Origin of the sequence: uncultured Shewanella sp., assembly GCF_947491715.1 — a bacterium.
Classification (GTDB): domain Bacteria; phylum Pseudomonadota; class Gammaproteobacteria; order Enterobacterales; family Shewanellaceae; genus Shewanella.
In genome coordinates this window covers 1-51,932 of sequence record NZ_CANLKR010000033.1, presented here as the reverse complement: position 1 = coordinate 51,932, position 51,932 = coordinate 1, and the positions used below count along the sequence as shown (strand labels likewise).

General features: G+C 40.9%; 43 protein-coding genes and 2 tRNA genes. 10 read left to right on the top strand and 35 right to left on the bottom strand.

What is annotated here, in order from left to right:
• Positions 1 to 273 precede the first annotated feature (273 nt).
• The 3 genes from Q0779_RS18545 to radA all read right to left on the bottom strand — a co-directional run bounded on the left by Q0779_RS18545 (position 274) and on the right by radA (position 3,193).
• Entirely contained in the window at positions 274 to 636 is a 363-nt protein-coding gene (locus Q0779_RS18545) for a cytoplasmic protein (RefSeq protein WP_298774916.1), read from the bottom strand.
• 213 nt (positions 637 to 849) lie between these two features.
• Positions 850 to 1,245 carry a nuclear transport factor 2 family protein gene (locus Q0779_RS18540; protein ID WP_298774914.1) on the bottom strand — a complete coding sequence of 132 codons (396 nt, stop codon included), beginning with the start codon at positions 1,243 to 1,245 and terminating at the stop codon, positions 850 to 852.
• A gap of 583 nt (positions 1,246 to 1,828) precedes the next feature.
• Positions 1,829 to 3,193, bottom strand: coding sequence for a DNA repair protein RadA (gene radA, locus Q0779_RS18535; RefSeq protein ID WP_298774911.1), 1,365 nt, complete (start codon positions 3,191 to 3,193; stop codon positions 1,829 to 1,831).
• Positions 3,194 to 3,691: 498 nt separating this feature from the next.
• Between radA and Q0779_RS18530 the strand changes: the two genes are divergently transcribed.
• The gene (locus Q0779_RS18530; protein WP_298774910.1) at positions 3,692 to 5,149 is read left to right on the top strand and encodes a mannose-1-phosphate guanylyltransferase/mannose-6-phosphate isomerase; all 1,458 of its coding nucleotides are present in this window, start codon (positions 3,692 to 3,694) and stop codon (positions 5,147 to 5,149) included.
• A complete protein-coding gene (locus tag Q0779_RS18525) occupies positions 5,149 to 6,555 on the top strand; it encodes a phosphomannomutase CpsG (protein WP_298774909.1) in 1,407 nt (468 codons plus the stop codon). The genes Q0779_RS18530 and Q0779_RS18525 overlap by 1 nt, the downstream gene beginning before the upstream one ends.
• Here the strand turns inward: Q0779_RS18525 and Q0779_RS18520 are convergent.
• On the bottom strand, positions 6,550 to 7,665 hold the full coding sequence (locus Q0779_RS18520) for a glycosyltransferase family 9 protein (RefSeq protein WP_298774908.1): 1,116 nt from the start codon (positions 7,663 to 7,665) through the stop codon (positions 6,550 to 6,552). The two genes, Q0779_RS18525 and Q0779_RS18520, sit on opposite strands and share 6 nt — an antisense overlap.
• Before the next feature lie 339 nt (positions 7,666 to 8,004).
• Between Q0779_RS18520 and Q0779_RS18515 the strand changes: the two genes are divergently transcribed.
• Positions 8,005 to 9,042 (top strand): glycosyltransferase family 9 protein, encoded by a 1,038-nt coding sequence (locus tag Q0779_RS18515; RefSeq protein WP_298774907.1) that lies wholly within the window; start codon positions 8,005 to 8,007, stop codon positions 9,040 to 9,042.
• A gap of 446 nt (positions 9,043 to 9,488) precedes the next feature.
• On the top strand, positions 9,489 to 10,436 hold the full coding sequence (locus tag Q0779_RS18510; protein ID WP_298774906.1) for a sulfotransferase: 948 nt from the start codon (positions 9,489 to 9,491) through the stop codon (positions 10,434 to 10,436).
• An 8-nt stretch (positions 10,437 to 10,444) separates the two neighbouring features.
• Here Q0779_RS18510 and Q0779_RS18505 read toward each other — a convergent pair whose 3' ends face one another.
• Both Q0779_RS18505 and serB read right to left on the bottom strand, forming a co-directional pair.
• On the bottom strand, positions 10,445 to 11,356 hold the full coding sequence (locus tag Q0779_RS18505; protein ID WP_298774905.1) for an alpha/beta fold hydrolase: 912 nt from the start codon (positions 11,354 to 11,356) through the stop codon (positions 10,445 to 10,447).
• A 261-nt stretch (positions 11,357 to 11,617) separates the two neighbouring features.
• The gene (gene serB / locus Q0779_RS18500) at positions 11,618 to 12,598 is read right to left on the bottom strand and encodes a phosphoserine phosphatase SerB (RefSeq protein ID WP_298774904.1); all 981 of its coding nucleotides are present in this window, start codon (positions 12,596 to 12,598) and stop codon (positions 11,618 to 11,620) included.
• A 43-nt stretch (positions 12,599 to 12,641) separates the two neighbouring features.
• Here serB and Q0779_RS18495 point away from each other — a divergent pair, with 43 nt between their 5' ends.
• Complete coding sequence (locus tag Q0779_RS18495) at positions 12,642 to 13,361, top strand: YtjB family periplasmic protein (protein ID WP_367180823.1); 720 nt, start codon at positions 12,642 to 12,644, stop codon at positions 13,359 to 13,361.
• 55 nt (positions 13,362 to 13,416) lie between these two features.
• On the opposite strand, the gene deoD is transcribed toward Q0779_RS18495, so the two are convergent.
• The 10 genes from deoD to pnp all read right to left on the bottom strand — a co-directional run bounded on the left by deoD (position 13,417) and on the right by pnp (position 26,713).
• Positions 13,417 to 14,127 carry a purine-nucleoside phosphorylase gene (deoD, locus tag Q0779_RS18490; protein WP_298774903.1) on the bottom strand — a complete coding sequence of 237 codons (711 nt, stop codon included), beginning with the start codon at positions 14,125 to 14,127 and terminating at the stop codon, positions 13,417 to 13,419.
• Positions 14,128 to 14,214: 87 nt separating this feature from the next.
• Complete coding sequence (locus Q0779_RS18485) at positions 14,215 to 15,435, bottom strand: phosphopentomutase (RefSeq protein ID WP_298774902.1); 1,221 nt, start codon at positions 15,433 to 15,435, stop codon at positions 14,215 to 14,217.
• A 12-nt stretch (positions 15,436 to 15,447) separates the two neighbouring features.
• Positions 15,448 to 16,779: a thymidine phosphorylase gene (gene deoA / locus Q0779_RS18480; protein ID WP_298774901.1), complete on the bottom strand. Its 1,332-nt coding sequence runs from the start codon at positions 16,777 to 16,779 to the stop codon at positions 15,448 to 15,450.
• A 74-nt stretch (positions 16,780 to 16,853) separates the two neighbouring features.
• The gene (deoC, locus tag Q0779_RS18475; RefSeq protein ID WP_298774900.1) at positions 16,854 to 17,630 is read right to left on the bottom strand and encodes a deoxyribose-phosphate aldolase; all 777 of its coding nucleotides are present in this window, start codon (positions 17,628 to 17,630) and stop codon (positions 16,854 to 16,856) included.
• 488 nt (positions 17,631 to 18,118) lie between these two features.
• Positions 18,119 to 18,970 carry an outer membrane protein OmpK gene (locus tag Q0779_RS18470; protein ID WP_298774899.1) on the bottom strand — a complete coding sequence of 284 codons (852 nt, stop codon included), beginning with the start codon at positions 18,968 to 18,970 and terminating at the stop codon, positions 18,119 to 18,121.
• A gap of 423 nt (positions 18,971 to 19,393) precedes the next feature.
• Positions 19,394 to 20,653 (bottom strand): NupC/NupG family nucleoside CNT transporter, encoded by a 1,260-nt coding sequence (locus tag Q0779_RS18465; protein ID WP_298774898.1) that lies wholly within the window; start codon positions 20,651 to 20,653, stop codon positions 19,394 to 19,396.
• 177 nt (positions 20,654 to 20,830) lie between these two features.
• Complete coding sequence (locus Q0779_RS18460) at positions 20,831 to 21,616, bottom strand: TatD family hydrolase (protein WP_298774896.1); 786 nt, start codon at positions 21,614 to 21,616, stop codon at positions 20,831 to 20,833.
• A gap of 114 nt (positions 21,617 to 21,730) precedes the next feature.
• Entirely contained in the window at positions 21,731 to 23,311 is a 1,581-nt protein-coding gene (prfC, locus tag Q0779_RS18455; protein WP_298774895.1) for a peptide chain release factor 3, read from the bottom strand.
• A gap of 229 nt (positions 23,312 to 23,540) precedes the next feature.
• Entirely contained in the window at positions 23,541 to 24,458 is a 918-nt protein-coding gene (gene nlpI / locus Q0779_RS18450) for a lipoprotein NlpI (RefSeq protein ID WP_298774892.1), read from the bottom strand.
• Between the two features lie 152 nt (positions 24,459 to 24,610).
• A complete protein-coding gene (pnp, locus tag Q0779_RS18445; protein WP_298774890.1) occupies positions 24,611 to 26,713 on the bottom strand; it encodes a polyribonucleotide nucleotidyltransferase in 2,103 nt (700 codons plus the stop codon).
• A 188-nt stretch (positions 26,714 to 26,901) separates the two neighbouring features.
• Between pnp and Q0779_RS18440 the strand changes: the two genes are divergently transcribed.
• On the top strand, positions 26,902 to 28,923 hold the full coding sequence (locus Q0779_RS18440; RefSeq protein WP_298774888.1) for an EAL domain-containing protein: 2,022 nt from the start codon (positions 26,902 to 26,904) through the stop codon (positions 28,921 to 28,923).
• A gap of 60 nt (positions 28,924 to 28,983) precedes the next feature.
• Here the strand turns inward: Q0779_RS18440 and rpsO are convergent, their stop codons facing one another.
• From rpsO to rlmE, 14 genes are all read right to left on the bottom strand, one after another.
• Positions 28,984 to 29,253, bottom strand: a complete 270-nt coding sequence (gene rpsO / locus Q0779_RS18435) for a 30S ribosomal protein S15 (protein WP_298774920.1) — start codon at positions 29,251 to 29,253, stop codon at positions 28,984 to 28,986.
• A gap of 162 nt (positions 29,254 to 29,415) precedes the next feature.
• A complete protein-coding gene (truB, locus tag Q0779_RS18430; protein ID WP_298774886.1) occupies positions 29,416 to 30,354 on the bottom strand; it encodes a tRNA pseudouridine(55) synthase TruB in 939 nt (312 codons plus the stop codon).
• A complete protein-coding gene (gene rbfA, locus Q0779_RS18425; RefSeq protein WP_298774884.1) occupies positions 30,354 to 30,767 on the bottom strand; it encodes a 30S ribosome-binding factor RbfA in 414 nt (137 codons plus the stop codon). The genes truB and rbfA overlap by 1 nt, the downstream gene beginning before the upstream one ends.
• Positions 30,768 to 31,091: 324 nt before the next feature.
• On the bottom strand, positions 31,092 to 33,842 hold the full coding sequence (gene infB, locus Q0779_RS18420) for a translation initiation factor IF-2 (protein ID WP_298774882.1): 2,751 nt from the start codon (positions 33,840 to 33,842) through the stop codon (positions 31,092 to 31,094).
• Between the two features lie 27 nt (positions 33,843 to 33,869).
• A complete protein-coding gene (nusA, locus tag Q0779_RS18415) occupies positions 33,870 to 35,369 on the bottom strand; it encodes a transcription termination factor NusA (RefSeq protein WP_298774880.1) in 1,500 nt (499 codons plus the stop codon).
• 26 nt (positions 35,370 to 35,395) lie between these two features.
• Positions 35,396 to 35,851, bottom strand: coding sequence for a ribosome maturation factor RimP (rimP, locus tag Q0779_RS18410; RefSeq protein WP_298774918.1), 456 nt, complete (start codon positions 35,849 to 35,851; stop codon positions 35,396 to 35,398).
• Positions 35,852 to 36,015: 164 nt separating this feature from the next.
• Positions 36,016 to 36,092 (bottom strand) — tRNA-Met (locus Q0779_RS18405).
• A 107-nt stretch (positions 36,093 to 36,199) separates the two neighbouring features.
• Positions 36,200 to 36,286: transfer RNA gene (locus tag Q0779_RS18400), tRNA-Leu, on the bottom strand.
• 10 nt (positions 36,287 to 36,296) lie between these two features.
• Positions 36,297 to 36,647: a preprotein translocase subunit SecG gene (secG, locus tag Q0779_RS18395; protein WP_298774879.1), complete on the bottom strand. Its 351-nt coding sequence runs from the start codon at positions 36,645 to 36,647 to the stop codon at positions 36,297 to 36,299.
• Position 36,648: 1 nt separating this feature from the next.
• Positions 36,649 to 37,431, bottom strand: a complete 783-nt coding sequence (tpiA, locus tag Q0779_RS18390) for a triose-phosphate isomerase (RefSeq protein ID WP_298774877.1) — start codon at positions 37,429 to 37,431, stop codon at positions 36,649 to 36,651.
• A gap of 187 nt (positions 37,432 to 37,618) precedes the next feature.
• On the bottom strand, positions 37,619 to 38,962 hold the full coding sequence (gene glmM, locus Q0779_RS18385; RefSeq protein ID WP_298774874.1) for a phosphoglucosamine mutase: 1,344 nt from the start codon (positions 38,960 to 38,962) through the stop codon (positions 37,619 to 37,621).
• Positions 38,963 to 39,095: 133 nt separating this feature from the next.
• Positions 39,096 to 39,944: a dihydropteroate synthase gene (folP, locus tag Q0779_RS18380; protein ID WP_298774871.1), complete on the bottom strand. Its 849-nt coding sequence runs from the start codon at positions 39,942 to 39,944 to the stop codon at positions 39,096 to 39,098.
• A gap of 130 nt (positions 39,945 to 40,074) precedes the next feature.
• Positions 40,075 to 42,072 carry an ATP-dependent zinc metalloprotease FtsH gene (gene ftsH / locus Q0779_RS18375; protein WP_298774869.1) on the bottom strand — a complete coding sequence of 666 codons (1,998 nt, stop codon included), beginning with the start codon at positions 42,070 to 42,072 and terminating at the stop codon, positions 40,075 to 40,077.
• Positions 42,073 to 42,103: 31 nt separating this feature from the next.
• Complete coding sequence (gene rlmE / locus Q0779_RS18370; RefSeq protein WP_298774868.1) at positions 42,104 to 42,733, bottom strand: 23S rRNA (uridine(2552)-2'-O)-methyltransferase RlmE; 630 nt, start codon at positions 42,731 to 42,733, stop codon at positions 42,104 to 42,106.
• Positions 42,734 to 42,825: 92 nt separating this feature from the next.
• Between rlmE and yhbY the strand changes: the two genes are divergently transcribed.
• The gene (gene yhbY / locus Q0779_RS18365) at positions 42,826 to 43,128 is read left to right on the top strand and encodes a ribosome assembly RNA-binding protein YhbY (RefSeq protein ID WP_298774866.1); all 303 of its coding nucleotides are present in this window, start codon (positions 42,826 to 42,828) and stop codon (positions 43,126 to 43,128) included.
• Between the two features lie 81 nt (positions 43,129 to 43,209).
• On the opposite strand, the gene secF is transcribed toward yhbY, so the two are convergent.
• From secF to greA, 4 genes are all read right to left on the bottom strand, one after another.
• Complete coding sequence (gene secF / locus Q0779_RS18360; RefSeq protein WP_298774863.1) at positions 43,210 to 44,133, bottom strand: protein translocase subunit SecF; 924 nt, start codon at positions 44,131 to 44,133, stop codon at positions 43,210 to 43,212.
• A 3-nt stretch (positions 44,134 to 44,136) separates the two neighbouring features.
• On the bottom strand, positions 44,137 to 45,951 hold the full coding sequence (gene secD / locus Q0779_RS18355) for a protein translocase subunit SecD (protein ID WP_298774861.1): 1,815 nt from the start codon (positions 45,949 to 45,951) through the stop codon (positions 44,137 to 44,139).
• Positions 45,952 to 46,132: 181 nt separating this feature from the next.
• Positions 46,133 to 46,681, bottom strand: a complete 549-nt coding sequence (locus Q0779_RS18350) for a hypothetical protein (protein WP_298774859.1) — start codon at positions 46,679 to 46,681, stop codon at positions 46,133 to 46,135.
• Between the two features lie 236 nt (positions 46,682 to 46,917).
• Positions 46,918 to 47,394, bottom strand: a complete 477-nt coding sequence (gene greA, locus Q0779_RS18345) for a transcription elongation factor GreA (protein WP_298774857.1) — start codon at positions 47,392 to 47,394, stop codon at positions 46,918 to 46,920.
• Between the two features lie 504 nt (positions 47,395 to 47,898).
• On the opposite strand from greA, the gene Q0779_RS18340 reads away from it, so the two are divergent.
• Positions 47,899 to 50,085, top strand: a complete 2,187-nt coding sequence (locus Q0779_RS18340) for a TonB-dependent siderophore receptor (RefSeq protein ID WP_298774855.1) — start codon at positions 47,899 to 47,901, stop codon at positions 50,083 to 50,085.
• A 114-nt stretch (positions 50,086 to 50,199) separates the two neighbouring features.
• Complete coding sequence (locus Q0779_RS18335; protein WP_298774853.1) at positions 50,200 to 50,760, top strand: redoxin domain-containing protein; 561 nt, start codon at positions 50,200 to 50,202, stop codon at positions 50,758 to 50,760.
• Positions 50,761 to 50,795: 35 nt separating this feature from the next.
• Here Q0779_RS18335 and Q0779_RS18330 read toward each other — a convergent pair whose 3' ends face one another.
• On the bottom strand, positions 50,796 to 51,146 hold the full coding sequence (locus Q0779_RS18330) for a DUF3147 family protein (protein WP_298774850.1): 351 nt from the start codon (positions 51,144 to 51,146) through the stop codon (positions 50,796 to 50,798).
• A gap of 212 nt (positions 51,147 to 51,358) precedes the next feature.
• Between Q0779_RS18330 and rcnR the strand changes: the two genes are divergently transcribed.
• Entirely contained in the window at positions 51,359 to 51,631 is a 273-nt protein-coding gene (gene rcnR / locus Q0779_RS18325) for a Ni(II)/Co(II)-binding transcriptional repressor RcnR (RefSeq protein WP_298774847.1), read from the top strand.
• Positions 51,632 to 51,932 lie beyond the last annotated feature (301 nt).

Genomic DNA, 51,932 nt, shown 5'->3' with positions numbered 1-51,932 from the left:
CTGCTGAATAATTTGACATATTTAAAAGCGAAATGAAATCGTACTATATTAGATCATATTTGAGTGCAGATTGGTATGAGTCACAGATCATAAGAAAGGAATAAAAACGAAGAACAAAGATAAAATCAATACATTGAGTGGCTATTGATAAGATCTTATAGCTAAATCAATATAAAATGACATACTCAGCCGGAATGAAAAATAATTTAGCTATAGAGCTCCCCAACCCAGACATAAAAACAAGGATTCTCTGAATTGGGTATACAAGAAAAATTAAATCTTACTGAGACGTACGTGATAATCTCGAATAACATGCTGCATGATATCTTGCACAGATGTATCTTTTGTTTTTCTATCAATATAAATTTTAATTGTTACAAGAGTATGGAAGTCTTCCTTAAACCGATCGCTTTGCAATGAAAAATAAGCGTCTTCTTGCTCTGCTTGCCTCACCGTAAATCCTTCATACTCAAATACACGCGTTCCTGAATGATTATGCCATTTTTTAATACGATCAAGGGCTATCTCAGAAGAATGATTTATTTCAATATGATTTAGCCAACTGGTTGGATGGGCGGGATCTTTAACGTGGGGACATCGAATGGTGTAGTTGTAAACATGAGTGATTGCTGTCATACATTACCTATCTATTCGCTTGACTTCATTAATAATAAGCATGATTTTTTTTATCGGTCAATCTTTTCTTATCCTTCAACTAAAGTTTGTGATTAAGTTCATTATCTCTGTTTTTTTGTGATGAAATAAACAAATAAGGCAAAGACCACTTCGCTTTGCCTTATCTATACCCGTGATACTGGATGATTTACTAAACAGCGGCTCTATTCATTCCTAAGCATTCTCAGCTTGCTTTAGCATCTCAGCCATTTTTTGTTGAATAAGATGCACACCTTTAAGTGGCCTGATCATGACTTTAAATTCAACAATTTTTCCCGTTTCATCCCACCGAATCATATCCACACCATTAATACTGATCCCATCAATTTCAACTTCAAACTCTAAGATGGCATTATGACTGTCAACGACTTCTCTAACATATCGAAAAGGCGCATTCAAAAAAATATAAAATGCGGCACTTAAATAATGTTGAGTCATTTTTTTCCCCGCTTGAGGGGTATGTAAAACGGGAGAATAAAAAACAACATCATCACTGAGTAATTCTGACAAACCACTAGGGTTTCTGTTGCTCACTAATTGATGCCAAGCTGCTAGGGTATTAATAGACATTCATTCTTTCCTTGTATTAAGTCTATGCTTTTCATTAGGTTAACCAACTCAATAATATAAGCATTGTAAAAGGATATATGAACATACGTCATCTCGCTTCATTGAGCAATCTCTAACCTTATGTAACCAATAATAAGCACAGAAACAGGAGGAAAATCAAAAACCGACAGTACTTCTAGCGCTTCATTGAACAATCTCTAACCCCATGTAACCAATAATAAGCACAGAAACAGGAAGAAAATCAACAACCGACAGTACTTCTAGCACTTCATTGAACAATCTCTAACCCCATGTAACCAATAATAAGCACAGAAACAGGAGGAAAATCAAAAACCGACAGTACTTCTAGCGCTTCATTGAACAATCTCTAACCTTATGTAACCAATAATAAGCACAGAAACAGGAGGAAAATCAAAAACCGACAGTACTTCTAGCGCTTCATTGAACAATCTCTAACCCCATGTAACCAATAATAAGCACAGGCACAAGAGGAAAATCAACAACCGACAGTACTTCTAGCACTTAAGTGAGCAATCACTAACCCCATGCAAGCGATAATGTACACAGGGAGATAAGATAAAATCTACAGTGCTTCTAGCGCTTGAGTGAGCTTACTGACACCAATAATGGTCATACCCGCAGGGATTTTTTTAGGCACGTTCGCATCTGGCACAATGGCGCGTTTAAACCCATGTTTAGCCGCTTCCGTTATCCTCTCTTGACCATTCGGTACCGGCCTTATTTCACCCGATAAACCCACTTCACCAAACACGACCAAATCGCGGGCTAACACATCTCCTCGAAAACTGGACACCATGGCTAATAATAACGTGAGATCGGCACTGGTTTCTGTCACTTTTACCCCACCAACCACATTGACGAAGACATCCTGATCCGCCATCATCAAACCACCATGACGATGCATCACAGCTAACAACATAGCTAATCGATTCGCATCCATGCCCACAGCCACTCGTCTTGGGTTTCCCATAGCCGAGCTATCCACTAACACTTGTAATTCCACCAGCAAAGGGCGCGTGCCTTCCCAAACAACCATCACCAAAGATCCCGATGCATCCTCATTCCCACGAGAAAGAAATATCGCGGACGGATTTGCCACTTCTTTTAACCCTCTTTCCGTCATGGCAAAAACCCCAAGCTCATTAATCGCACCGAAACGATTTTTGTGAGAACGCAAGGTTCGATATCGGCTGTCACTGTCCCCTTCAAACATCACAGAACAATCAATGCAATGCTCCAATACTTTAGGACCTGCAAGACTGCCATCTTTTGTCACATGCCCAACCATAATGACCGCAATCCCATTTTGTTTAGCAAATCGTGTTAAATAGGAAGCGGATTCTCTCACTTGGGAGACACTGCCAGGAGATGACTGCACTTCACTAATATGCATGACTTGAATGGAATCAACCACGATAACTTTGGGTTTTTCTTGCATCGCAATTTGGCAAATTTGTTCAACGCTGGTTTCTGACAGCATTTTTAAATTAGCTGTTGGCAGCCCTAACCGATTAGCCCGCATAGCCACTTGCTGTAATGACTCCTCTCCGGTCACATACAACGCAGACATAGACTCAGCTAACAAGCATAAAGTTTGTAATAATAACGTACTTTTACCCGCCCCTGGGTGACCACCGATTAAAATAGCCGAACCGGGAACAATGCCACCGCCAAGCACTCTATCTAATTCGGTAAAAGAACTGGCGATACGAGGGAGCTCATCCAAATCAATTTGATTTAACGTTTTAATTTCACTTGAACCTTGTCCTGCATAACCACTGAAAGAGGCCGATTTCCCCGCAATGGGTGGGCCCAAACGGACTTCAGTTATTGTGTTCCATTCTTGACAGGCACTGCATTGACCTTGCCATCTCGGAAAATCTTGTCCACATTCATTGCACACATAAGCCGTTTTATTTTTTGCCATAATTTTTTAATATTCGTCCGTTACATTCATCCCTAGCGAAGCGATGAGATTTAAGCGCCATAAATTGACATAGATAATAAAATTGTAAAAACAATCGCGGTAATGCCGATAACCCCTTAACCTATAAAGTAAAAAATCTTTACTAAATTACAGTGTCCTCTGACTTTTAGGATTAATATATTAACCCATTAGAGAGAATAATACCGCCAATGATCCCAGACTTACCGGCTTCACTCATTCAGCCATTGCTCCCCCTTAACGCCGAAAACCCATTTTAAACCGATTTTTAATAAACTCACTCAAAAAGAAACAACGAGAAGCACAATTATGGCGTATTATAGGAGTTAGAGAACTAATTGATATAACTGAAGAAGTAAAATTAAGGTATTCTAAACGGAAGCAAGTTCAATCATTGCTAAGCTTTCCATATGACTGACAAGATTTTTTTATGGCACTCTGCCACTATTTTCTAATAAGGCAAGTTACACGAGCAACAAGATGCAAGCAATTTTACCCATTATTATCGCAGGGGGGACAGGCACAAGACTCTGGCCATTATCCCGCGAACACTACCCAAAACAATGTCTGTCACTATTAGAAGATACAAGCTTACTACAAGGTACCCTTGAACGTTTAAAAACATTGCCCCACTTACCTGCCATTATCATTTGCAATGAAGCCCATCGATTTTTAATTGCCGAGCAATTACGAGAAAAAAACATACCTCACAATGGGATCATTTTAGAACCCACAGGCAAAAATACTGCTCCAGCTACCGCATTAGGTGCCTTGCATGCAATAGCATTGAAAGAAAATAATAAAAATGAGCAAAATAACGTCGACCCCTTGTTATTAATTTTGCCTGCCGATCATCACATTCAGCATGCAGAGGCTTTTTGCCAAACATTAGCAAAAGCCTCAAAACTAGCTCAAGCTGATCATATCGTCACTTTTGGGGTTTCTCCTACGCACCCAGAAACGGGCTATGGTTACATTAAAGTCGGTACAAAAATAAAAACATGCCATGAGCAGGAACTTGACAGTTTTACCGTCAACAGTTTTACAGAAAAGCCAGATTTAATCACTGCTAAAACTTATTTAAACGACAAGCAATACTTCTGGAACAGTGGCATATTTTTAATGAAAGCCAGTGTTTACTTAAATGAATTAAAACAATATCAAGCAGCTATATTGACTGCTTGTCAACATGCGATGGCAAATGCTCAACAAGATTTAGATTTTATTCGCATTGATCCTCACGCATTCAATGCTTGCCCAAGCAACTCTATTGATTACGCGATTATGGAAAAAACACATCGAGCAGTCATGGCTCCTTTACATCATTCTTGGAGCGATGTCGGCAGTTGGTCTGCACTATGGGACATCAGCGATAAAGACAAATCCGGTAATAGCCTAAAAGGAGATGTGATTAACATCAATAGCCATAATACCTTCGTTCAGGCTGACAATAAACTCATCGCTATTGTTGGATTAAAAGATCTTATTGTCATTGAAACCAAAGATGCGGTATTGATTGCCAAAAAAGATCAGGTACAGCAAGTCAAAGAAGTCGTTGCCCACCTAGAAAAACAAAATAGAATAGAACATAAGCAACACAGAGAAGTCTTTCGTCCATGGGGGAAGTATGATCTCATTGACAAAGGTGAACATTTTCAAGTTAAACGCTTAAGTGTTAAACCTGGGGGCAAGCTGTCCACACAACTGCATCACCATAGAGCTGAACACTGGATAGTCGTATCCGGCACAGCCAAAATCACTAATGGAGACAAACAATTATTACTCAGTGCCAATGAGTCCACTTATATTCCTATTGGCACTATCCACTCTCTTGAAAACTCAGGTAAAGACGATCTTGAAATAATTGAAGTACAGTCGGGTACTTACCTAGAAGAAGATGATATTGTTCGCTTCAATGATCACTATGGCCGACAATAATGACAGTACAATCACGCTCCCTCACTTGCTTTAAAACTTATGATATTCGAGGAAAACTCGAAACAGAGCTAAACACCGAAATCGCCTATCGAATAGCAAGAGCTTTTGCAGACGTGATTAAACCTAAAACCGTGGTGCTTGGCGGTGATGCACGACTCAGCTCGGTGAGTCTAAAACGGGCGTTAGCAAATGGATTGATGGATGCAGGTGTTAATGTACTCGACTTAGGATTAACCGGTACAGAAGAGGTTTATTTTGCCACTTTCCATCTTCAATTAGACGCTGGTATTCAAGTGACCGCGAGTCATAACCCCATTGATTTTAACGGCATGAAGTTAGTAGGCAAAAATGCCGAACCTATTGGCCCAACCAACGGATTATTATCAATAAAAGCATTGGCTGAAAGCCAAAATTTTTCAAACCCTCATCTCACAAGAGGTAACTGCCGCTCACTCAATCTTATGTCGGACTATATCAGTCACCTTTTGTCTTACATTCAACCTCATCATATCAAAGCACTCACGATCCTTGTTAATGCAGGCAATGGCCCTGCGGCACAAATTATCGATGAGCTGGAATCACACTTTAAAAGACATAGCGTGCCTCTTAAGTTTATCAAAATGAATCATCAGATTGACGGGCACTTTCCTAACGGTATACCCAACCCGTTACTGAAAGAGAATCGACATGACACACAAAAAGCAGTCAAACGTTATCAGGCAGATCTAGGTATTGCTTGGGATGGAGATTTTGACCGCTGCTTTTTTTTTGATGAACAAGGTGAATTCATTGACAGCTATTATATTGTGGGTTTACTCGCCGAGGCTTTTTTACAAAAAGATCCCCACTCAAGCATTGTGCATGATCCACGTTTGATTTGGCATACGCAGCAGATTTGCCAATCCTTTTTAGGGCAAACTATACAATGCCGAACTGGACATGTTTTTATTAAACAAAAAATGCGACAAACCAATGCTGTTTATGGCGGAGAAAATAGCGCCCATCACTACTTTCGAGACTTTTCTTATTGTGACAGTGGTATGATCCCTTGGTTATTACTCATTGAGTTATTAAGCCTAAAAACCATCCCCCTTTCTGCAATGGTTGCCAAAGGCCAGCAAACTTTTCCAAACTCAGGTGAAATTAATATAAAGGTCAACCAGCCCGTTGAAGCCATCAATAGAGTCAAAGCACATTATCAAGAACATGCCTCAAACCTAGACACATGTGACGGGGTTAGCTTTACTTTTATAAACCAACAACAAGCATGGCGCTTTAATTTACGCCATTCTAATACTGAATCCGTCATTCGACTTAATATAGAGTCAAAAGGTGATAAGTCACTCCTTGAGCAAAAAACCAATGAGATCATTTCTTTAATTAACCGTCAAAACACCAAATCATAAAACACATTTTCCAACAATGTCTTGCTCGTTTGTATGATTTTTCTGAGCATTAAACACTAAACTTTCGATTGCCTGAATAATCAGATCATTATCAACCGTATTAATATCATCTGGGTTATCAGACACCAATACTTTTGTCGTGATGGCAAGAGGATCACATCTTGCCCGCCAAATTTGATCTTCTCTTAAAATTAATGCAGGTTTTAGTAATGCGCTACTTAAATGGCCGATAGAAGTATCTGTAGTGACAATAAAATCCATCATTCTAATGATCTGTGCACCTTCATAAATATGGGCCGATGGCATAAAAGTCACCTGTGCCTTAAGGTTTTCCTGAATAAATAGTTTGGTTTGACTCGGTAAATCAAACACAAAAACTTGGCAACCAAGCTTAACCAGCGTATTCACTATCCATGCCGATTTTTTTTCTGATAATGTATTACCGGGTTGGGTACCTGCAGGGTTAAATAAAACAGCGGGTTTTGATGAGTTAAATGTATAATCAAGCTCAACAACCGGTATATAAGGTGAAAAATCCATTTCCTCCTTCACATATTCAGCACCTTGACTAACAGAACTAAACATTCGTAATGCAAAATGAGGTTCTTGTTGATGATTTTTGCCCACAACACCATCAAAAAGAGAGTAAAAAACCGCCTCCTCAATCCGTTTTTTAGGATCGGTTTTCAAAGAATAATAAGGTAAAGTTAATAGCTTACCTGTTGTGAACTGCTGTAAACGAAATAAACTTCTAAAGTTACACTTTTCAGCTAAATAAATAATTTTTGTGAAAGAACGAGTGTATAGTTCTTCTCGTTTTTTTTGATCATATCGATTACGAAAGAGTTTAGCATTGATATTCCAACACCAAAGCCTATCAACAAATGGATATTGCGCTAATACTTTAACACTCCGCTCATGGCATAACACTTCTATATCCCAGTCGGGATGAGCCTTTTTAATTGCAGAAAACACAGGTAAGGTCAGTAACATATCACCAATGGCATCATAGGGTATCACTAATATCCGTGGCTTACTCAATGCAATACTACTTCTCTTTTTTCTTCGAAAACATTGATATTTAAGTAATAAATTAAAAAGTTTAAGCATATTTTAATATTCCATGGATCATAAGCCCCCCAAAGCACTCGCACTCAATACATACTTCTATTTAATACTAAATCAGTCATTGATAAAAAGACACCTTTTATTCTATTCTGAAAATAACATATAGAGAACAATTCAAGAGAAGTAATAATAATAAATATCTCTAAAAGTTAACATTTAAAAAACAAAGAATACAACAAAGCCGATGATAAATGCAGAGTTCAATATATTAATATTTTAAATGCGTAAATATTTACTTTTAATCATGTCTATATGCTATCGTTATTTTATCTAAAAACCAATGCTTAAAATAGCATTGACACATAGAGCATTTATTACGATATGAATACAAAGGAAGTCATTTCCAGCTTATTTACAAGAAAAAGAAAAAACTTAAGTAATATTAACGAATTAAACAAGTCACCTAACGTCATTATCAATTATAACTTACCTATCGGTGACTACCTTTCGCTTTCTCCAGTTATTGATGCAATACTCTATAAATGGCATAGTGCAAACATCTATATCATTTGCTCCAACAATACCTTATGCCTTGTTAAATCGGATCCACGTGTTAAACCCCTTTGCTTTCCTGATAAAAAAAGAGCCTGGCAATATCCAAGTTATTGTAAAAAAGTAGCATCGAATGTCGGTGATATTGACTTGCTTATTGAGCCTTGTAAACTCAATCGAAGTTTTCGTTCTCTCATAGGCTATTGCTTACAGCCTCATTTAACCATTGGTTTATACTGGGATAAATATAAATCGATAGCACAACCAATACACCTGAACCCCGAATTGCGATTAACACAGTTATCTAAACCAAAAATGTACTGTAAAATGCTTCAAGATTATGGGTTTGATGTTATCAGTAATAGCTATAAAGTCTATGAAAATAATGAGTCTAGAAGAACTGTAGAACGCTACCTTAATGAAAATAATATTCAATCATATATTATAATTAACCCATTTGCTTCAACAATAAAAAGAACATTAAACCTCTCACAAGTAAAAAATATTATTGTCAAACTCAATAAAACTAATAAGTCTATTATTTTATTAATCCCCCCTTATATAGAAAACAGCCAAGTATGGAAGAATCTTGATAACAATATTATCTGCCCACCTATTAATAATATTATGGATTCAGTTTCTTATGTTAAAAATAGTACCTTAGTTATTTCCGTTGACACATCAATTGTCCACATCGCAAGTTCTTTTAATAAACCAACTATTGCACTCTATAGAGAACAAGATCTCGCCAAATCTTGCTGGCTTCCAACAGCGGATCAACATGAAACATTTTCTCTTACTGTAGAGCCAGAATTAATATTAGAAACTGTAAACCAACTCTACAATACAAAAACCTATCAATCATGAATATTTTATTTTGACTCTATCAAAAATACTCTTCACATATGAACCGTACAAGGATGTAATAAAAATGGCATTTGGCATGTTATTGAATATACGGATGTACGGATATAAAAACAATAAAGCTATCTTAACCTCGCTCTCCTTCCATCACCAGTCTATTTGCTAAAAATCACTCAAACCAACTGAAACCAATGTCTCGTTCCACTTTATTATTCTCCATAATAATAAAGTAAATAGTATTATTCATATTAACTTACAAAACCAAAAGACAAGCACTTTATCAACAAACTGAAAACATAAAACATGAATAAAGCGGTTATATCTATAATTTTGACACGTATAAGTAAAGAAAGATAAAAATAATTGAATGATTCAATAGAAATGTTCAAAATGAAAATTAAATAAAGTTAATACTTGTAAACAATATTTTTATACTATGAGGCTAAACTTTGGACCCTACTCTAAAAAAAACTGCCACAGGAAATAAAAGTCAGCAAAGTAATGATATAAAAAATAATTTTGGTGAACAGCTCATTTTCATACTCAGTCAGCCTCGTACTGGCTCAACATTACTGACTCGGTTACTAGAAGGTCATTCCGATATCGATGCTTTAGGTGAAACTCGCTTATTACAAACAGCATTAATGACCATTTCAAAACCTTGGCGTGAAAAAGATAGCTACGAACTAAAATATTCAAGAGAAGATACAAAAATATTTCTAGACTCTTTTCCCAGTGGTCAGTCTCATTATTTTGAAGGAATGAGGTTCATGTTTAACCATATTTATAACGCAAGACTGTCACACTCGAAAAAGATTTACTTTCTTGATAAAACCCCACGTTACGCCTACTTTATTCCTGAGCTCTATCAATCATTCCCCAAAGCAAAATATATTTTTTTATTTAGAAACCCATTAGCCGTTCTCTCATCGATTACGCGTAACTGGACACACTATAAGCCCCCTTTTCCCAATGATGATTTAGAGATAGTGCCTTCAGCATTATTAGCAGGGCAAAAGCTCATTGGTGATAATGCTATTTCGGTTAAATATGAAGATCTTGTGACCTCTCCAGAAGCAACGTTGAACCGATTAAGTACATATTTATCACTTGATTTTGAAAGCAATATGCTCAAGTATAATCAAGCTAGCCAATGGAAAACCGGCGATAAGTTCATATACGATCATAATAAACCTGCAGCAAATATGACAACAGAATGGGAAAAATACTTATCCCATCCAAAAATCTGGAACTATTCTAAAAAATATTTAGATATTTTAGGAACCGAGACCTTAAGTCAAATGGGCTATCAATATAGTGATATAGAAAAGACACTTAAAAAAAATCGTCCAAGTATGATCGCAACTTGTATAAGTCGCTTTAAAAAAGGGCGCTAAATTGTCGTTCAAATAGTACTAAACTGTTGATACCAATCACTAACACTAGGAAAGAACTCTTTTGCAATATCTTGATGGATTAACATTCCAGCATGATCATAATCATGCTTAAAACCTTCCTTTTTGGCTAAGAGAGTATAATGGGGTTCTTGAAATTGGCACTCCTTGATCATACTTTCCACATCAGCAGGATGACCGAGCACTTTATCGCCTTGTCCTGCAATAAACCATGTTTTAGGCCACTGGGTTTTTTGTGCAGCTTTGGCATAATCGAAACCATCATCAGTATCGATCCAGTCACCATTGACCCATTGAATACTTTGCTTCAGCGAAGTTTGACTCTCACTATCCATGCCTACTCGCCATTTTTCTGCCGGAAAATACCCTTTCCTCCATGCAATAAAGCGCGCTAAATATCCCCAGCCGAATGTGATCACTAGCCACTTTCTTAAGGAGTTAACATTCACTTTTCGTTTACTGCCAAAAGTCACCAATGAAGCCACATTCCGTTGAAAATAGCCATAACGAGCGATCGCACTCGCCATTAATACACCGCCCCATGAGTGGCCACACCAATGCACTTGGCTAATTTCAGGGTGTTGAGTTAGAATATATTGCTGTATTAGAGGCAGCTGCTCTCTGATCACTTCTCCTTGCCCCAAATGAGAGCCTCGACCAAGTTTAGGTGCACTTTTCCCGCGCCCTTCAATATCCATCACATAAACGATAAAACCTCGACTGGCTAAATAACTAGCAAGCCCTTTATTTGACTCACTATAAAAAACTCTACCATTGGAGATGGCACCGTGTAACATCAAAATAGGGATCGGATGTTTGCTCTGCTTAAATGGCATAATCTGCCGTAAATGCAAATGACCTGTATGATAAGGAATAAATAAGGATTGTTGATTTATGTTCACAATTTAACACTAACCGCAAAAATTTTATAACTAAGTTACTGAGTTAATAAAACAAAAACAAGAGCAATGACTCTAATTTAGATAAATAAAAAACAACAAACAAGCACTGTCATTAACTTATAATAATTTCAACAACATAAATTCATTATTCAAACAGAGCTTTTTAGTCTACCTTAAAACTAAAAAAACTGTATCATATTGTTTATACGCATAAAATTAAACATAGCCCAAACCATTTACAACCCAAGTTTGGGCGTGAATTCAAGCTAAAAGCAATAAAAAAGGCAACGCCTTTAAATCCATTTTATGGATGGCAACATCAGCGGCTTGTGTCAATTTAGGTTTACCATGGAAAGCAATACCAAAGTCAGCAGCTTGGATCATAGGAATATCATTCGCCCCATCGCCAATCGCTAAGCGTTGGCCAGACTCTATCTTCCACCTTTTTGCACACATATCTAAAGTATTCGCCTTAAATTGTGCATCCACTACCTGCCCATTTACCTCACCCGTTAACAGCTCATTTTCAATGACTAATTTATTAGCAAATGCAGCATCAAGATCCAGCTCATTTTTTAAATGTTCAACGAACGCCGTAAAACCACCTGACGCCAAAACGACGTACCAGCCATGAGATTTAAGCTCTTCCACCATATCCACTAATCCCGGCATGAGCGGTAAACGTTGGCATAATGTTGCTATAATACTGGCTTTTGCCCCTTTCAGCTGCGCGACGCGCGCTCGCAAACTTTCTTCAAAATCGAGTTCTCCTTGCATCGCTCTTTCGGTCACTTCACTTACAGCCTTCCCTACCCCCGCCATTTTAGCTAGCTCATCAATACATTCTATTTGAATAGCCGTCGAATCCATATCCATTACCAAAACGCCCGCTTGGTTTAATAATGGCAACTTATTGGGTAAGCTAAATAATTCAATCGTATTGTCAGACGGAAATGTATTCAATACCCTATCAGTTAATGCAACTTCTAGCGCAATTTCAACACAATGATACTGAGACAGCCTTTCAATAACAGCCATTGAAATAGCTTGATTTATCCCTACAAGCCATTGCAGCAACATACTTTCATCTTTTGAAGTTTGAAAAATAACACGATATCTGAATGCCCTTGTAGGAAAACCAGCTTCCTCATAACGAGTAAAATGGACGTCATTAATCACACATTGAGACACAGTCGTATCCCGTAACCAAGGTAACAAGGATGCTTCAGTCAAACTTTTCATTACTTTATTTCTCTCCAACTATCGAGGTATTGCAAAATCATTTATGATGGAATTTGCATACAATAAATTAAGGCGCGGCGTGTTTTTTCTTAAAGGTTTAAAAAAGAGCCACAGAATTAGTCGACTTATTCAGATCATCATAGCGGTCCTGTTGATGATTAGTTTGTTTCAACTCTGGGAAACAAGCCTACTACAAGGTCAACAGCTTCTAAAGTCCCAAACAGAAAAGATGGCACGTTTATTTATACAACAAACAGCCTACGCGGCCGCACCTGCACTTAAATTGAACGATAAACAGCAATTAAACTGGTTAGCGAATGCCTTGATCCAAGATCCTAAAGTCATGTCCGCCAGTATTTTTAACCATGATGGTGTTCGGCTCGCATTTGCTCAGCAAGTCAGTGACACCCCATTAAGCCCTAACTCTCATACACTCACGAGTATACTGAATAGCTATCCTCCTTATGTAGAGCCTATATTACAAGACAATGAGAACTTAGGTTATATCGAATTAAGACTTACACCTAACTCTTTTCTGAATGACATCAAAGCGGCTCATGAGCTTAATATGGAACAACAACAAATTATGCTGCTCATTGCAGGAATTATCGGAATGTTGCTGTCACGCTCACTCTCTTATAAACGTGTCTATGTTGATAGACGTAAAGCCCGGCTCAAATTAATTAAGCGATTAAGGAAACAATCAGGCTCCAAGCAGAATAAGCAGGATAAGCAGGACAAGCAGGACAAGCAGGATAAATGAATAAAGTGAAAGTACACAAGTGAAGATGGCTCATGCCATCTTCACTATATAACAATTACAACGTAATAGCCGCTTCTAACGTCATTTCAATCATGTCATTGAATGTTGTTTGACGCTCATCAGAAGAAGTCACCTCACCGGTACGGATATGATCTGATACCGTCACTACACACAAGGCTTTAGCACCAAACTCTTTAGCGACACCATAAAGACCTGCCGCTTCCATTTCAACGCCTAGAATATCCATTTTCTCCATCACATCAAACATCTGTGGATCAGGCGTATAAAATAGATCCGCAGTAAAAACATTACCGATACGCGTATTAATACCTTTAGCTTTAGCTGAATCTGCAACAGCAGAAAGCAGGCTATAATCACAAATAGCAGCAAAGTCATTGCCTTTGAAACGCAAGCGATTCACATTTGAATCAGTACATGCGCCCATAGCAATAATCACATCACGTACTTTTACATCTGTGCTAATCGCGCCGCAAGTACCAATACGAATTAAATTTTTAACGCCGTAGTCTTTAATCAACTCAGTGGCATAAATTGAACATGAAGGGATCCCCATGCCAGAACCCATAATAGAAATACGTTTTCCTTTATAAGTACCAGTAAAACCAAGCATATTACGAACATCAGTGACTTGCTCTACATCTTCTAAAAATGTTTCTGCAATGTATTTTGCACGTAATGGATCGCCAGGAAACAATACTGTTTCGCCAAAAGCACCGTCTACAGCATTGATATGTGGTGTCGCCATGGATATAACCTCTAATAGTAAAAAATATAAGTCTTTTGATTGTATAACCCTTGCTCACTAAGCTTATACAATCATAATGTTAGTCAATTAAATAAAAGATTTACCATAGTCCATCGGTGATAAATCAAAATAGGTTGCAATAGACTGCCCCATATCGGCAAAGCTGCTTCTAAGACCGATAGAACCCGCAGTCAATCCACCGCCATAGGCCAAAACAGGTACTCTCTCACGAGTATGATCGCTGCCCGGCCAAGTAGGATCGCAACCATGATCTGCCGTCAACAAAAGCAAATCATCATCATTGAGTAATGCCAGCAACTCAGGTAGACGAGCATCAAAATATTCTAATGCTTTTGCATAACCCGCCACATCGCGGCGATGACCATAATGGGAATCAAAATCGACAAAATTAGTAAACACAATGCTTTTGTCTGTCGCCAGTTTAATCTCTTCAAGCGTTGCATCAAATAATGCTTCGAGTCCCGTCGCCTTGACTTTTTTGGTGATCCCACAATGGGCATAAATGTCAGCAATTTTCCCGACACTTACCACTTCTCCATTCGCATCCTTCAATTTATCCAATACGGTTTTTGAAGGTGGCTTGACAGAATAATCACGACGATTTCCCGTACGCGCAAAATCATCGGAACCTGTGCCAACAAAGGGGCGCGCAATCACTCGGCCAATATTATAATCACTCAAGGCGTCGCGCACAATTTGACAAAGGGTGTAAAGATTTTCTAAGCCAAAGGTCTCTTCATGGCAGGCTATTTGAAACACAGAATCGGCAGACGTATAGAAAATCGGCTTTCCAGTCCGCATATGCTCTTCACCCAACTGCTCTAAAATCGTGGTACCCGATGCATGGCAGTTTCCTAAAAAGTCTGACAAACCGGCCTTTGCCAGAATATCATCCGTCAGCGCTTTGGGAAAAGAGTTCGTTAAATCCGTAAAATATCCCCAATCGTACAAGACAGGTACGCCTGCCATTTCCCAATGACCACTGGGTGTATCTTTTCCAGAACTGAGTTCATCGGCAAAACCATAAGTCCCGATAACATCTACATCGGCACATTGTTCAAAACCTGCTGGAAAATCGCCAACACTTTCTTTAGACGCATGGGCTAAGCCTAAACGAGTAAGGTTAGGTAACTTAAGCGGGCCCTCTCGCCCCACATTGGCACGCCCTTCGGCACACTCTTTGGCAATATGTCCAAAAGTATCCGAGCCGATATCACCAAATTGAGCTGCATCACTTGCAGCACCAATACCGAACGAGTCCAGCATTAAAATAAATGTACGTTTCATAATCTTACTCCGTTATACATCCGACTGACGAATATAACGATAAATTTCAGGAGCCAAATCAGGCTTTTCTTCACTAATCATCATAGCTTGCTGTACAGCTTGTTCAGCCTGCAAAAAGGCCTCTTTTGACTGAGCATGGACAAAAGCAAGCGGGGTGTCTAACGTCATCGCCTCCCCAAGGGAAGCCACTTTGGATAAACCCACGCTGTAATCTAATACATCGCCGAGCCGATGACGCCCGCCCCCTAAATTAACAACCGCTAAGCCTAATTGCCGTGTATCCATTGCCGCCAAAAATCCAGATTTTTTAGCATAAACAGGACGAATAATACTTGATTGCGGTAAATAACGCTCTGAGTGCTCAACAAAGTCACTGGGACCACCGAGACCTGACACCATGCGCGCAAAAATCTCTGCTGCCATACCATTATCGAGTACAGCATTTAGTTTAACACGAGCTTGCGCTTCATTGCAGGCTAATCCGCCTAACAGCAGCATTTCGGTGCATAAACCCATGGTCACCTCAAAGAGACGAGGATGTCGATACGTTCCTGTTAAAAAGTCCACCGCTTCTTTCACTTCTAAGCCGTTACCGGCACAAGTGGCAAGTACTTGATCCATATTGGTTAGCAACGCACTGGTTTGCGTACCACTGCCATTGGCCACTTGGGTAATACTGCGTGCAAGCTGTTCAGATGCCTCATAAGTGGGCATAAAAGCGCCATTACCGACTTTGACATCCATCACTAACGCATCTAAACCTGCCGCTAACTTTTTTGATAAAATAGAAGCCGTGATCAATGAAATTGATTCCACCGTCGCCGTATTATCACGAATCGAATAAAACCGTTTGTCCGCGGGCACTAAATCTTCAGTTTGGCCTATTATGGCCACCCCGACCTCTTTTACCAGCCGTCGAAATAAGCCGCTATCAGGTTCGGTCTGGTAGCCTGGAATCGCATCAAGTTTGTCCAGTGTTCCCCCCGTATGACCCAATCCTCGACCAGAGATCATAGGCACATAGCCACCACAAGCCGCAACCATAGGCCCTAACACAAGACTGACTAAATCGCCCACACCACCTGTGCTATGTTTATCAACAACTGGACCATCAAGGTGTAAACTTTGCCAATTAAGCACATCTCCTGAATCTCGCATCGCTTGGGTTAACGCGATCCGCTCATCCATGTTCATATCATTAAAATAAACAGCCATGCCCAAAGCGGCAATTTGTCCCTCAGAAATGGTATTGTTGCTGATCCCATTAACAAAAAAAGCAATTTCTTCTTGGGACAGAATTTGCCTATTACGCTTCTTTCTGATGATTTCTTGTGCTAACAACATATTTACCCCCCCTTGTTATGAATAACAAAGTCATTTCGACTGGATAGAGTCCACGCTCTTATCAATAAATCTCTCTAATATCCGCTTTGAGACAGATCCGTTGCCGAGGCTAAATCTAATGTTGTTAATAAATTGCTTAATAAGCTGGATGCACCAAAACGAAACGTCTCAGGCGTTGCCCAATCTTTACCTAAGATTTGCTCAGACAAGGCTAAAAATGCTTTTGCAGCCGCAGCATCACGTACACCACCTGCTGGCTTAAAGCCCACTTGAGGGTTTTTCTCACTGATCACCGTCATCATGATCTCTGCCGCTTCGAGAGTGGCATTGACTGCTACTTTGCCGGTTGAGGTTTTGATAAAATCGGCACCTGCATCAATAGACAGCTCTGACGCTCGGCGAATTAAATCTGGCTTTTCAAGTACCCCTGATTCTATGATGACTTTAAGTTTAACCTCATCAGCGCAGGCTTCTTTACAGGCTTTTACAAGCTCAAAACCTAGTGTTTCATTACCTTCCATTAAGGCACGATAAGGAAATACCACATCCACTTCGTCGGCTCCATAAGCCACAGCTGCGCGAGTTTCTAATACTGCAATGGCAATATCATCATTACCATGGGGAAAATTCGTGACCGTCGCAATACGGATATCTTCTGCCCCCAATTCATTGAGTGTTTTTCGAGCTATGGGAATAAAACGTGGATAGATACAAATGGCTGCCGTATGGCCTGCTGGCGTTAAGGCTTTATGGCACAAATCAATAATCACTTGATCGGTATCATCATCGTTTAGGCTGGTTAAATCCATTAATTGAATGGCAGTTTGGGCTGCTTGTTTTAAATCGCTCATAATCGTGCTCCGAAATAAATTAAAATGAGTAAATTGGTTCATAAGGCCATAAGCCCTATGAGTAAAATCCATCATCTGAAAGCAACAGAAAACACAGGCAATTTGTCATTATTATTAATGCCAAATTCTGCTGCAATCGAAAATTATTAGAGTGTACATTATGCATAAGCAAGGCATAGCGATGTTGAGTGCGCTACGGATACAACCTGGATCGTTCAATAAATCAATAAACGACTTGGTTCCTTGAAGATCGAAAAGCAAAGATCTCAGATGAAATCTTAAGGACCGAAAAATTCCATTTAACGTAAAACATTAATTCTTAGTCAATAGGTTTTTCACTATAATGGATAACATCCATAAAAAACCTATTCAATAAAAACTCGTCTCTGGCGCATTACAACTCATTTTACCCCATTGAACTGTGACCCAACTAACAAAATTAAAAAGCCGTGTTAGACACGGCTTTTCTGCTAACCACTTACACGTGATTAGAACTTGTAAGTCGCACTGAAGTAATGTGACCAACCTGTTGAATCTAAACCAGTAGCCCCATTATCAGCCAATAAATAAACATCTTTGAAGCCTTTTAGACCATAACCCAGTGCATAACGATCACTGTGCCAATATAGACCGAAGAAGATGTTACCACCCTGAGATGTCAAAATTTGGCTACCAGTATCGGTATAAGTTGAGTCAGCACCAAACTGCCAATCTAAGTAACCTTGAAAGGCTAAGAAGCTACCGTTATCAAAGTTCACGAAAGGTTTAAACCAGTTGGCTGAGAACTGATAACCATTCCATTCTTTAGTATTTAAGTTGTAGTGAGCATACAGGTTCATGCCAGTTTTACCCAACCAAGGCACCATGACATCAGCGCCTAATCCCCAAAATGAGGTATTTACTCCTTCTCCATTTAGGCCATCCCAGTTAAACAGAGTGGCAAAATACAACTCTTGTACAGGACCGAAAGATAAATCTTTACCTGTAATCGCATCTAGAGATAAACGTGGGGCAAACTTCATGAATAATTTACTGGTACCAGAGCCTGGGTTTTTATCGCCGTTTTCGCTGGTTTCATTACCTAGATTAAAAATATCCACATAACCGTATAGATCCACAATCCCCGAGCGGCCGCCAAATTCCATTTCTAGGTAGTTATGATGATTATTATTTCCATCACTTGTCGGTACAGGTCTTTCACCTACCGAATACATGGCATTAAATTGAAGCCATTTGTAATCATTTTTATGAATATCATCGCCGTAATCGGTTGCGAAACTTGGCGCAGAGACAGCCACAGCTGCAGTTGCCGCTAAGGCAAGTGTTTTAATATTTTTCATCATCAACCCCATTATTATGGTTTACCGCTCTTTCTTTGAAGAGTCAGCATTTTTTATAATTGTTATTACTTTTATTTCGGTTGAGACCGAAATCATAAAAGTTGACTGCTCATTTTGATAACGTCAGTTCTTATTTTATTGTGCTTTATTTTACTTAAAAAAATCATGATCACAACATTATTTACAGAAAAAAACACTTTTTTTAATTAAAAAATCTCTTTTTTTATCAGCATGTTAAATTCAAAACCTGTTTAGCTCTAACTAATTTAGCCATAAGCAAACCATAAAGGTTTAATAATATTGTTAACATTTAAAATGGAAAACGATTGAGTAAATATTGACTCTTTAACTTGATATGGATCCTATGGATTTATCAAAATAGAGAGCCAATATTAATCACCTTACACAAACACCCAATCGGGATTACATTGCAAGGAAAAGACCCGCCAACGTTGCACTCATTAGGTTAGATAAGGAACCAGCGATAACCGCACGGATCCCTAATCTTGCTAAATCATGGCGACGATTTGGTGCCATTGCACCTAAACCACCTAAAATGATGGCAACGGAAGAAAGGTTTGCAAAACCACACAAGGCGAATGAAATAATCGCTTGTGTTCTTGCTGTCATTGGCAGACCTGTTTCAGCAACAACCATACCGCCATCAGCAACATCTTTTAGATAAGGCACAAAGTTTAGGTAAGCAACAAATTCATTGACGACAATTTTTTGTCCAATAAATGAACCTGCAACCAAAGCTTCATTCCAAGGTACACCAATTAAGAAAGCCAATGGCATGAAAACATAACCTAAAATAAGCTCTAACGTTAGCCCTTCGATACCAAACCAACCACCTACGCCACCAATGATGCCGTTTAACATGGCAATCAAACCAACGAACGCCAGTAGCATTGCACCTACGTTCAAGGCTAAATGCATACCTGAAGATGCACCTGCTGCAGCCGCATCAATCACATTGGCTGGCTTATCAGGATCTTCTGGTAACTCGTCCATATCATTTTTAGGTGTTTCCGTTTCAGGGTGCATCAACTTAGCCATTAACAGGCCACCTGGCGCTGCCATGAAAGAGGCTGCCACAAGGAACTCAATAGGCACACCCATTTGCGCGTAACCCGCTAAAACAGAACCGGCAATGGATGCAAGGCCACCTACCATAATGGCAAACAACTCAGAGTTTGTCATAGTCGCGATAAAAGGACGCACGACTAATGGCGCTTCTGTTTGACCCACAAAAATATTTGCCGTCGCAGACATAGACTCTGTGCGACTGGTGCCAAGTGCTTTTTGTAATCCACCACCAATGATTCGAATAATCCACTGCATGATGCCCAAATAATAAAGAACGGCAATAAGAGAAGAGAAAAAGATAATAACAGGTAATACGTTTACAGCGAAAATGAAGCCTAATTTAAAGTGAGCTAAATCACCAAATAAGAATCCAATACCGTCAGACGCGTAGCCTATTACACTCGATACTTTATCAGACACAGCTTTAAGTATGTCTTTACCCACTGGAACATATAATACAAAACCACCAAAGGCGGCTTGAATCGCTAACGCACCAAAGACAGTGCGCTTGTTGATTGCTTTTTTGTTATTCGATAACAAAAAGCCAATCAAAAGTAAGGTGAACACCCCTACTAAGCTCATAAGTATATTCATTAACCATCACCCTATTGTTAACATTTTTTTAATTATGTTGTTAATCAACCTTTTTCCAGCAAGGATTATACCCGAGCAAACAGGGAAAAACCCTGTTTAGATCAATTTTTTGACGCTTTATTTCATTAACATGACAAAAGCAACAAAATTAGCAAAGCATTATATAAAAACAAGTTATTAGATATTATAGAGTTTACAAGTATTTCTATAAATTTGTTTCGAAATAAGAACAGGTGATTTTTTATGAATTTTCGCCATTTCAATAATAATTGAATGTAAAATATGTGCAATATTTGTACTGTATGGTAATTTTATTGACGCTTCTTGACTCAAGTCCGTCTCAATAACAAAGGCATTTAAGGGTAATTCATGAACGGTTTTTCGAAGTTTTTTAGCGTTACTATTCAGTAAAAGTGGGCCTATACCTAATTTATAGCCCAATGCAAAATAGGCTTTCGCGACTTCAGGCGCGCCAGAAAAGCCATGGATCACCCCTGTATTTTGATGCTTAACAGACTTTAATATAGACAACATTTCACCATCTGATTTAACAGAATGTAACATTAGAGGTAAATCATAGTCTTTTGCTAAGGCAATTTGTTGATGAAATACCCTTAACTGAAGCTGCCAATCCGTTTGACATCGTTTGTCTAACCCACATTCACCTAATGCCACTAACCTATTATTTAGCTTATTTCTGTCAAGTAATTGTTCCAGTGCTTCGAGATCACTTACACTGTTTTCGAAAGTCAAATACCATGGGTGAAGACCTAAGGCAAAAAAACAATGATAGTCATTAGCCACCTTCAATTGCTTTTCCCAATGCAAGGAAGAAACACCCGCTATTACAATGTTGCTTAAACCTTCTTGGTGCATTTGTTGAAACAGCTGCGCTCTGTGTTCATCAAACACATCAAAGTCTAAATGGATATGACTATCAATAAGAGAATAGTGTTTTGACATGGTGATGACTCCTTTTCAAGGATGCAACAGGACAAACCTGACTTCCACAAAATATGCGCCATAAACAAAAACAGAGCAATATTGCTCTGTTTTTAATTCAATATAGATGCGACATTAATTTTCCCGTGTTTTGGCAAACTCAATATCAGGATAACGCTCCATGGATAAATTTAAGTTAACCATAGTCGGCGCAATGTAAGTGAGGTTATCACCGCCATCCAGTGCGAGGTTAGCACTGCATTTACGCCTAAAATCTTCAAGCTTTCTTTCATCATCGCAATAAACCCAACGCGCAGTCGCCACGCTAATGGCTTCATAAATCGCCTCAACTTTGTACTCAGACTTTAAGCGACCGACAACCACTTCAAATTGCAGTACTCCAACGGCCCCAACAATCAAATCGTTGGTATCGAGTGGACGAAAAACTTGTACCGCACCTTCTTCAGATAACTGCACTAACCCTTTTAATAACTGCTTTTGTTTTAACGGATCTTTTAAGCGAATACGGCGAAACATTTCAGGGGCAAAATTAGGGATCCCAGTAAAACGAAGCGTCTCGTTTTGGGTAAAAGTATCACCAATACGAATGGTTCCGTGGTTATGTAAACCAATAATGTCACCGGGATAAGCCGCTTCTGCACGATTACGATCCCCCGCCATAAAGGTCAATGCATCACTCACATTCACATCTTTACCAAGACGAACGTGTCGCATTTTCATGCCTTGCTCATATTTGCCTGAGCATATACGCATAAAGGCGACTCTATCTCTATGTTTAGGATCCATGTTGGCTTGAATTTTAAATACAAATCCACTGAATTTTTCTTCATAAGGTTCAACACTGCGTACTTCTGTTTCACGTGCTTGCGGTGTCGGGGCCCACTGCGCAATACCATCTAAAATATGATTAACACCAAAGTTACCTAATGCGGTACCAAAGAAAACAGGCGTCAGCTCACCTTTGAGAAAAGCCGCTAAATTGAATTCATGTGATGCACCAGCCACTAACTCCATTTCATCACGTAATTCGTCAGCATAGCTACCAAGTGCCTCATCCAATTCTGGATTATTCAAACCTTTTATTATTCTTGAATCTTGAATGGTATGCCCCATACCATTTTGGTATAAGATCACTTCATCACGAAGCAAATGATAAATTCCTTTAAATTCTTTACCCGCACCGATGGGCCAAGTAATAGGCGCACAGGCGATATTAAGCACATCTTCGACTTCATCCATCAAATCAATAGGATCGCGAATGTCACGATCGAGTTTATTCATAAAAGTCACAATGGGCGTATCGCGCAGCCGAGTCACTTCCATGAGTTTAATCGTACGTTGTTCAACCCCTTTTGCCGAATCAATGACCATTAAACAAGAATCGACTGCAGTTAATGTACGATAGGTGTCCTCAGAGAAGTCTTCGTGACCGGGCGTATCCAATAAATTGATCAAGGCATCATTATAAGGAAACTGCATAACAGAAGTCGTAATGGAAATACCACGATCTTTTTCCATTTCCATCCAGTCAGATTTCGCATGCTGACCTGATTTCTTTCCTTTTACCGTTCCTGCTTTTTGAAGTGCATTTCCGAATAAAAGCACTTTTTCTGTAATGGTCGTTTTACCCGCATCGGGGTGAGAAATAATCGCAAACGTGCGACGCTTATCGACCTCAACTTTATTGGCTGACATGTTAACCTTGAAATTCATGGAGTTCACAAAGGCGGCAATTATAGCCGCTCCCTCACCGAAAGACTACCGAAGGAGCAAGATTTTACAGCCAAAGCAATTCAAGTAACTTGAATCACATTGAAAGAAGAGAACAATAGAAGCAATGTATACATAAAAAAATCAATTTATTGCACAAATAATATTAACCAACTCCCATTGACGCCAATAAGAGTTAGTTAACACTGCTCACTTACTGTTGACCGACTTCAGTTTTTTCAGCTTGCTTACTTAACATCTCACCAATTCTAGCCAGCTCTAAACGAGAATAACGATATTCTATAAAATCATAAATATTGGTGGCTAAAGCCAATCTGAAATAATTGGCTGCATCAATTGTTTTTCCTTCAACCAATGCCATTTTTGCCATATAAAAATAGGCTTCACACAGACGTTCAGCATATTCATTAGGGTAAGTTAACCCTTTTTTTGCGTCTGCAAATACGGTCTCTTTACTGACTTTACCCAAATAATAATCCACCAATATCGTTGACCAAGCATTATTAGCCAAATGCTGACGATTATGCTGCATGCGGGTCATCGCTTTTATCGGGTCGACTTTACGCTCGGCTAAATATAACCACAATGCACGATAACCATCTTTTAGATTAGCAGCATAAAATAGCTCCATATCATCAGTCGCTAATTGAGCACGTCCGCCATAATATAACGCAATCCCTCTGTTCAAATAGGCGTACTCATAGCTTGGTTCTAACTCTAAAGCAGCATCAAAAGCTTCGTAAGCAGCTTCATATTCGCCTTCTTGAGTATCATATATCCCCAAGAAATTATAAGCATCTGCCAAACTAGGTTGTATCTTTAAGGCTTGCATAAAATCAATACGAGCTAATATACGTAGACCAACACGATCATAGATGACACCTCGGTCATAGTAAAAACGTGCTCGCTGAGCATCCGATAGTTCCGCTTTCGCTAAAATCTCATTTAGCTTCGCTAAAGTAATTTCAAGTTTATAATCCGGATGGACCGGCGCAACCAATAACCGACCAGTTTGACTGTCTACTTTATCTGCTGTAGACACACAGGCCGTTAATAAAAAGCTCATCCCCATCATGGCGATAACTGCAGCAGCTCGCATTTTTTGATTCATCCATTTAACCTTGTTTGTTTGCTCATTGCATCAATCATAGCAACCCCTATGCTTAAGAGCTATGAAAGTCATGACAATCCGTAGCAATTATTTAATTTTAGGCACAAAAAAGGAGACGCTAACGTCTCCTTATCATTAAAACTACTTATTGATTACTCAGCAGGCGCTTCCGCTTTAGGTTGCGCTTCTTTCATTGACAATCTCACGCGACCTTGACGGTCCACTTCCATCACTTTCACGTCAACTTCTTGACCCACTTCTAAGTAATCAGACACATTCGCGACACGTTCTTCAGCAATTTGAGAAATATGCACTAAACCATCTTTACCTGGAAGGATCGTAACAAATGCACCAAAATCAACGATACGAACCACTTTCCCTTTATAAACCGTACCAACTTCAACTTCAGCAGTAATTTCTTCAATACGACGTATGGCTTCTTTGGTTGCATCAGCACTTGAAGAGGCAATTTTCACCGTACCGTCATCTTCAAGTTCAATCGTTGTACCCGTTTCTTCAGTTAAGGCACGAATAGTCGCTCCACCTTTACCGATAACATCACGAATTTTTTCTGGATTGATTTTAAAGCTTGTAATACGAGGAGCATGATCTGAGATATCTGTACGGTGCTCACCTATGGCTTGATCCATTACATTAAGAATATGAACGCGCGCGCCATAAGCTTGTTGCAATGCAATTTGCATAATATCTTTAGTGATACCTTCAATTTTGATATCCATTTGTAAAGCAGTAATACCGTCACGGGTACCCGCTACTTTAAAGTCCATGTCACCTAAGTGATCTTCATCACCTAAAATGTCTGAAAGAACAACAAAGTCATCGCCTTCTTTCACAAGGCCCATTGCAATACCCGCAACAGACGCTTTAATTGGCACACCCGCATCCATTAATGCTAATGAAGTACCACATACCGACGCCATTGAACTTGAACCATTTGACTCAGTGATTTCTGACACAACACGTACACTGTATGGGAATTCTTCAGCTGAAGGCATCACAGCATTCATGCCGCGCCAAGCTAGCTTACCGTGACCAATTTCACGACGCTTTGGTGAGCCAACCATACCAGTTTCACCCACAGAATAAGGTGGGAAGTTATAATGCAGCATAAAGCGGTTAGTGTATTCACCCATGATGCTATCAATTTTTTGTGCATCACGCTCGGTACCTAATGTACAAGTCACTAATGCTTGAGTTTCACCACGTGTAAACAAAGAGCTACCGTGCGTTCTCGGTAATACACCCGCCATGACACTCAGTGCACGCACCATATCAGGCTCGCGGCCATCAATACGTGGATTACCCGCAATAATACGGCTACGAACCACTTTCTTTTCTAAACTGCCCAGTAGCTTGTCCGCTTCGCGTAAATCAGTCTCTGGGTTTTCTTCAACAAGCTTAGCGATAGCTGCTTGCTTTAATGCACTCACTGCATCACGACGCTCATGCTTAGCCGTAATTTGATATGCAGCAGTTAATTCCGATTCAGCTAGTGCTTGGATTTTTGATACTAGATCTTGATCTTCGCTCGGTGCAGTCCAATCCCAAGTCGGCTTACTCGCTTCAGCTTTCAGTTCCTTAACGGCATTAATCACCACTTGTTGCTGGTCGTGTCCATAAACAACACCACCTAGCATAACTTCTTCAGGTAAAGAAGCGGCTTCTGATTCAACCATCAATACTGCGCCTTCAGTACCTGCAACCACTAAATCAAGATCACTGTCTGCCAATTGGCTGATATCAGGATTTAGTACATATTCACCATTAACATAGCCAACACGTGCCACACCGAGTGGCCCGTTGAACGGAATACCAGAAATCGATAACGCAGCAGAGGTACCGATCATTGAAATCACGTCAGGGTTAATTTCTGGATCCACTGATACAACAGTAATCACCACTTGCACTTCATTTTTAAAACCATTAGGGAATAATGGACGAATTGGGCGGTCAATCAAACGCGCAATCAATGTTTCGTTTTCAGAAGGACGTCCTTCACGTTTGAAGAAACCACCTGGGATTTTACCAGCAGCGTACGTCCTTTCCTGGTAATTAACGGTTAAAGGGAAAAAGTCACGTCCTGGCTCTTCAGCTTTCTTCCCTACAACAGTAACCAAGACTGTGGTATCGCCCATACTGGCTAAAACAGCAGCGTCTGCTTGACGTGCAATAACCCCAGTCTCTAAAGTGACTGTGTGCTGACCATATTCAAAACTCTTTACGATTGGATTCACGTGAACCATTCCTTAAATTTAATTACCTTAATTACGCGCGTTAGTATACTTCATTCTGACTGGATAGATAAAGAGCAGAGATTAAATGACAAAGGCAGAACTTTTCTCTAAAGTGATAAATTGAACGCAAAAGGAAGCTATTCATGGAAAATCTGTCGATTGAGCGGTGAATAAAAGGACCCCAAAAAATGAAACGTCAGTTCAAATCGCTAACATGGAAACAAACAATGTTGGTTATCACAACCGCATTATTTTTCGCTATTGCCATATTTTTAATAGAAATTATTTTTGTTGCAGTTGATGCAAGACGTTCACTTATCCAAGAACAAAGCGAATTACTCAACTCAATTGAAGAACCTATCGCAAATGCCGTCTGGGTATTAGATGATGACCTCGCAAAACAAATCATCAACGGTATTTTAAAAGTCCCCCATATCCAATCCTCTAAAATTGAGCTTGAAAATGGCGAATTATTTGTCTCAGCCAGCAATCCCACTGGAGAAAGAACGTTTTTTATTGGCCTAAGTGATAAGCTATTTGGCGATCTAGCCGAATTATCTCAACCCATTTATCCACCCATATATGTACAGCGCACCCACAAAGACTTCATTATTGGCACTGTCTATTTTACCTTTGATATCCAAGATCTCACCCATGATCTTTTTGTACAACTCCAATTAAGCCTATGGGCGACCTTAGCGGGAGCCTTACTGCTCACTTTAGTCTTATCCATCGTTTTCCACCGCTTTCTCACTAAACCTATCGCGCAAATAAGTGAGTATATAGATCAAATTAACCCCGAACGGCCAGATCATCACTTACTCTCTTCATCAACAGAGCATGCCAACGATGAACTGGGTTTAGTTATTGCGAAATTAAATCAGATTCTTATTCAATTTGGGCAAACCCAAAATAAACTGAAAAAAATGGCAACTCGCGATCCCCTCACCAGCCTGCCTAACCGTGTACTCATGCTCGAAAATATCGCCATCGCTATTCAAAACGCCAAAGCTGAACAAAAAAAGTTTAGTTTCTTTTTTATTGATTTAGATAGATTTAAAAATGTTAATGACTCATTAGGTCATATTCTTGGCGATTTATTCTTAACCCGCATCGCTAAAACCTTACTTGAAGCTGTTGATAACAAAGCTTCTGTGGCACGAATAGGAGGGGACGAGTTTGCTATTCTAGCGCTAAATGTTCACACTCCCGAACAAGCTGCAGATTTTGTCGATGATATAATGACCCAATTAAACCAACCTCTACAGCTTAATGAGCACACCATACATCCTGCTGCATCCATTGGGATCAGTATTTATCCTGATGATGGACAACATGGAGAAGATTTAATTCGTCATGCTGATATTGCAATGTATACCGCGAAAGATAAAGGTTCCAATCAATGGGCATTTTTTAAACCTAAGATGACAGAGCGAGCATCATTACGACTAAAAACCGAAGGCGCCTTACACAAAGCCGTCACAAACAAAGAATTTATCCTCTACTTCCAACCTAAATTTGACTTAACCACAGCAAAAATTATTGGCTGTGAAGCCCTCATTCGCTGGAAAAAAAATGACCGTGTCATCATGCCAACCTCTTTCATTCAAGTGGCAGAAGAAACGGGGATCATTATTCCTATTGGCCGATGGGTCATTGAAGAAACCTGCAGGATCATTAAATATTGGCAAAACACTTATCACTGCTCGATCCCTATGGCCGTCAATGTTTCCACTCAACAATTTGAAGATGATAATTTATTAAATGATATCAAAACACTGGTCACACAATACCAAATTGAGCCCCATTTATTAGAAATTGAAGTCACCGAAACCTCATTAATGAACGACATTGATGTGGCCATTTATAAGCTGCAGCAACTCAAAAAAGCAGGTTTCAGTATTGCACTCGATGATTTTGGTACAGGTTACTCTTCACTGGCTTATTTACGCCACTTGCCTATTTCAACATTGAAAATTGATCGAGAATTTGTCATCGATCTCCCCAAAAATAATGCACTCGCTTCCACAATCTTAATGTTAGGAAGAGAGTTGAATCTGCATATCATTGCAGAGGGAATTGAAAATAACGAACAGTTTGAGTGGTTAAAAAGCAATGGTTGCCACACTGGACAAGGCTATTATTTTAACCAACCTTTATCCCAAGAAGAATTTGAAATGATATACATTAAAGAAGGAGCGATTCGGTAGCTCATAGGCACAAAAAAAGGAAGCGAATAAGCTTCCTTTTTCTTTGATCTTACATCGTGATTAACGACGTAGACCTAACTTCTTGATCAACTCTTGATAACGTACAACTTCTGTACGCTTTAAGTATGCTAGAAGCTTACGACGGGTATTAACCATACGTAATAAACCACGACGTGAATGATGATCATGGATGTGCTCTTTGAAGTGACCTTGTAGGTGGTTGATTTGTGCAGTTAACAAAGCAACTTGAACTTCAGTAGAACCTGTGTCATTTTCGCCACGACCAAATTCAGCTAGGATTTTAGCTTTCGCTTCAACACTTAGTGACATTTCTATCTCCAAAATAATATATAAAAAAGCTTTAGCCAATCACTAACTCAGCTAAAGCAGGCGCGCTATTTTAGCGATTTATGACTAAAGACGCAACCTGTTAAAATACAATATTCGAGTATTAATCATCATTTTCGTTAAATGATGATTACAATGACAAGATTAATCGTGCAATACCACCAATCGCTTCGGCGCTAACAGCCCATCATTATTCATGCAACCAATGCCCACAAATCGTTTGTCATCACCAATCGTGATCCGCACAAGTTCTTCAGGCACTAAACCTGTTGCTTGTACAGCTTGCCCTTGCATCAGATAAGCGGCGCTAACCTCAGGTAAATTAACTTCCGCTAACCCACTGACCGCAGTATCCATAGGCAGTAATAAAGGATCCAATAAGGTACTCGATTTGATTTCTTGCTCATCGGCTTTAGCGACTAAACTTTCAAGCTCTGCTAAAGACACCATTTTATCACTTGGGTAACCCGCTACTTGTGTTCGGCGCAACATGATAACATGCGCACCACAACCCAGCATTTCACCCAAATCATCAGTAATGGTTCGAATATAAGTCCCTTTAGAGCAATGAATATCAAGCGTTAATTCATCACCTTCAAGCGAGACAAAATTCAATTCAAATACCGTGATAGGACGTGCCGTTCTAGGGACTTCGATGCCTTCGCGAGCGTACTTATACAAAGGTTGACCTTGATATTTAAGTGCGGAGAACATAGAGGGGACTTGCATCGTCTCTCCTCTAAAGTGCTCAAGGGCATCGTCTAGCTGTGCCTGAGTAAAATCGATGGACCGAGTTTGTACCACTTCACCATCAGAGTCACTGGTATCCGTCCGTTGACCTAATTTAGCCGTAACAAGATAACGCTTATCGGCGTCTAATAAATGCTGAGAAAACTTAGTCGCCTCTCCCAAACAAATGGGTAACATGCCTGTTGCCAAAGGATCCAGTGCGCCAGTATGGCCCGCTTTCGCCGCCCCAAATAATCGCTTCACTCTTTGCAAGGCAAAATTAGAGCTCATGCCTGTATCTTTATCTAACAGTAAAACACCATCGATAAAACGGCCACGAGAACGACGTGCCATTATTCTTCACCCTCACCTTTATTCACATCAGTGTCTGTTTGCTTTTGCTGCTTTGCTTCGTCATTACTGATCACTTTGCTCACCAGATTTGACATACGCATCCCTTCCACTAATGATGCGTCATAAATAAACCTCAATTCAGGCATGACTCTGAGCTTCATACGTCCAGCAACTAAAGAGCGAACATAACCTGCTGCTGCATCTAATGCCGCTAGTTTATCTTGTACTCTTTTCTCATCTTCATCGAAAAAAGTCACATACACTTTTGCATAATTTAAATCCCGTGACACGTCTACATCATTAACCGTTACCATGCCAATACGAGGATCTTTCATATCCCTTTGCAATACTTGGGCTAATTCTTGCTGTAGTTGTTGTGCGATTCGACGGGTACGACTGAATTCTCTTGCCATAATATTTTCGCCATAATAATACCAATTCGCTTTGATAGATGCTCAACTCAGAGTGACTCAGGCTTTTCAATTCAAGGCGCATTAATAAAAAAAAGCTTATTGCCTTTTAAGTTAATGTAACACAGAAATGGAATGTCTGAGTCTCTCACGAAGTGCGGGGGGCAAAACACGCTATACTGCGTTAGATGCTTTCGATATAGAATCACTATTAACTTCAAGCATCAGTCTTGTCTACCGCGTTTTGAACTCCCGCTGAGTGACTATATATCAATGCAGATTGGTATAAAGAAGGCGGCTTACGCCGCCCTTCTTTCATGATTAATCTTATAAAGTACGGGCTATTTCAACAGTTTCAAAAACTTCAATTTGATCGCCAACTTTGACATCATTGTAGTTCTTCACACCGATACCACATTCCATACCGTTACGCACTTCGTTGACATCGTCTTTAAAGCGACGAAGTGATTCAAGCTCACCTTCGTAGATAACCACATTATCACGTAGAACACGAATAGGCGCGCTACGCTTAATCAAACCTTCAGTGACCATACAACCGGCAATCGCACCAATCTTAGGTGATTTAAACACATCACGTACTTCAGCAAGACCAATGATTTCTTGCTTGAATTCAGGTGACAACATGCCGCCCATTGCCGATCTGACTTCGTCAATCAAGCTATAGATGACGCTGTAATAACGTAAATCAACACTTTCGCTATCAACCACTTTACGGGCTTGTGCATCGGCACGAACGTTAAAGCCGACCATAATAGCATTTGACGCTGCAGCCAGTGTTGCATCCGTTTCAGTCAATCCACCGACACCACGAGCAATAATATTCACTTTAACTTCATCGGTTGACAGTTTATTCAATGAATCAGCAATGGCTTCAAGTGAGCCTTGAACATCAGCTTTCAGTACAAGATTCAATTCTTGTACTTCACCTTCAACCATGTTCGCAAACATGTTTTCAAGTTTCGATTTTTGCTGACGTGCAAGTTTCACATCACGGAATTTACCTTGACGATAAAGCGCCACTTCACGTGCTTTACGCTCATCACGTACAACCGTTGCTTCATCACCGGCTGAAGGTACACCTGATAATCCTAAGATTTCGACAGGAATAGATGGTCCAGCGGTTTTAATGGAACGACCATTTTCATCGCGCATGGCACGGACTTTACCGTATTCTAATCCACAAAGAACGATATCACCTTGGTTCAATGTGCCTTCTTGAACAAGAACCGTTGCCACAGGACCACGACCTTTATCCAGTTTAGACTCAACAACTACGCCCGCTGCCATGCCTTCTTTAACAGCTGTCAACTCCATGACTTCCGCTTGAAGTAAAATACCTTCTAGTAGTTCATCGACACCTGCACCTGTTTTCGCAGATACGTAGGCAAACATGTTGTCTCCGCCCCACTCTTCAGACATCACTTCATGCTGTGCAAGCTCAGTCTTAACACGGTCAATATCGGCCGCTTCTTTATCCATCTTGTTTACTGCAACGATAAGCGGTACGCCACCGGCTTTCGCATGCTGAATCGCTTCGATGGTTTGTGGCATAACGCCGTCATCGGCTGCAACCACTAAGATCACGATATCCGTTGCTTTCGCACCACGTGCACGCATTGCTGTAAATGCCGCGTGACCTGGTGTATCAAGGAAAGTGATCATGCCGTTATCTGTTTCTACATGATACGCACCGATATGCTGGGTAATACCACCGGCTTCACCCGAAGCCACTTTCGCGCGACGAATATAATCAAGTAGTGATGTTTTACCATGATCGACGTGACCCATGATGGTAACAACAGGTGCACGGGTTTCCGCTTTAATATCACCGTCACGATCGGCAAGAACTTGGTGCTCCAACTCATTTTCACGAGTCAGGATCACTTTATGGCCCATTTCTTCAGCAACAAGTTGCGCCGTTTCTTGGTCCAATACTTGGTTAATCGTTACCATAGACCCCATCTTCATCATTTGTTTGATGATTTCAGTGGCTTTTATGGACATTTTTGATGCAAGTTCTGATACAGAAACCGTTTCACCTATGCTCACATCGGTTTTAACCGCTGCAACAGGCTTAGTGAAAGCGTGATCCATCGACTCAGGTGCATTACGCATCGTGTTACGTGAATTACGTGAATTACGTGAATTGCGGTCACGACGATTGTCTTTACCACCACGCTTATTCTTGCCAGAAGGCTTATTACCGCTATTGGCATTATCATTGCTGTTAGCAGCCGCGCCAGATGCTGGCTTGCGTGGACGACGTCCGCGCTTTTCAGCATTCATATCGGCTCTATCTTCAGCTGCACGCGCTTCAGTCGACGTCGTCACGTGGTGATCAGCACTTTGCTCTGACTCTTTACGCGCTTTTTCTTCTTCAGCCCAACGCTTTGCGTTTTCTTCGGCAAGACGACGTGCTTCTTCAGTTGCTTTTAAGGCTTTCGCCTCAGCTTCTGCTTTAGCCACTTCATCTTTCGCTGCTTGTAATCTATCTGCTTCTGCTTTTTCCGCTGTTTCTTCAGCACTTTGTTGTACTTGCACTGTATCCTGCTTAGCCGATTTGACTTTTACTTCTTCTTTAGCTTTAGCCTTCGCTGCAGCCGCTGCTTGTTCTTTTTCTGCTTTAATTCTTGCCGCTTCCGCTTTAGCCTTCGCTTCTTCTTCAGCTTTTGCCTTGGCTTTCGCCTCCGCTTCAGCAGCCGCTTGCGCTTCTGCTGCTAACTTGGCTTCTTCTTCTGCTTTCGCAGCCGCTTCTTGCGCTTCATCGCGTTTAACGAAAGTGCGTTTCTTACGGACTTCAACTTTGACATCTTTAGATTGTCCGCCACTGCCAGCAACACTTAACGTTGACACAGATTTGCGTTGCAATGTCATTTTTGTTGGGGTGGTATCCCCCCCATGTTGCTTTTTCAGAAAATCAAGCAGCTGCTGTTTTTCCCCTTCAGACACAGTGTCCGTATGTACTTTGCTAATACCAGCCTGAGAAAACTGTTCGACAAGTCGATCAGTACTTTTCCCTACTTCTTTGGCTAGCTTCTCTACTGTCATATCTGCCATCTGTAAACTCCCCCTCTGTTGATCGACTTATGCATCTTCGCCAAACCAACAGATATTACGGGCAGCCATGATCAGCTCACCAGCTTTTTCTTCTGTCAATTCTTCAATTTCGATCAAATCGTCAATGCCTTGTTCGGCTAAATCTTCAAGCGTAACGACGCCTTTACTCGCCAATACGAATGCTAAATGTCTTTCTAAACCTTCAAGCGCCAATAAATCTTCACTTGGCTGTGCACCATCTAACGCCTCTTCAGTCGCTAGTGCACGAGTAGAAATGGCCGCTTTGGCTCTTTCTCTTAAAGATTCAACAATATCTTCATCAAATCCGTCTATTTCTAATAACTCATTTACAGGTACATAAGTGATTTCTTCTAATGAAGTGAACCCTTCATCAGCCAAGACTTGAGCAAAGTCCTCATCCACATCTAATGCCGTTACAAATAAATTAATAATTTTTGCACTTTCCGCTTGATGCTTCGCTTTCATGTCATCAACCGTCATGACATTCAAAACCCAACCGGTCAATTGCGTAGCTAAACGGACATTTTGACCGTTACGACCAATAGCTTGTGCTAAACTATCCGCTTCAACTGCAATATCCATTGAATGGTTATCTTCATCAACGATAATAGAAGCCACATCCGCAGGAGCCATGGCATTGATCACAAACTGCGCAGGGTTATCATCCCAGAGAATAATATCAACACGCTCGCCACCCAGCTCATTAGATACCGCTTGCACCCTAGCACCGCGCATCCCCACACAGGCACCAATAGGGTCAATTCTTTTATCATTGGATTTAACAGCAATTTTTGCGCGCGAACCCGCATCGCGAGCCGCCCCCATGATCTGAATAAGCTCATCAGCAATTTCAGGGACTTCAACACGAAATAACTCAATCAACATTTCAGGCTTAGTGCGGGTTAAAAATAACTGTGCACCGCGCGCTTCAGGGCGAACAGAATAAAGCAGTGAACGCACTCTGTCACCTGGGCGGAAAGATTCACGTGAAATCAAATCTTCTTTAAACAACACGCCATCGGCATTATTGCCTAAGTCAACCACGACACTTTCGCGATTACTTTTTTTCACTACACCCACAACTAACTCACCCTCTTTGTCGCGGAATTGATCCACAACTTGGGCGCGTTCGGCCTCACGGACTTTTTGAACAATCACTTGTTTTGCCGTTTGCGTGGTAATACGGTCAAAAGCAACGGATTCAATTTCATCTTCAATATAAGCGCCAAGTTCAATACCAGGCTCTTCAAATTGAGCAGCTTCAAATGTAATTTCACGAAACGGGTTTTCTAATGCTTCGCCTTCATCTTCAACCACCATCCAACGACGGAATGTTTCATAACCACCGGTTTTACGGTCGATAGCAACACGCACTTCAATGTCGCCTTCATATTTTTTCTTTGTAGCTGTGGCAAGGGCAATTTCCAACGCTTCAAAAATCTTTTCGCGAGGAACACCCTTCTCATTTGAAACCGCCTCAGCGACTAGCAGAATTTCTTTATTCATCCTCTTGCCTCGTTCACCTGAATCCATCAAAACTTAACGATTAAATTGCTTTTACGGATATTATCCAAAGCGATTATCAATTCTTTACCTTCTACCATAAGAGAAAGCATTTGACCTTCAATGCCAGTAATCGTGCCTTTTAAGTTACGACTACCTGCCACAGGCATGGTCACTTGTACTTTGATTGTCTCTCCCAGATAGGCTTCATATTGCTTGGCATTAAACAAAGGACGTTCAACACCTGGGGAGGAGACTTCTAATGTATACTCTGTTGAAATTGGATCTTCGACATCTAATACAGCACTTACTTGACGACTCACATTTGCACAATCATCAACAAAGATACCTTTTTCATTGTCTATATAAAGGCGCACAACAGAATGCTTGCCTGCTTGGATATATTCTATCCCCCAAAGCTCATGCCCTAAGGCTTCAACGGGTGCGGTCAGCATTTGTTCCAATTTGCGTTCTAATGTAGCCAAGGTTACCCCCAGAAAAACAAAAAAGGGCTTAAAGCCCCAGTACAACCCCACGAATGCGGCAATTTGATAAGTCACAGATAACAAAAAACCCCGTAATGACGAGGTTAACATGTGTATCACCTGTAACAGGTCTAAGTGAAAAACTCAAAAAAATCACTTAAAACTGGTTGCGGGGGCCGGATTTGAACCGACGACCTTCGGGTTATGAGCCCGACGAGCTACCAAACTGCTCCACCCCGCGTCAACTGTTTGCAAGTATATTGATAAATATTGATACTTGCAATAATAAAGCTCAAAATCTTTTCACTTTATTAAAATTTGATTTTATTACCAATAAAATCCTAACTTTGGTGCCGAGAGCGGGACTTGAACCCGCACGACCGTTAAGTCACAGCCACCTCAAGGCTGCGCGTCTACCAATTTCGCCACCTCGGCGACACCTGGTTTAATCAGGAATACTTGAATTATTTTCAGTATTCTCAGATTTATCTGTTTTCTGTTGCACTTGCTCTGTCGCTGGTGCAGCATTATTACCTAAATCATTCCACTGATCCTCTGCTTTAGTATGATTAGCACTTAAGTTACCAATCGTTAAACTTAAAGCAAAAAATGCAATGGCTAAAATTGCGGTCGAACGGGTTAAAAAATTACCCGATCCTGAAGACCCGAATAAAGTTGCAGAAGCACCGGCGCCAAATGAGGCTCCCATATCTGCACCTTTGCCTTGCTGAATAAGGATTAGACCAATTAGCCCTAATGCCACCAACAAGTAAACTACCATTAAAACTTCATACATATTACACGCTCATCGCTATTGTACATAAACTGAGAAAATCGGTAGGTTTAAGACTTACACCGCCAATTAAACCACCGTCTACATCAGGTTGAGCAAATAAATCTGCTGCGTTACTCGGTGTTACGCTACCACCGTACAATATCCTAATGTTTTCTCCAATTGATGGAGATCCTTCTAGCAGACGCTTGCGAATAAACCCATGCACTTCTTGTGCCTGCTCAGGCGTAGCGCTGTTACCCGTTCCTATGGCCCAAAGTGGCTCATAAGCGATAACGGCTTTATCAAAAGCATTAATACCATTTCTTGCGATAATGGTATCAATTTCATTGCTTATGACGTTAAATGTTTGATTTGCTCCTCGCTCTTCGGCTGATTCTCCCATACACAGTATCGGTATCAAGCCTTTTTCTTTTGCAGCAGCAAATTTTTCAGCAATCACATCACTGGTTTCACCAAAATGATTGCGTCTTTCGGAGTGCCCAATAATCACATATTGGCATCCTGAATCTTTTAACATTGACGCTGATATCTCGCCAGTATAAGCACCTTTGTCATATTCACTGACAGATTGCGCACCTAGCTTTATCACACTTGACTTGAAGTCAAGTTCTGAAGCATCAAACGCTTGCTTTACGCTTCCAAGATAAATTGTTGGCGGACATAACACTACTTCTGGACTTTCTGCTGACAACTGTTTAGTAAACTCCACAAATAAAGCACTCGCTAAATTTGCATCGCCATTCATTTTCCAGTTACCTGCAACCATCGGACGTCTTTGTGTCATCACCATCTCCTCTGAAAGCGGCGTGAATAATAGCGAACCCCTAGTTAAGTTACAATAGCTAAAAGCATTATTTTTGTTTAAATGGGCTCGTACGGCTACTTTTTATGCGAAGCGGGTTCAATACATGATAAAACCCGTTCCTTGATCTTCTACGATACAGCAAACTCTGATATCGGTTAAAATTGGATCATACTAAACTTCTTACCGCTTCTGCAATAAAATGAGCATGTTCCATCACTTTTCCTTTTTCATCACCCTCAACCATAACACGCAATAAAGGTTCAGTTCCTGATTTTCTAAGTAAGACTCGCCCTCGTGCACCTAACTGAGTTTCAACTGCTTCTTTCGCGGCTAAAACTTGATTGGATGATAAGGGATCGCTCTCTCCCTCAAAACGAACATTCACAAGCACTTGCGGTAGCATGCTCATTTTCGCCGTCAATGCTTCAAGACTTTTACCACTGCGCTGCATCGCAGCCAAGACCAAAATACCCGCAACAATACCATCACCTGTTGTACCATGATCTAAATTCAGAATATGACCCGAATTTTCACCGCCAATTCGCCAATCGCGTTCTTTAAGCAGTTCCATCACATAACGATCGCCCACTTTAGAACGAGCGAAAGGAATATCTAATTCTTTTAGGGCCAACTCGAGCCCTAAGTTAGACATTAAGGTGCCAACGACCCCTCCTTTTAATACGCCACGAGATTGAGCATCACTGGCTAAAATATATAGAATTTCATCACCATCAATGACACGACCTTGCCTGTCGACCATCATGATGCGATCACCATCACCATCAATGGCGATGCCTAAATCTGCATGCTCTGCAATCACGGTTTCACAAATTTTCCCCATGGATGTGGCACCCACCTCATGGTTAATATTAAGTCCATCAGGTTTATCACCAATGGCAATAACCTCTGCCCCTAGCTCTCTAAAAACATTAGGGGCAATATGATAAGTCGCACCATGGGCGCAATCGACCACAATTTTAAGTCCTTCTAGTGTGTGCTCTGCTGGAAAGTGACCTTTACAATACTCAATATATCGCCCGGCAGCATCATCAATACGAGAGACCTTACCCAGCAAATGTGATTCTACACATTCTAAAGGCTTATCCAGTTCTGCTTCAATCGCCAGCTCAACCTCATCATCTAATTTACTGCCGTCATTTGAGAAGAACTTAATACCATTATCGTAGTAAGGATTATGGGATGCACTGATCACGACCCCCGCTTCAGCGCGAAAGGTTCGTGTTAAATAAGCAATAGCAGGAGTCGGCATCGGGCCGACTAACATGACGCTCAAACCTGCAGCACTTAATCCCGCTTCCATTGCCGATTCAAATAAGTAACCTGAAATTCGAGTATCTTTTCCGATAATCACTTTTTTTGTGCCTGCACGAGATAAAACTCGGCCTGCTGCCCAGCCCAACTTTAATGCTAGCTCTGGGGTCATTTTTCCTGCCCCAACCTTGCCACGAATACCATCCGTACCAAAAAATTTTCTCACGTTTTTCTCCATTAGTGGCCTTCTCTCATTGAAGCCCACTTAACTATATTCATTATTGAAATTAATGAGTCAGCAAAGGCCCAAATTAACCTAATAATATTTCATACCACAAAAATAAAATGTTATCTTGATCATCAATTCATGTTTAGTTATTTACAAACTTGAATTGCTGACTCTCATTTAATACCGATAAGACATCTTGCGTCTCTAATACATCATGTACCCGTAAAATATGGGCGCCGGCTTGAGCGGCCAGCAAATTCCCCGCTAAACTCGCCGACAACCTTTCAGAAACATCTCGATCAAGTAAATGACCAAACATACTTTTACGTGATAAACCAATTAACAAAGGAAAGCCTAATACATGAAATTCTGATAAACGTCCCAATAGCTCGAAATTATGCCCTAAGCTTTTACCAAAGCCAAATCCGGGATCAATAAGGATATTTTCACGCTTAATACCTGCCTTCAAACACGCTTGCCCCCTTGCTTCAAAGAAGGCTTTAACATCTTGGATCACATCTTGATATTTGGGTGATGCCTGCATATTTTTAGGCTCGCCTTGCATATGCATTAGACACACTGGTACCTGTAAACGCGCCGCAACCTCTAGTGCATTAGGCATTTGCAGCGCGCGAACATCATTAATCATGTCAGCGCCCGCCATAATCGCTTGCTCCATCACCTCAGGTTTACTGGTATCAATGGATATCCAAATATCTTGATGTTTATTCTGTACATATTCAATGAGTGGGATCACTCGCGCCAATTCCTCTTGCAAGCTCACTTCATCAGCACCTGGTCGAGTAGATTCCCCACCCACATCTATGAGCTTGGCGCCTTCTTTAATGAGTTTATCGGCCTGCTGACACGCTTTTTCAAACTGAGAAAAACGGCCACCATCGGAAAAGGAATCCGGTGTCACATTGATGATTCCCATCACTAAAGGAGACGTTAAGCTTAATGCTTTTTGCTTATTTTTTAATTCAAACACTGAATACTTTCCTTCAAAAACACTTAAACCACGGGATATCACATCGATAGAAACAAGAAAACCCCAAAATGGGGTTTTCTTCTATTTAGATTACTCGCTTAAACAGAGATGCTAGGCAATAAGTCTCTGATTATTTTGCAGGAGACTCTGTCGCATCCCCTTTATCATCAGGCTTAGGATCTGAAGATGTATCACTGGAAACAACTGGCTCTGCTGATTGCGTAGAGGCTTCCTCACCATCGGCATCATTTGTACCATTGTCATTTGAGCTATCTTCATCCTTTTGCCATTCAGCAGGCTTGCGTACTTCACGTCTTTCCATTAAATCATCAATTTGATCAGCATCAATGGTCTCATATTTCATTAACGCGTCTTTCATCGCGTGTAATATGTCCATATTGTCATTAAGAAAACGACTGGCTCTGTCATAGTTTTCTTCAATGATCTGCTTCACTTCAGCATCGATAATACTCGCAGTGTCATCTGACATATGTTGGGTTTTACCCATGCTACGCCCTAAGAACACTTCATTATCATCTTCAGCATAAAGTACAGGTCCTAACTTCTCAGAAAACCCCCACTGAGTGACCATGTTACGAGCAATTGACGTCGCATATTTAATGTCTTGAGAGGCACCTGTGGACACCTTCTCGCTGCCATAAATAATTTCTTCGGCCAAACGTCCACCGTAAGCAACCGAAATTTGACTCTCAAGTTTACGTCGACTTTGACTGATCTGATCCGCTTCGGGTAAGAAGAAAGTCACCCCGAGTGCACGGCCACGTGGAATAATTGTCACCTTATGCACAGGATCGTGCTCAGGCACTAAACAGCCCACGATGGCATGACCGGCTTCATGATAGGCGGTCATTTCTTTTTCTTCTTCAGACATCACCATAGTGCGGCGCTCAGCGCCCATCATGATTTTATCTTTTGCGCTTTCAAACTCTTCCATGCTCACCAAGCGGCGGTTACCACGGGCAGCAAAGAGGGCTGCTTCATTTACAAGGTTGGCTAAATCAGCCCCTGAAAATCCGGGTGTACCCCGTGCAATCACGCTGGCTTTTACACCATCGGCTAACGGCACTTTACGCATGTGCACTTTCAAAATTTGTTCACGACCACGAACATCAGGTAAACCCACAACCACTTGACGGTCAAAACGACCTGGACGCAGCAATGCGGCATCCAATACGTCTGGACGGTTAGTCGCGGCGATCACTATCACCCCTTCATTACCTTCAAAACCATCCATTTCAACCAACATTTGGTTCAAGGTTTGCTCACGCTCATCATGACCACCACCAACACCGGCGCCACGTTGACGACCCACAGCATCGATTTCATCGATAAAAATGATGCAAGGCGCTGATTTTTTTGCTTGCTCAAACATGTCACGCACGCGAGATGCACCCACACCGACAAACATTTCAACGAAATCTGAACCTGAGATCGTGAAGAAAGGCACTTTAGCTTCGCCTGCAATGGCTTTTGCTAATAAGGTTTTACCTGTACCTGGTGGGCCCACTAGCAGCACGCCTGTTGGAATACGACCACCCAACTTTTGAAAGCGAGTCGGCTCTTTTAAGTAATCCACCAATTCTTTCACGTCTTCTTTGGCTTCGTCACAACCTGCAACATCGCCAAAGGTGGTTTTAATTTGTTCCTCCCCCATCAATTTGGCTTTACTCTTACCAAATGACATCGCGCCTTTACCGCCACCACCTTGCATTTGGCGCATAAAGAATATCCAAACACCGATCAACAGCAGCATTGGGAACCAAGAAATAAAGATTTGTGTTAAGAAGCCTGATTTCTCAGCTTCTTCACCTTTCATCTTGACGCCTTTACGATCAAGATCATTAATTAAGTCTTGATCATAAATAGGCATAATAGTGGTGAATTTATCACCATTGGTTTTCACGCCATCAATCGTACGTTGATCACTTTGTATTTGGACTGATCCTATCTGTCCAGTACGCACATCATCTAAAAAGGTAGAATAATCCATCTTCTGCGTCGATTGCGAAGAGGGGGAATAGCCCTGGAAGACTGATATCAGCACCACAGCGATAACAACCCAGAGAATTAAATTTTTTGCCATATCACTCAAATTACTAGACCTCATTTTCAGTCTTTCGGTTACTAAGCTTAGGGTACTACAACTTGTACCCTGTCGCCACTAAATAGACTTCACGAGAACGCGCACGTGAAGAGTCCGGCTTACGTGTTTTTACGGTTTTAAATGCTTGCTTTACTGCTTTCATATAGTCATCAAAGCCTTCCCCCTGAAAAACTTTAACGGCAAAACAACCATTTGGTGCCAAAACTTGATGACACATATCCAATGCTAACTCAACTAAATACATGGCTCTTGGCTGATCAACGCCACCCGAGCCACTCATGTTCGGTGCCATATCTGACAGCACCACATCCACTTTTGCATCACCGACTCGCGTTAATAATGCGTCAAGGACTTTCTCTTCTCGAAAGTCCCCCTGCAAAAAATCAACGCCAACGATAGGATCCATAGGAAGGATATCACAGGCAATCACTTTACCTGAATCTCCTGCTAATTTCACTGCCACTTGAGACCAGCCTCCCGGCGCAGCCCCTAAATCCACCACAGTCATGCCTTGACGGATTAATTTATCCTTGTCTTGGATTTCTTCTAATTTAAACGCGGCACGCGAACGTAAACCTCGTTTCTGAGCTAATTTAACATAATGATCATCAAAATGTTCTTGCATCCAACGAGACGAACTCGCTGTTCGTTTTTTACCTGACATTTAAAAATCCGCAACAAATGAGAGTTACATAAGGGCTATATAAGGGTAGAATAGCGTCTTTTCAACAGTAACTCAGCATAAAGTTGGTATAAATGAACTTAACAACCAAACAAAAACAACACTTAAAAGGCTTAGCCCACAGTTTAAAGCCTGTAGTGATGCTTGGTTCTAATGGTCTAACTGAAGGTGTACTGGCTGAAATTGATAGCGCACTCTCTCATCATGAACTGATTAAAGTGAAAGTAGCCTCTAGCGATAGAGAGCTAAAAAATGCAATCGTCGATGCCATTATCCGTGAAACACAAGCCGTAAAAGTCCAAATGATAGGTCATGTGCTCGTTTTATTCCGTCAATCTGAAGAAATGAAGATCGCGGTCCCACAAGCGCGTAAGTGATCGACTTAGATCAATCAATAAAAAGCCGCTATCGATAGCGGCTTTTTTGATGAAAAACAAAAGATCAACAGCCACTATAAATTACGGCGTTTCTGGTAACGCTTCAATTTTATAATGTTCAGGTAATAAGCCTAATTTTTCTGGCAACACGGTTCCTACCGAAATGGATGACCAAGTGCCGGTCAAAATACCAATAAACATGGCAATAGAGAATCCTTCTAGTGGCGCTCCCCCCATGATCCACAATGCCACCACAGTCAATAAAGTCGTGCCAGAGGTCACCATAGTACGGGAAAAGGTTGCTACCACAGCTTCATTATTTGAATCCGCCGTTTTTGCATTGGGTTTAGCAATCAAGACTTCTCGAATTCTATCGGCAATAATAATCGAGTCATTAAGTGAATACCCTAGAATAGCCAATATGGCGGCCAATACGGTTAAGTTAAATTCCATCTGACTTAATGAAAAGAAAGCCAGCACAAAAATGACATCATGAATGAGTGCACATAGAGAGCCTGCCGCTAAGCGCCACTCAAACCGATAACTCAAATACCCCAAAATACACAGCATGGCAATCAATAAGGCTAAGCCCCCTTGCTCGGCAAGTTCTTGCCCTACTTGAGGCCCCACGACACTTGAGTTGATTAACTTAACGTTACTGTCTAATGGGCTGAGAACTTGCTTCACATCTAATACCGAAGTATTTTCACTGTTTGAATCGATGTTTTTAACGCTATCAGGTAAGCCATAGCGTATAACCCATCGTCCAGGCTCGCCAGCTGAAATCACACTCACATCTTGTTTAGAAGCCGCATTCATTAAGGGCTGAATTTCGCTGGCCGTGATCTTAGGACTCATGGTTACTTCAGCCACAACCCCACCAGTAAAGTCTAAGCCCCAATTAAACCCTTTCACCGCAATAATACTCAAAGAAATGAGTACAACCGCCACAGAAATCGCGCTAGAAAGGTGACGCCACTTAGTTAATCTATTAATATTTTTCATCTTTTACACCTTCAGATTACGCTGTGTATTACGGCCATACACCATATTAATGATGACTCTCGAAGCAAAAATGCCGGTAAACATACTGGTCAATAAACCCAGCCCCAGTGTCAAAGCAAAACCTTGAATGGGCCCGTTACCAATGGCATATAACACCACGGCGGTGATCATAGTGGTAAAGTTGGCATCAATAATCGTTGAAAAAGCACTGTCAAAGCCGCGATCAATCGATTGCGCGAAACTTCTGCCTTCTTTCATTTTATCTTTAATACGCTCAAAGATAATCACGTTGGTATCCACCGCCATCCCCACTGTGAGTACAAGCCCTGCAATACCCGGTAGAGTTAATACTGCTCCAGGAATAAGCGCTAATAATCCAAATAACAACACCATATTGCCGATTAATGCCACATTAGCGACCCAACCTAAACGACGATACCAAAGTGCCATAAACAATAAAGTAATGCTGATCCCAAGACCTAATGCGGCAAAACCATTTTCAATGTTTTCAGCCCCTAAGCTTGGACCTATGGTACGCTCTTCGACCATCAAAACAGGCGCTGTCATCGAGCCTGCACGCAACAGTAAAGCCAATTGCTGGGCATCTTGATAACTGCCGGCACCTGTGATCCTAAAGCGATCGCCTAATTGTGACTGAATCGTCGCCACACTAATGATCTCGGTTTTTTGTTTCGCCTTACCGTTCACATCTTGGCTGTACTCGCTATAAGCAGTTGCCATTGGGTTGCCCACATTGGCACGAGAAAAATCAGACATGATTTTCCCACCTGCACTGTCTAAGGTAATATTGACCTCAGCGCGCCCCATTTCATCAGTGCCCGCTCTCGCATCCACAATATGCTCGCCTCCCAACACAGGGCGACGAGACACAGATACAGGCATACCTGATTTATCCTTAAGCACTTTAGTGTTGACAGCCCCCGTACTTTTTACCGCATAAAAGGCTAAACTGGCCGTTGCACCAATCACATTTTTTGCCGCTGCTGGATCTTGTACGCCCGGAAGCTCAATACGAATACGATGCTCTCCCTGACGTTGTACCATAGCTTCGGTGATCCCCAACTGCTCTATTCGGCTGCGCATCACTTGTAAATTTTGTTGTACGGTTAGATTACGAATATTGACTCTTTCATCGGCTTTGAGTACCAATGCTAATCCTTCGTCACCAGAATTAGTCACTTGCCATTGTGGATAATTGGTTTTGAAAAAAGTGCGTAACGTGCCACGCACATCTTTACCCGATACCTTAATATGAATGCCTTGTTCTGAGGCTTTAGTGACACTGACACCACGCAATTTCTGCTCGCGAACATATTGACGGATAGCGTCCATAAGCTGACTTTGATGAGCTGTGTAAACAGGTGTCACATCCACATCTAAGAGAAACTGTACGCCTCCCCTTAAATCTAGGCCTAATTTGATGGGTTCAAATCCCATATTCGTTAACCACGATGGTGCCGCTGGCACCAGTGCTAAGGTTAATTCAGAAGTATCATTGGTGTTTTTGGCTAGAATATCTTTGGCTTGTGTCTGTTGCTGTGAGTCATCAAGCACCACAAGAGTATCTTTATCATTTTGAGTGATGCGCTTTACCTTAATCCCCGCATCTTGCAATTTAAGTTGTAAGGCAACTGGGGATTGTAATAAACCCGACTTATTATTGATTTGTACGGCGGCATCTTCACCATACCAAGTCGGGAGCGCGCTCAATAGCATGATCACTAAGGTCACAATTAAAACGATATATTGCCAAGCCGAATACTTATTCAATATTTTATGTTTGTGTCTATTATTCATAAATCTCATTACCTACAGACAGCACAGGATGACACCTTGCTGTATGACTCATATTTTTACTGGGAGAAGTGTCGTCAAAAACTGAACATAAATGACAAATAGGTCAAAGCGTCATGCAGACAGACTTTAAACCTTAATATTGAGCATATTGACAATTTTGACGCTTTTTTAGAGGAACGCTTTAGCTTATCTGTTGAGTAAAACGATAAATAAGATTTGACTCTTTCCAACCAGACACGCGAGCGCTTTTAGAAAAAGTCGTTAAAAACCAAGATGGATTATTAGCATCGATACGATAACCCACCTTAAAACTTGGGATAATTGGAGGGGAAAATTCAAAAGCCAATTGATATTCAGGTTGGATCTCAACAAGATCATGCTGAATAAAACTCAGGTAAGCTTGGGTCCCCAAGGGAATAAAGGTCGCGCCTCTATTCACGGGAAGTGAACTTGAAAGCGGGGAAACAGGTTGATGATCAGCGCCCTGAGAATGACTTACTTTAGTCGCTGACGCCTGACTGGAAGTGTTTTTTTGAGCAAGCAATGACTGCTTTGATGAGGTTGATTGCACTAAGGTCTCTTTGACTTGCGCACTATCAATGCCCTGCACTGAATGAGTCGCCACATCAGCATGATCCTCAATAGGCAAGATTATTTTTTCAGTGCACGCATAAGCGTTGATGCTTAACATCAATGCAATACAAAAAACGGCGAACACTTGTTTAATCACTTGCTTAAAGAACCTCAATACCTAAGTGTCATACCTAAGTCACTTGTTTATGTAAATTCACTGCTTTAACTCATTACCAACTCATGGATGAGGCAAGCAAAGTCAGCATACTCGCTTAGTGAAAAGATAACAATGAAGAGTCAGGATACTTGACGAGAGAGAATAAACAACTACAAAAATGTAACAAAAAGCCGCTAACAAATAGCGGCTTTAGTTACAAATGGTTACTTTTCAGATTAAATATAATCCACGCGAATAATTTCGTAATCGGTTTTTCCACCAGGTGTTTCGATGGTAATTTCATCATCTAAATTTTTACCAACTAAACCTCTAGCAATGGGAGAGCTAACAGAAATCAGATTTTCTTTAATATTGGCTTCATCATCACCCACAATGCGATAAGTCATTTCTTCATCGGTATCGACATTTAAAATGGTCACCGTTACACCAAAAATGACGCGGCCAGTATTGGGCATCTTGGTCACATCAATGATCTGCGCGTTAGACAGTTTACCTTCAATATCCCGGATCCTTGCTTCACATATGCCCTGCTCTTCACGTGCTGCATGATATTCAGCGTTTTCTTTTAAATCGCCGAGTTCTCTGGCTGTACCAATTGCCTCAGTAATTTTAGGGCGACGCTCAAATTTAAGGTGGTCGAGTTCTTTACGCAACATATCTGCGCCGATCACAGTCATTGGAACCTTATTCATAATCCTCTTTCGTCTCCTTTAAAACAAAAGCATCCCGCGTCGATAAGGTATTAACGATTATCAACACAAGTAAAATAATATAATAAGGCTATTTTATACTTGAGAAGGAATAAATGTATAGCCCCAAATCAAGTGAAAAAAATGCCAAAGACCCCCTAAGACGTAAAATAAAAGTCTCCATGCCATCAAAAAATGCACAATTCTTTTTGGCCAATCAATATTGACCAGCATATACGCCTCATTTTATTTACTTTTAATCAAACTTCCACATCAATTTTATAACACCCAGTCATCAACTCTGCACGTATACTGCTCAGCCATTCATTTTTCTTCAAAAGTCGAATATCAATTGAAAATAATTATCATTACTGTCATGCCGGTTATCATGGATTGAATACGCCTTAAGCTCGTTAAGTAATAACACTTTGTCATTGCGATTCAATCTGTTCATTTATAAAACACATTATTGCCTTACTCAAAAAGGCCGTTATCGAGACAAAATTCATGTTTAATCGCACTTCAATTGCATTAGCTATCTTCTTTGCCATTCAAGCAAGTCCTGGAATAGCACAACAAGAAACAATAGCCAATACAAGCGACACCCCCCAGACTGAAGATGAAAAACAAACCATCGAAAAAATGACGGTTCAAGGAGTACGTCAACGCTTAGAAAAAGCTGGCACACTCTCAGACAGTATCATGAAAACAGAAGTTATCAGCAGCGAATTAATGAATAATAAAAATGCGGTTAACTTGACTGAAGCCATTAATAATACCCCTGGTGTCAGAGTCTCCAATGAGTGCTCTATGTGCGGTGTAAAACGCATCATGCTTAATGGGTTGCGGGGGGAACAAACCACCATTTTAGTGGATGGGCTACCTGTTCATGCCATGATAGCTGGCTATTATGCCGTCGATGCCATTTCTACAACTGGGCTTGATCGCATTGAAGTGGCCCGTGGCGCCGGCGCCTCGCTCATCGCCCCAGAAGCCATTGGTGGTACCATTAATATCATCACGAAAACCGCCATGGAAAATAGCGCCACCGTCGATGCTTCCATCGGTGAAAATGGCAATCGCAAAGTGGGCATACTCGGCACAGGCGTCAGTGACGATGGCCGTACTCGCGCCACCTTAACCGCACAATATGACGATCGCAACCAAGTGGATGAAGACAATAACCTTGTCAACGAGTCCCCCAGTCAAGATAATCGCACCTTTAGTTTACGCCTCTCACAAGATCTCACCGATAACGATAATGTCACTTTGCGCTACGCCAATGTGCAATCTGAGGTCTTTGGCGGCCCCATGTTAGGCAATACCTTTGCCGACGGCGCCGCCACCAGCGCAGAGAGTGTCATTGCTTCTTTTGACGATATTCCATCTGACATGCTGTTTGAAAACGGCGATGTGCGCAATCAATTTATCGGCAAAGCTTGGGAAACCACGGAATGGGTCAAAACTCAGCGCGATGAGCTATCGCTAAGTTGGCTTAGCGCCTTAAATGATGACTGGAACATGACATTATCAGGCAGCTATTCCGATCACACTCAAGATTCTTTTTACGAAGGATTTAGCTATTACGCTGAAGATACCATGTGGTATGTGGATGCACGCTTTAACTATTATCTTAATGACAGCCATTTATTCACTTTTGGGTTGGATAAACGCACAGAAGAAATGCGATCTCATTCTAGCGCAGAAAACGAGCCCGATTATGTCAGCGATGCTTTTGACTATGATGTACTGGGTATTTACTTACAAGACACTTGGCAAGCCAGCGATAAGTTAGAAGTGAATTTAGCGCTTCGTTTCGATCATGTGCAAGCAGACTTTATCGACACCAGTAAACCCGGTAAAGAAATCGATCAACATATTCTCGCCCCGCGCATTGATATGAGTTATAGCCATAACGAGCAGTGGATGTCACGTTTATCTGCAGGTAAAGGCTACCGAGCGCCGTTATCATTTTTTGAAACGGATCACGGCGTACTGGATGCCTCAAAAGGCTTTGAAATTGATGTTGATAAGCTGGAGCGTTCACGCTCGGCGACTTATGCTTTAAGCTTTGATGGAGAGCAGCTCAGTGTCACCTCATCGGTTGCTTGGACTCAAGTCGATAACCTTGCCACGCTCACCGAAACAGATGGTGGCGTGCCACTATTAACCCAACTGGATGAAACTGCCACGGTCACCACCACAGACATTGCCCTAGGGTACGCCGTGACAGAAAACCTCACGCTTAATTTTACCGCCGAGCGTTTTTTCTATGACAGCAGCTTTAAGTCTTCTTATGCTATTGCTCCAGTGGAACAGCGCTTAACTTTTTACACCGACTGGGACATCAATGGCTGGGAATTATTCACTAACTTAGTGTGGATTGGCGCGCGGGATTTATCGGATTATGGCTATGATGGTTATAACCAAGTCGACAGTAACGGTAATGTCGTCACATCATCGAAAAAATCCACCCATGCGCCATCTTATTGGACCTTTGATTTTAAAGTCAGTAAAGCCATTAATGACAGCATCACCTTATATGCAGGTGTGAATAACGTATTTGATTACACCCAAGCTAATGAAGGTGAATCCCCACTGTTTTATGATGAAAATGGTGACTATGATGTCGCCTATATTTGGGGACCGCTTCGAGGCCGTGAAGCTTACACAGGTATTCAAGTGACCTTCTAAATTCATTATCTTTCGTTAATCATTATGGGCAACACTATTGTTGCCCTTCTTTCAATTCGGCTGAGTTAATCAACACAGTATGATCATCAAACGAGTATCGATAGGAACTTAGTTATGAACTTAGTTATAAAATTAGTCAGCCCCATTTTTATCAGGACATATTTACTGAGTGCACTCCTGTCTATAAACACGGCGCTTGCCTCACCAAATGCCCCTTCGATTCCCTCTTCTCAGCAAACTCAGCAAGTCAAAAGCCAATGGCTTAATTACCAACATGTTAATCTCGTGACCCATGAAAAACAAATCTTACAAGGTTTTATGGGCAAACCCAGTTTACTGATGTTTTTCGAGCCCGAATGCCCTTGGTGTGCCAAACAAGGTAAAGTTTTTAATCAGCTTTTATCTCAATGCCCCAATAACATCAATATCATCGCATTAGCCAGTCACGGCAATAAAACTGTGCTTAGAAAAGCGGCTTGGAAAATGAGACTGCATTTTCCCGCTTATTTAGCCGATAGCGCCATGACAGAAAGCTTAGGCCCTCTGCCCGCCACTCCCATCACACTTATTCTCGATAAGCAAGGGCAGCTCCACAGCCTTCTTCGAGGTTACGTAAAGCTGGAGCAACTGCTACCTCAATTGAAACAGGAATTTGGGCTAAAATGCCGCCGTTGAAAACGGTACACCTGTGATACTTCACTTATTGCGTTTTATAACAGCTCTATACCACATTTTTTAACTGCTATTACGACAATAAAAAAGCACACGATTGAAATAACAGCGCACATCCCCAAAGAGGGCCAAAATGAGTAACGATTTAATAAAAAAGGAAAAATGAGGAACATCGGTAAAGTAGGTAGCACGTACCAAAATGTATAATAAGCATGATTAGCAAGCTTATTCTGATCTTGCCCTTCAACATACATCCAAATTAGCGCTAAAATGGTAACCGTTGGCAGCGCAGCAATAAGCGCTCCCGCTTTGTCACTCCTTTTCGCCACTTCAGATATCATAACTACAATTCCAGCAGTTAGCGCATATTTTGTAAGAATCCATAACATCAGACAGCCACCTTTTACAGTTACTTGTTTTTAAAAGATAATTTTACATTTATTTTTGCGGTACTCGTTTAACGCAATACAATCACGATCTCTTTTTCGATACTGAGAGTGTCACCTATCATACTCCCCCCCAGTATTTTATACTACCCCCCAGTATAAAATTGATGTAATATTATTAAACAAGATCATTCTCATCATTACTTGAAGCAAATATGTCACATACCATTAAAGATAAAAAAAAACTCAATACTCGAGTAAACAAAATACAAGGCCAAATAAATGGCCTAAAAAAATTGCTTGAAGAAGAAAATGAATGTCAAGATGTACTACAGCAGATAGCGGCGATTCGAGGTGCCGTTAATGGTTTAATGAGGGAAGTCATTAAAGGCCATCTTATTGAACACCTTGTATTTGAAGAAGAACTTGAAAAACGAGAAACGGATATGCAAGCTGTACTCAATATTTTAGACTCGTACATAAAATAATGCTTTGCGGCCAGCACTTATTTATATGAATTTAGCGATTATTTCCAAACACCGTCGACTGAACCCTGCCCACTGACTCCTTCTTCGACGCACTTTAGCTCATTAGCGAAAAACTTAACGAGTCTAAAGGTATCTGGATTGACTCAATGATACACTTTAGAATTCAATGATACGCTTTAAAATCGAGTGATTGAGTGAGCCTCACCTTCATTTTACTTGAATACATATACCCAAACCACTTGAAGATGCAGGATTCAGCTGGAATTAAAACGCGTTTAGGCAAGGTCATTAATTGCTCCTG

Coding starts and splice junctions, on each gene's coding strand:
- rpsO (WP_298774920.1), bottom strand. CDS start 29,253: ATGTCACTAAGTGTTGAAGCGAAAGCTAAAATCCTAGCTGAATTTGGT.
- Q0779_RS18465 (WP_298774898.1), bottom strand. CDS start 20,653: ATGAATATACTTATGAGCTTAGTAGGGGTGTTCACCTTACTTTTGATT.
- Q0779_RS18495 (WP_367180823.1), top strand. CDS start 12,642: ATGATGGAATTTGCATACAATAAATTAAGGCGCGGCGTGTTTTTTCTT.
- Q0779_RS18540 (WP_298774914.1), bottom strand. CDS start 1,245: ATGTCTATTAATACCCTAGCAGCTTGGCATCAATTAGTGAGCAACAGA.
- glmM (WP_298774874.1), bottom strand. CDS start 38,962: ATGGAGAAAAACGTGAGAAAATTTTTTGGTACGGATGGTATTCGTGGC.
- rcnR (WP_298774847.1), top strand. CDS start 51,359: ATGTCACATACCATTAAAGATAAAAAAAAACTCAATACTCGAGTAAAC.
- Q0779_RS18515 (WP_298774907.1), top strand. CDS start 8,005: ATGAATACAAAGGAAGTCATTTCCAGCTTATTTACAAGAAAAAGAAAA.
- Q0779_RS18330 (WP_298774850.1), bottom strand. CDS start 51,146: ATGTTATGGATTCTTACAAAATATGCGCTAACTGCTGGAATTGTAGTT.
- infB (WP_298774882.1), bottom strand. CDS start 33,842: ATGGCAGATATGACAGTAGAGAAGCTAGCCAAAGAAGTAGGGAAAAGT.
- Q0779_RS18545 (WP_298774916.1), bottom strand. CDS start 636: ATGACAGCAATCACTCATGTTTACAACTACACCATTCGATGTCCCCAC.
- serB (WP_298774904.1), bottom strand. CDS start 12,598: ATGAAAAGTTTGACTGAAGCATCCTTGTTACCTTGGTTACGGGATACG.
- greA (WP_298774857.1), bottom strand. CDS start 47,394: ATGAATAAGGTTCCAATGACTGTGATCGGCGCAGATATGTTGCGTAAA.
- radA (WP_298774911.1), bottom strand. CDS start 3,193: ATGGCAAAAAATAAAACGGCTTATGTGTGCAATGAATGTGGACAAGAT.
- Q0779_RS18440 (WP_298774888.1), top strand. CDS start 26,902: ATGAAACGTCAGTTCAAATCGCTAACATGGAAACAAACAATGTTGGTT.
- Q0779_RS18520 (WP_298774908.1), bottom strand. CDS start 7,665: ATGCTTAAACTTTTTAATTTATTACTTAAATATCAATGTTTTCGAAGA.
- Q0779_RS18335 (WP_298774853.1), top strand. CDS start 50,200: ATGAACTTAGTTATAAAATTAGTCAGCCCCATTTTTATCAGGACATAT.
- secF (WP_298774863.1), bottom strand. CDS start 44,133: ATGAAAAATATTAATAGATTAACTAAGTGGCGTCACCTTTCTAGCGCG.
- Q0779_RS18530 (WP_298774910.1), top strand. CDS start 3,692: ATGCAAGCAATTTTACCCATTATTATCGCAGGGGGGACAGGCACAAGA.
- prfC (WP_298774895.1), bottom strand. CDS start 23,311: ATGTCAGCCAATAAAGTTGAGGTCGATAAGCGTCGCACGTTTGCGATT.
- yhbY (WP_298774866.1), top strand. CDS start 42,826: ATGAACTTAACAACCAAACAAAAACAACACTTAAAAGGCTTAGCCCAC.
- ftsH (WP_298774869.1), bottom strand. CDS start 42,072: ATGAGGTCTAGTAATTTGAGTGATATGGCAAAAAATTTAATTCTCTGG.
- nlpI (WP_298774892.1), bottom strand. CDS start 24,458: ATGAATCAAAAAATGCGAGCTGCTGCAGTTATCGCCATGATGGGGATG.
- deoD (WP_298774903.1), bottom strand. CDS start 14,127: ATGGCGACACCACATATCAATGCTGTAGACGGTGCTTTTGGCGAAACA.
- Q0779_RS18525 (WP_298774909.1), top strand. CDS start 5,149: ATGACAGTACAATCACGCTCCCTCACTTGCTTTAAAACTTATGATATT.
- Q0779_RS18485 (WP_298774902.1), bottom strand. CDS start 15,435: ATGAAACGTACATTTATTTTAATGCTGGACTCGTTCGGTATTGGTGCT.
- rlmE (WP_298774868.1), bottom strand. CDS start 42,733: ATGTCAGGTAAAAAACGAACAGCGAGTTCGTCTCGTTGGATGCAAGAA.
- Q0779_RS18460 (WP_298774896.1), bottom strand. CDS start 21,616: ATGTCAAAACACTATTCTCTTATTGATAGTCATATCCATTTAGACTTT.
- tpiA (WP_298774877.1), bottom strand. CDS start 37,431: ATGACACAAAGACGTCCGATGGTTGCAGGTAACTGGAAAATGAATGGC.
- deoA (WP_298774901.1), bottom strand. CDS start 16,779: ATGTTGTTAGCACAAGAAATCATCAGAAAGAAGCGTAATAGGCAAATT.
- Q0779_RS18340 (WP_298774855.1), top strand. CDS start 47,899: ATGTTTAATCGCACTTCAATTGCATTAGCTATCTTCTTTGCCATTCAA.
- rbfA (WP_298774884.1), bottom strand. CDS start 30,767: ATGGCAAGAGAATTCAGTCGTACCCGTCGAATCGCACAACAACTACAG.
- secD (WP_298774861.1), bottom strand. CDS start 45,951: ATGAATAATAGACACAAACATAAAATATTGAATAAGTATTCGGCTTGG.
- deoC (WP_298774900.1), bottom strand. CDS start 17,630: ATGAGCGATTTAAAACAAGCAGCCCAAACTGCCATTCAATTAATGGAT.
- truB (WP_298774886.1), bottom strand. CDS start 30,354: ATGGCACGTCGTTCTCGTGGCCGTTTTATCGATGGTGTTTTACTGTTA.
- Q0779_RS18470 (WP_298774899.1), bottom strand. CDS start 18,970: ATGAAAAATATTAAAACACTTGCCTTAGCGGCAACTGCAGCTGTGGCT.
- nusA (WP_298774880.1), bottom strand. CDS start 35,369: ATGAATAAAGAAATTCTGCTAGTCGCTGAGGCGGTTTCAAATGAGAAG.
- secG (WP_298774879.1), bottom strand. CDS start 36,647: ATGTATGAAGTTTTAATGGTAGTTTACTTGTTGGTGGCATTAGGGCTA.